The organism is Kocuria sp. NBRC 114282, assembly GCF_030268385.1.
Taxonomy (GTDB): Bacteria; Actinomycetota; Actinomycetes; order Actinomycetales; family Micrococcaceae; genus Kocuria; species Kocuria palustris.
The window spans coordinates 736,552-794,222 of sequence record NZ_BSQO01000001.1 but is presented as its reverse complement, the minus strand read 5'-3'; the positions used below and the strand labels follow the sequence as shown (position 1 = coordinate 794,222).

Sequence of the window (57,671 nt, the reverse complement as noted above, 5' to 3'; positions counted from 1 at the left end):
CTTCCTGCTGCAGAGCCGGGAGGATCCTCAGCAGACCGGATCTGGTGCGGGGGTCAGGGCGCGAATCGGCGCAGGACCACAGGCCCTTGCCCCAGGAGCAGTACTGCCTCCCCGACAGATGACGCTTCGCGACGCCTGCCGCTTCAGCCTCGGCGGTCGTGAAGACGCGGCCCTGCAGGCAGGCAGGTGGACTGTGACGTGGTCTCGGCATGGCAGACAGTGCAGCGGATCACGGCGCCGACCGATGCGAACGGATCCACTCCCCTCCGTCGTCGCCCCGGTCCAGTGCCCGAAAGGGCGTCTGTGGAGGCATGAACTCCGTACTTCGGATCTGCGTTGCCCGGGATTCCGTGTGGACCGGGGATCTCGTGCGCCCAGTACGCCGAGGGGACGCACAGGGCGCACGGGATCGCCGACGGGACGCATCGGACGTCTAATCAGGCGTGAATCGTGACGAATGGGTCCCCTCGGCGGCGAGGAGGGTCGATGCGTCGCTTCGGTAGGGCCCCCTCAGGAGAGGAAGGCGGCTCGGACCAGCTCGCCGATCTGCTCGTGCTCGATCAGGAAGCCGTCGTGCCCGGCGCCGGAGCGGATGGTGCGGTGGGGGACGTCGCCGGGCAGAAGCCGGGCGAGGTCCTCGGACTCCGAGGGCAGGTAGAGCCGATCCGAGTCGACCGAGGCCACGAGCCAGTCGCAGGTGGTGGCCGCGAGCGCCTGCCTGACGCCGCCGCGGCCGCGGCCGACGTCGTGGCCCATGAGGGCGTCGTTGAGCACCAGGTAGGAGTTGGCGTCGAAGCGGCCCACGAGCTTGGCGGCCTGATGATCCAGGTAGCTCTCGATCGCATACCGGCCCCGACGGCGCCCCGGCAGCGGCGCCCCCGGATCCTCGCCGGCCTGCGCCGCATTGCCGAAGCGCGCGTTGAGGTCCGGTGCCGCGCGGTAGGTGGTGTGCGCGATCCGCCGTGCGATTCCGAGGCCCACGGAGGGGATGACGCCGTCGTAGTAGTCGCCGCCGCGGAAGTCGGGGTCGTTGCGGATCGCCAGGCGCTGCGCCTGGCCCCATGCGATCTGCTCGGCGCTCGAGGCGGCGGTCGAGGCGATCACCGCACAGGCGCGCACCTGCTCGGGGAACGTGGCGGCCCACTCGAGGGCCCGCGCACCGCCCATGGAACCGCCGACGACCAGCCGCCAGGACGCGATGCCCAGCTGCTCGGCCAGGCGCTGCTCGGCGCGCACCGAGTCGCGGATCGTCACCGCGGGGAAGTCCGATCCCCACGGAAGACCGGCCCGCGGGCTGCCCTCCGGGATCAGGGTCGACGGACCCGTGGAGCCGTAGCAGCCCCCGAGCATGTTGATGGCGACCACGAAGAAGCGGTCGGTGTCGATCGCCCGCCCGGGCCCGACCAGTCCGTCCCACCAGCCCGGTGCCTCGGCGGAGACACGGTCGAAGGAGGTGGCGTCCTCGGCGACCCGTCCGCGCGTGACATGGGTGTCTCCGGTCAGCGCATGCGGGACGAGCACCGCGTTGGAGGCGCGGTCGTCGAGCTCGCCCCAGGTCTCGTAGGCCAGCTCGACATCGGGTAGCACGGCCCCGGATTCCAGCCCGAGGTCGCCGATGCGGGCGCGGCGCAGCAGCCCCTCGGTGCGGAAGGGCTGCTGCGAGCGCGCGGTCGTGCCCTGGATGGCGGTCACCTCAGACCGCTCCCCCTGCGCCGCGCGCCTTGACCGCGGCGAAGCCGAGCTCCAGGTCCGCGAGGATGTCGTCGATGTGCTCCAGTCCCACGGACAGGCGCACGAACCCCGGGGCGACGCCGGCGGCCAGCTGCTCCTCCGGGGAGAGCTGAGCGTGCGTGGTGGAGGCCGGGTGGATGACCAGCGAGCGGACGTCACCGATGTTCGCGACGTTCGAGTGCAGGCTCAGCGCGTCCACGAAGGCCTGGCCGGCCTCCGAGCCGCCGTCGAGCACGAAGCCGAGGATCGAACCTGCGCCGCCGGGGACGTACTTCTGCGCACGCTCGTGCCACGGAGAGGACTCGAGCCCGGCGTAGGACACGGCTTCGACGCCCTCGTGGGCCTCCAGCCAGGTGGCGACCGTCTGAGCGTTGGCGACGTGGCGCTCCATGCGCAGCGACAGCGTCTCGATGCCCTGCTCGATCAGGAAGGCGTTGAACGGGGAGATGGCAGCGCCCATGTCGCGCAGCAGCTGGGTGCGGATCTTGAACGCGAAGGACACGTTGGCCCCGAACGGCCCGTTCTCCCCGAAGACCTCGCCGAACACGAGGCCGTGATAGGACTCGTCCGGCTCCGTGAAGCCCGGGAAGCGATCCGGATAGCGGGTGTAGTCGAAGCGCCCGGAGTCCACGATGAACCCGCCGACCGAGGTTCCGTGCCCGCCGAGGAACTTGGTGGCGGAGTGGATCACCACGTCCGCGCCGTGCTCGAACGGCCGCAGCAGGTAGGGGGTCGCGATGGTGTTGTCGACCATCAGCGGGACCTCGGACTCGTGGGCGATCGCGGAGACCGTCTCCAGGTCCAGGACGTCGTTGCGGGGGTTCGGGATGGACTCCGCGTAGAAGGCCTTCGTATTGAGCTGGACGGCGTCGCGCCAGGCCTGGGGATCGTCCGGATCGGAGACGAACGTGGTCTCGATTCCGAGCCGGGACAGCGTGTGCTTGAACAGGTTGAACGACCCTCCGTACAGCGACGGGCTGGCCACGATGTGATCGCCGGCCCCGGCCACGTTGAGGATCGCGTAGGTGGTGGCCGCCTGACCGGAGGCGACCATGACAGCCGCGGTCCCGCCCTCCAGGGAGGCGATGCGGTTCTCGACGACCTCGGTGGTGGGGTTGGTCAGTCGGGTGTAGATGGGCCCGACCTGGCTCAGCCCGAAGCGACCGGCTGCGGTCTCGGCGTCCGGGAAGACGTACGAGGTGGTCTGCTGGATCGGCAGCGCGCGGGCGCCGGTGACGGGATCGGGCTCCTGGCCGGCGTGGATCTGACGGGTCTCGAAGCTCCAGCCCTGCGGGGCGGAGGGGGTGGGCTGCTGTGCGGACATGTCGGCGACTCCTTGTCTTCCGGGGCCGCGGACCGAGGTCCGACGCACCCGTCGGACCGGGTGCCGTGACCCGCGCTTGCCGTGTGCGCGTCTGCGCACCGGCCCGGTCCTCACCCAGGGCACCCCACCGCGGAAGGAGGGTTGCCGGCCAGCTAGCTGGGGCTTGTCGCTGGCTCTCGTGACCTGCCTTCCATTCTCGGACGAGCGCGGCTCCGGCGCAAACCCGCGTGCGGCGTCCTGTGGCGGCCGCTGTCAGAACAGCAGGGGCCCGGCCAGGAAGCCCACGGCGTCCAGCAGGAAGTGCGCGATGATCAGCGGCATCACGCGTCCGGTGCGGCGGTAGAGCCACAGGAACACCAGTCCCATCACCACGTTGCCCAGCGCCGGACCGACGCCCTGGTACAGGTGGTAGCTGCCGCGCAGAAGGGCCGAGCCGATCAGCACGGCCGGCCACGTCCATCCCACGCGCAGCAGGCGATCGGCCAGGAACACGACGACGATGATCTCCTCCACGAGCGAGTGCCGCAGCGCCGAGGCCAGCAGCAGGATCACCTCCCACCAGGAGGTCCCGCCCGCATTCGTGACGATCTCGGCGGTGATCCCGAGCTGGCGGCCCGCCTGGTACAGCGCCAGGGTGCCCAGTCCCATGACGGCGAAGAGCAGCGTCCCCAGGCCCAGATCCGCCAGCGGGGCCCGGCGGTCCAGGCCGATCCGGTGCAGCAGCCCGCGCAGCTGACCGGCCGAGCCCGCCAGCAGATAGAGCGCCAGCAGCGGCGGGACCAGAGCCAAGAGGATCCCGAGGCTGCGGCGCAGGACGTCGAACAGGGGGAAGCCGCTCTGCGCCGCGTTCATGGAGGCCTTCGACTCGGCGATCGAGCTGGTGGACAGCGTCTCGGCGAGGTCGAGGAGCGACCAGAGGGCGCTGGCCCCCAGCGAGACGCCCAGCACGAGCAGGATCTGCAGCCACAGATCGGCTCTCTGGGAGCCGAACGACGGCTGGGCTGGGGCCTGGGAGCGCTGTTCGGTCATGGGCTCCATTGTGGGCCAGGGGCACGACGGCAGCGGCCTATGCTGTCGGCGCCGGTTCTTACGATGGGCGCCATGACCTCCCAGAACTCGGATCTTCCGCTCGCTCCCCCGTCGGCCGTGCGTCGCGACCACGTCCGCGAGTTCCACGGCGATGCCTTCCTGGACCCGTACGAGTGGCTGCGGGACAAGGAGTCCCCGGAGGTCATCGCGCATCTGGAGGCCGAGACCGCCTACGCCGAGTCCGCCACCGCCCGGCTGGCCCCGCTGCGCGAGCGGCTCTTCCAGGAGGTCCGGACCCGCGTGCAGGAGACGGACCTGTCGGTGCCGTGGCGGCGCGGCGACTGGTGGTACTTCACGCGCACCGTGGAGGGCGGGGAGCACTCGGTGCAGTGCCGCGTCCCGGCTGCTGAGGAGGGGTGGGAGCCGCCGCAGATCGTGGCAGGTCAGTCCCTGCCCGGCGAGCAGACCCTCCTGGACGCCAACGCCCGCGCGCAGCCGCACGAGTTCTGGTCGCTGGGCGCCTTCGACATCACCCACGACGGCACCCGGATGGCCTGGGCCGAGGACACCACCGGGGATGAGCGCTTCACGGTGCGCGTCCACGACTTCGCAGCCGACCGGACGCTCGACGACGAGATCCCCGAGACCTCCTACGGCGCCTTCCTCTCGCCCGCCGGAGACGCCGTCTTCTACACCGAGGTCGACGACTCCTGGCGGCCCTGGCGCCTGCGCCGGCACGTGCTCGGGACCCCGCTCGAGCAGGACATCACCATCGCCCAGGAGGACGACCCCGGCCTGTGGCTGGGGGCCGAGCTCTCCTCGGACCGACGCTGGCTCGTGCTCGAGACCGGGTGCTCCGAGTACTCCGAGGTCTCGATCCTGCGCATCGAGGAGGCCGGCGAGCAGGCCCCACAGGTGGTCGTGCCGCGCGGGGCCGGCGTTCTCGCCTCGGCGGAGCCCGTGCGGATCGACGGCCGGGACGTCGTCCTGCTCCAGCACGATCGCCAGGCTCCGGATGGACGCCTGAGCCTGATCGAGCTGTCGGACCTGCCCGGCGAGCCGGCGGGACTGTCCGGCGACGGATTCCCGCCCGGCATCGACATCGTGGCACCCAGGGAGGGGCTGCGCGTGCTGGGCTTCGCCGCCACACAGCATCACCTGGTTCTCGAGGTCCGTGAGGACATCCTGCCGGGGCTGCGCATCCTGCCGCTGAAGGGACTCGGCACGGAGAGCCAGGCCGAGCCCCATGTCCTCGAGGTGCCCGGCGAGCTCACGGCTGTCTCCCTCACCGCCGCTGAGCCGGACTCCCCCGTCCTGCGCTTCACCGCCGAGTCCTTCGTGATCCCGCGGCGCGTCTTCGACCTCATCCTGGATGCGCCGGGGACCGAGCTGCCCGAGCCGGTCCTGCGCCGCGAGCAGCCGGTGCTGGGCGACTACTCGGCTGCCGACTACAGCGTGGAGCGCGACTGGGCCCAGGCCGAGGACGGCACGCGGATCCCGATCACCCTCATCCGCCGCCGGGACGCCGCGCAGCCGGCACCCGCGGTGGTCTACGCCTACGGCTCGTACGAGATCAGCATGGATCCGTCGTTCTCGTACTCGCGGATCTCGCTGCTGGACCGCGGTGCGGTCTGGGCCATCGCCCACGTGCGCGGCGGCGGCGAGCTCGGGCGGCAGTGGTACGAGTCCGGCAAGAAGGAGCACAAGCGGCGCACCTTTACAGACGTCGTCGCGGCGACCCGGCACCTGGGCGCGCGCTCGGACATCGACGCCGACCGGGTCGTGCTGATGGGCGGCTCGGCCGGCGGACTCCTGGTCGGCGCTGTGCTGAACCTGGCCCCCGAGCTGTACTGCGGTGCGGTGGCCGCGGTGCCGTTCGTGGACCCGCTGACCTCCATGCTCATGCCCGAGCTGCCGCTGACCGCGCTCGAATGGGAGGAATGGGGCAATCCCCTCGACTCCGCGGAGGTCTACCGGACCATGAAGGCCTACTCCCCCTACGAGAACGTGGCCGCGCGCGACTACCCGCCGATCCTGGCGGTGACATCGCTGAACGACACCCGCGTGCTCTACGTGGAGCCCGCCAAGTGGGTGGCGGCGCTGCGCCACGAGAACCCGGACAAGCGCGAGCAGATCCTCATGCGCATCGAGATGGCCGGCGGCCACGGGGGCGCCTCCGGGCGCTCCCAGCAGTGGCGCGACAACGCGTGGGAGGACGCCTGGGCCCTGGAGCGACTGGGGCTGGCCTGACCCGCAGGGCTGCGCCCTCTCAGACCACCCGTTGGCCAGGGACGGCAGACTCCAGACGTTCAGACCTCATGGCGGCTTGAGCGGGAGGGCCCGACCCGCTCGAGGAGCAGGACCACGGGGATGAGCAGCACGCCGGCGGCTGCTGCGGCACCGGCAGCGGCCCAGGCGTCAGCAGCCTGCGTCGGCCAGCCCTGCAGAACGGCCGCACCCGCTCCGGTGACGCCTGCCGCCCAGCCCAGCGACATCCACAGCGCTCCGGTGCGCACCGCCGCCCATCCCAGCACCACGCTGGGGACCAGCACAGCGCAGGCGGTGGCGGCCAGCCACGACCAGGTTCCCTCGGTCTGCGTCAGCATCAGCGGCAGGAGGCCAAGGACCGACAGACCCGCAGCCACCGCCACCGCCGCACGCGGCGACCAGCGCGAGGCGGCCAGGCGCAGCAGGGCCCCGTGGAAGACGACCTCCGCCGCCGCTGCCGCGCACGCTGCGAGCACGGCCGTCGCAGCGATCGCGCTCCTGCCCCCCGGCATGACGAACAGGCCGCTCGACCCTGCTCCGATTCCGGGCAGCTCGGCCGCCCCTGCGCCGCCGAGCACGCCGTAGGCCACCAGCCCCGCGCCCACCGCACCGGCGAGCAGGGCGACAGCCCCGCCCAGCGGACCGGCCGCGGGGCTGCTCCGATCACCCCGCGCCGGGAAGCCCAGATCTCGCACACCCGCTCGGGCCAGGAAGAACCAGATCAGCAGCACGGCGACCGGCAGCGCGAGGGGCACCCACTGCCAGGACTCGCCCCACCGGGCCAGGCGCATGGCCAGCACGTAGGAGGCGACGATCGAGGCGATCACCGCCCACAGAGCCCGATGGTCGCCGCGGTAGTTCCAGATCGTGGTCATCCGTGCTCCTTCAGTGTCTCGTCACGTCTCGGAGTGCAGATCGCGCCCGGAAGCATGGCTCCCGGGCGCGATCGAGCTTCACGAGAAGGCTCAGGAGACCCCGAGCTTCTCCAGGATCAGCTCGCGGACGCGGCCGGCGTCCGCCTGGCCCTTGGTGGCCTTCATGACCGGACCGATCAGAGCGCCCACGGCCTGGACCTTGCCGCCCTTGACCTTCTCGACGACGTCCGGCATCTGCGCCATGGCGTCGTCGATCGCGGAGATCAGCACGCCCTCGTCGGAGACCACGGCCAGGCCGCGGGCCTCCACGATCTGCGCCGGGGTGCCCTCGCCCTCGGCCACGTGGCCCAGGACCTGCTTGGCGATCTTGTCGTTGATGGTCTTCTCGCCGATCAGCGACTCGACCTCGGCCACGTGCTCCGGGGTGACGCCCAGATCCGCGATCTCCACGCCCGCGTTGTTGGCCAGACGAGCGATCTCGCCCATCCACCACTTGCGGGCAGCGGCCTTGGAGGCGCCGGCCTCGATGGTGGCGGCGATCTCCTCGGTCACGCCTGCGTTGACGACGTCGCGGAACTCCTCGTCCGAGTAGCCCCACTCCTCCTTCAGGCGAGCGCGGCGCTGGGCCGGAGGCTCGGGCAGCGAGGCCCGCAGCTGCTCCACCCAGGCGGGATCCGGGCACACGGGCACCAGGTCCGGCTCGGGGAAGTAGCGGTAGTCATCGGCGTCCGACTTGGGACGGCCCGAGGTGGTCGAGCGCGTGTCCTCGTGCCAGTGACGGGTCTCCTGGACGATCTTCTCGCCGGCCTTGAGCACCGCGGCATGGCGCTGGATCTCGTAGCGCACGGCGCGCTCGACCGCGCGCAGGGAGTTCACGTTCTTGGTCTCCGAGCGCGTGCCGAACTCGGTGGTGCCCTTGGGCATCAGGGAGACGTTGGCATCGCAGCGCACGTTGCCGCGCTCCATGCGGGCATCCGAGATGTCGAGGTTCTTCACGATCTCGCGGATCGCCTTGACGTAGGCCTTGCCGAGCTCCGGAGCGCGGTCCCCGGCTCCGACGATCGGGCGGGTCACGATCTCGACCAGCGGCACGCCAGCGCGGTTGTAGTCGACCAGCGAGAACTCCGCGCCCTGGATGCGACCGGCACCGCCCTTGTGGGTCAGCTTGCCGGCGTCCTCCTCCATGTGGGCCCGCTCGATCTCGATGGTGAACGGCGTGCCGTCCTCCAGCTCGACGGTGAGCTGGCCGTCGAAGGCGATGGGCTCGTCGTACTGGGAGGTCTGGAAGTTCTTGGGCGTGTCCGGGTAGAAGTAGTTCTTCCGGGCGAAGTGCGAGACCGGGGCGATCTGGCAGCCCAGGGCGAGCCCGAGCTTGATCGCGTACTCCACGGCCTTGCCGTTGACCACGGGCAGCACGCCGGGCAGTCCCAGCGAGACGGGCGTGGTGTTGGTGTTCGGCTCGTCGCCGAAGGTGTTCGGCGCCCAGTCGAACATCTTGGTCGCGGTGTTGAGCTCCACGTGGACCTCGAACCCGAGCACGGGGTCGAAGTCCTCCATGGCCTCCTCGAAGGACAGGATCTGATCGCTCACTTGGCGCCTCCCTCAGTGGTCTCCGACAGCTTGGCCACGGCTTCGACGACGTCCGGCAGGTCCTTCCAGATCGGGCCTCCGTTCGCCTCCTCGAGCAGCCGCTCCAGACCGGCGGCCGCGCGGTAGAGGCGCGCGTCCTCACGAGCGGGGGCCATGAGCTGGAAGCCGACCGGCATCCCGTCCTCGGGCGAGAGGCCCGCCGGGATCGAGATCGCCGGGACGCCCGCCAGGTTGGTGGGGATCGTGGCGATGTCGTTGAGGTACATCTGCATGGGATCGGCCTGCTCGTCGACCGAGCCCAGCGGGAAGGCCGTGGTGGGAGCGGTGGGCGAGACGAGGACGTCGACCTGCTCGAAGGCGGCGTCCAGATCGCGCTGCACGAGCGTGCGGACCTTCTGCGCCGAGCCGTAGTAGGCGTCGTAGTAGCCGGCCGACAGGGCGTAGGTGCCCAGGATCGTGCGGCGCTTGACCTCCGCGCCGAAGTTCTCCGCGCGCGTGGCGGACATGACGCGCTCGATGGTCACGTGCCCGTCCTTGGGCAGGGCGCGCTGGCCGAACCGGACACCGTCGTACTTGGCCAGGTTGGAGGAGACCTCCGAGGACATGATCAGGTAGTAGGCGCCCAGGGCGTACTTGAAGTTCGGCGTCTCGATCTCGACGACGCTCGCCCCTGCCTTCTCCAGTGCCTCGACGGCCTCGCGGAAGCGCTGCTCGACGCCGGGCTGGAAGCCCTCGCCGGTCAGCTCCTTGAGCACGCCCACGCGCAGTCCCTTCAGCCCGCCCTCTGCTGCGCCGTCCCGGGCGGCCTGGACGAAGCCCTCGGCCGGATCGCTCAGCGAGGTCGAGTCCTTGGGGTCATGGCCGCCGACGACCTCGTGCAGCATGGCCGCATCCAGCACGGTGCGCGCGCACGGGCCGACCTGGTCCAGAGACGAGGCCATGGCGATCACGCCGTAGCGCGAGACCGACCCGTAGGTGGGCTTCACGCCGACCGAGCCGGTCACGGCGGCCGGCTGGCGGATGGAGCCGCCGGTGTCCGTGCCCAGCGCGAGCGGGGCCTGGAACGCGGTGACAGCTGCCGCCGAGCCGCCGCCCGAGCCGCCCGGGATGCGGCTGAGATCCCACGGGTTGCGCGTGGGCCCGAAGGCCGAGTGCTCCGTGGTGGAGCCCATGGCGAACTCGTCGAGGTTGGTCTTGCCCAGGATCGGCATGCGCGCCGCACGCAGCTTCTCGGTGACGGTGCCGTCGTAGGGGCTCATCCAGCCCTCGAGCATCCGCGAGGCCGCCGTGGTGGGCTGGCCCTTGGTGACGATCAGGTCCTTGACCGCGATCGGCACGCCGGCCAGCGGCGGCAGCTGCTTGCCCTCGGCGCGATCCCGATCCACACCGGCGGCGACCTCGAGGGCCTCCTCCGCATTGAGGTGCAGGAACGCGTTGAGACCGGACTTGCCGTGGCTGCGGTCTTGTGCGGCAGCGCCGTCGGTGGCCGTGATGCGGTCCAGGTGGGCCTGCACGGCCTGCACCGAGGTGACCTCACCGGCCTGGAGCTTCTGCGCGAGCTCGGCCGCGGACAGTTCGATGATGTTCTCGCTCATATCGCCTCAGTCCTCTTCCAGGATGGCCGGGACCTTGAACTGCCCGTCCTCCGCGTCCGGTGCGCCCGACAGGGCCTCTTCCGCGCTGAGCGTCTGCCCCACGACGTCCTCGCGCATCACATTGCGCAGGGGCAGGGGGTGGCTCGTGGCGGGGACGTCGTCCCCGGCGACCTCGCTGACGGAGGCGACCGACTGCACGATCTGGCCGAGCTCGCCGGCCAGCGACTGCAGCTCATCCTCCGACATCTCGATATGCGCGAGGTCTGCCAGATGGGCGACCTCATCGCGACTGATCGCGGACATGCACGCTCCTTGTTCTTCGGTGTTGCTGTCTTCGGTGTTCACCGTGCTCGTGATGCTCGATGAGGCCCGCGCAGCGATCCTGCCGGTGGCACGGACCGGCAGAGGCTCGACGACGGGGCCAGCTCGGCCCATCCTATCCGCCGCCCCGGACAGACCCCGCTCCGACCGGAGCGGCCGCGCCCGGCCCCGCCCACCGAGTGGCACCGTCGGGATGCCGACGACGCCTACCCTGGAGGCAGACGACAGACGCCCCCTCGCCGGGGCACCGCACCACCTGCCCCTGAAGGGCGGAAGGAGGCCCGCATGGCCAAGAAGGACGGCAAGCCGAAGAAGGACCGCGGAGCAGCGCGCCGCGCCAAGGCAGCAGCCCGAGCGGGGACGCGCCCCTCCCCCGGAGCGCGCACGCCCTCGCAGGACGCGGCGAACGCCTGGCGGCAGGGCGTCTCCGAGGCGACCGCCGACACCGTCGATCAGATGGCCGCCCACGTGCAGACCGTGGCCCTGCAGCAGCTGGAGGACTTCGGCGCGTTCCCCGCCTTCCTCATCACCGCGCGCCGCGACGGGGAGTTCGAGCTGGACAGCATCGAGCCCGCCGAGGAGGGCGCCACCGTCGACGAGCTCGAGCCCGAGGATGCCGCCGAGCTCACCGAGCTGCACCACTCCGACGATCCCGAGGCCGCCCTGCGCGCCATGGCTCTCGAGAAGGCCCCGGAGCTGCTGGGCGCAGCACTCGCCCTGCCGGCCACACTCCCGGATCGCTCCGGGGCTCCTGCGCTGGTGATCGAGATCGAGCACCGCGACGGCGTCAGCCTCACTCTGGTCCAGGGCTACAGGATCGGCGGCCGCGGCGGCGCCAAGTCCACCGAGCTCGAGGACCCGACCGTGGAGCAGCGCGAGGCTTCCCTCCTGCGCCGCCCCCGGCCTTCCGAGGGTGCGTCTCGCTCCGAGTCCTCCCGTGCCGCCTCGCAACCCGAGGCTTCCGCGGACGTTGCTCAGCCCGAGTCCTCCGAGAGCGCTTCGCAGACCGAGCCTGCTGAGGGCACCACCCCCTCGGTATCGGGCGACCCGCAGGACTGAGCACCGCCAGCCTCCTCCGGCAGGTCGCCCGCATCGAGAGGCCCGCGCGCGTGATCTCCTCGATCGGTACGCCGACGGCTCCGTCCTCGAGCGGTCTCCGTGTGTGCTCCCGTCAGCCACCGTCGCGGTCACGACCATCGAGTGGCCTGAGCGTGTGCCGGCCCCCATCGACTGACCCCGTGATGTGCGCTTGAGGCCCCAGAGCCGCACTGCGGCACCACTCGATCTGCGCGGGGCCCCATGAGCACAGACCGAGACCACTCGATGTGCCACAGGCGCCCACATCACAATCTGGGGCCGATCGATGCGCTGAGCGGGGTGCGTGCCGACTCCAGCCAGTGGAAGAGGCGCACCACTCGGCGCTCGGCGAGCTCTCGGGGTCCCGAAGCTTCCTGAGGACATGCGAGAAGCCCCGCAGCGTGAACACTGCGGGGCTTCTCGGTCCCTGCTGACGATCAGATGATCGTCAGATCTCCGTCGGTGCGGAGACTGATCGAGTGGATCAGGCGGGGATGTTCAGGGTCTGGCCCACGAAGATCAGGTGCGGGTCAGCCACGGTGTCCGCGTTGGCGGCGAACAGGGTCTCCCAGTCGGTGCCGTGGGCAGCCGCGATGGAGCCCAGGGTGTCGCCCGAGGCGACGGTGTAGGTGCCGGCAACGGCGGGCTGCTCGGCGACCGGAGCGGCCGGAGCGGTGTACTCGACGACCGGGGCCTGCTCGGCGACCGGAGCCTCAGCGGCGGGGGCCTGCTCGGCGACCGGAGCCTCAGCGGCGGGAGCCTGGGCGGCGGGTGCCTCAGCGGCGGGAGCCTGGGCCACGGGGGCCTCCTCAGCGGCCGGGGCCGGAGCCGGAGCCGGGGTCTCGACGGACTGGGTGGAGACCTGGGTCTCAGCAGCCGGGGCCGGGGTGGAGGCAGCGGCACCCGAGTAGCCCGAAGCTCCCGACAGGCCCAGCTTCTGGGAGCAGGAAGGCCAGGCGCCCCAGCCCTGCTCGGCCAGCACGCGCTCAGCCACAGCCTTCTGCTCGCCCTTCGAGGCATTCGCGGCACTGCCGGATCCGCCGAAGGCGGCCCAGGTCTGCGGGGTGAACTGCAGGCCGCCGGAGAATCCGTTGCCGGTGTTGGCGTTCCAGTTGCCGCTTGCCTCGCACTCGACGAGCTGATCCCACTGGTCGGCCTGGGCGGGGGCAGCCGCACCGAGGAGGGCCACGCCGCCGATGACGGAGGCGGTGCCGGCGACGATGGTGTTCTTGATGGTCTTCTTCACGACAGGCTCCAAGACGGCGCCGTCTCCGCTCGTGCCGTCCCCGGCGTCATAGCGTCGCTGTCTTTCCGTTCCAAGTGGTCTGGGTCAGGGATGCAGCTGTCGACAGCGATGACGGCTGACTGCATCCTGGATTTCGTGGGGCACCCGACGAGCAGTCGAGGTGCTGGATCGGAGCCCGCAGGCCCTCTCCGGAAGTTCGAAGATCACGATACCGTAACGATTCGGCTTGGCAACCCTTTTGAGCTGTGATCTATGCCAATCTGAAAGGTTGACCCCCGAGGATCCAGATCCCTTCAGCGGGACGACCGCGAGAGCCGTTCCCTCCCTCGACGATCCGCCCGGATCTCCGGCGCGCCTCGCGAGGTCACAGCACCATAACAGCAAGGTCACGGTCAGGTCACGACCCGCTGTTGAGGGGACAGCTCGAACGGAGCCCGCAGCCCCGCCCGAAGGCCCGTTCGACCCACGACGGCGCAGGTCAGCGGGGCGTCAGGAGGCAGGCGAGATGCTGCTCACATTCGTTGACCAATCAGTCCTCCGCATGGACCTGGGCATCCTCAGCCTCCTCTGAGGGGCCCTGGAAGGCCTCCGGCCCCTCCGCGAGCAGCCGCGTGAAGTCGGCCTCGTCCAGCACCGTGACCCCCAGCGACTCGGCCTTCTCCAACTTGGATCCTGCCGAGGCGCCGGCCACCAGGAAGTCGGTCTTCTTGGACACGGACCCCGAGGCCTTGCCGCCGCGGGTGAGGATCGCCTCCTTGGCGGAGTCGCGGGAGTAGTCCTCGAGCGTGCCGGTCACCACGATGGTCAGGCCCTCGAGGACCTTGGGAACGGAGTCGTCGACCTCGTCCTCCATGCGCACGCCCGCAGCGGCCCAGGACTCGACGATCTCGCGGTGCCAGTCCACCTGGAACCAGTCGATGACCTCCCGTGCGATCACCGGGCCCACGCCGTCCGTGGCGGCCAGCTCCTCCTCCGAGGCCTCGCGGATCCGGTCCATGGAGCCGAAGGCCGTGGCCAGCGAGCGCGCCGCCGTGGGGCCCACGTGCCGGATGGACAGCGCCACGAGCACGCGCCACAGCGGCTGAGAGGTGGCCTTGGCGAGCTCGTCGAAGAGCTTGACCGTGTTGGCGCTGGGCTTGGACGGGTGCTTGGCGCTGCCCTTGGTCCAGAAGTACGGCACGAGCTCGGTGTCCCCGGGCCGGGCCCCTGCCCCGCGCTTCTGCCGCTCGATCTTCACGTCCTTCAGCATCCCGGCGGAGAGGTCGAAGAGCTGGGCCTCCGAGGTCAGCGGCGGATCGGCGGGCTCTGCCGGACGCGTCAGCGCCACGGCGGCCTCCTCCCCCAGCGCCTCGATGTCGAAGGCGCCGCGACCGGCCGCGTGGAAGACCCGCTCCTTGAGCTGATCCGGGCACGACCGCGCGTTGGGGCAGCGGATGTCGACGTCGCCCTCCTTCGCCGGGCGCAGCTCGGTGCCGCACGACGGGCAGTGGGTGGGCATCACGAACTCGCGCTCGGTGCCGTCGCGCAGGGCGACGACGGGCCCGACGATCTCCGGGATGACGTCTCCTGCCTTGCGCAGAACGACGGTGTCCCCGATCAGCACGCCCTTGGCCCGCACGACGTCCTGGTTGTGCAGCGTGGCCATCTCCACCGTGGAGCCGGCGACGAGGGCCGGCTCCATCACGCCGTACGGGGTCACGCGCCCGGTGCGGCCCACGCCCACGCGGATGTCCAGCAGCTTGGTGTGGACCTCCTCGGGCGGATACTTGTAGGCCACCGACCACCGCGGCGTGCGGGAGGTGTGCCCGAGCTGGCGCTGCGTGGCGCGGTCGTCGACCTTGACCACGATGCCGTCGATGCCGTGGTCCAGGGAGTGGCGCTTGTCCCCGTACTCGTCGATGTACTCCACGACCTGGTCGATGCTGCTCAGCACCCGGGAGTACGGGCTCACCGGCAGGCCCCATGTGGCCATCAGGTCGTAGGCCTCCGACTGGGCGCTGATCTCCAGCCCCTCGGCGGCCCCGATGCCGTGCACGTACATGGACAGCGGGCGCTTGGCGGTCTCCGCCGGGTCCTTCTGCCGGAGGGAGCCAGCGGCGGCATTGCGGGGGTTGGCGAACGGCGCCTTGCCCTCCTCCACCCGCTGGGCGTTGACCGTCTGGAAGTCCTGGGTGGAGATGAAGATCTCGCCGCGGATCTCGATCTGGCGCGGGATCTCGTCTCCGCGCAGCTGCTGCGGGATGGTGGCGATGGTGGCGACGTTGTGGGTCACGTCCTCGCCGGTGGTGCCGTCGCCGCGGGTGGCCGCCCGGACCAGGCGGCCGTCCTGGTAGAGCAGGTTGATGGCCAGGCCGTCGATCTTGACCTCGGTGAGCCAGCGCAGCTCGGCGGCCCCGTGCAGGGTCTGGACCTGGGTCTCGGCGCGCTCCAGCCAGGCGCGCAGCTCGTCGATGGAGAACACGTCCTCGAGCGAGTACATCCGCTCGAGATGGCGCACCGGGGCAAAGGCCGCCGAGGGCTCGCCGCCGACCTCCTGCGTGGGCGAGTCGTTGGACTGCAGCTCCGGATGCAGGGACTCGAGCTCCTCGAGGCGCCGGTAGTCCTGGTCGTACTGGGCGTCCGAGACGGTGGGGGCGTCCTGCTGGTAGTACTCCACCCGCGCCTGGCGCACGCGCTCCACGAGCTCGGCGTACTCCTCCCGCAGGGCGTCCGCCGGGATCTCCCCCGCGGACATCTCGACGGGCTGGTCCTGCTCGGCTGCCTTCGCGGCCTGCGCCGCGGTCCTGTTCTGCTGGCTCACCCCGTCATTGTGGCGCACTGCTCCGACGACACAGCGTCGACGACGCCGGGGCGGGCAGGACCCGCAGATCCTGCCCGCCCCGGCGATCCGAGAGCGCTCCCGGGAGAGCTCAGTAGGCGACGTGCCGGCGCCGCGAGTGCTCGTCGAGCCTGCGCACGCTGAGCGCGGCGTGCGGACGGCCGCGACGGGCATCCCACACCACGACCTCGGCGGTGCGCAGCTCGGTGCCGCGTCCGTCGCGCTGAACCGCCACGGACGGCGCTCCGGGCAGCAGCAGCGGGGCGCCGAACTCGACGTCCCACCGCAGCGGCGCGGGGGCATCGACCATGGCCAGGGCGCGTGAGGCCGTGTACATGCCGTGGGCGATGGCGCCCTTCATCCCGAGCGCCTTGGCCGAGGCCCCGCTGAGGTGGATGGGGTTGACGTCCCCGGAGACGGCCGCGTAGCGCCGACCGGTGTCGGCGCCGAGCTGCCAGCGGGCGGTGGGCAGCGGCGCCTCGAACTCCGGACGCGATGCCTGCTCGGCCTTCTCCTCCTCCGGCAGGCGCACGCCCCGGGCCAGGTACGTGGAGGTCCCCGTCCAGGCCAGCTCCTGGGTGTCCTCGGTGCGCAGCTCCGCCACGACGTCGAACTGCGCCCCGGAGCGATGCGGCCGCAGGTTCTGGGCGCGCACCGTGATGCCCACGTGCTCGCCCACCAGCAGCGGCAGCTCGTGCACGACCGAGTTGGACAGGTGCACCAGCCCAAGCAGCGGCAGCGGGAAGTCCTCGCGGGTCAGCAGCGCCATGGCAGCGGGGAACGACAGCGCGTGCAGATAGCCGCTGAAGGCCTCCACGCCGCCGTCGGGCCGCGTGCGGATCGGGGCCCCGACCACCTCGCAGAAGCCGCGGTGTGCCTGGTCGTCGACGGGGACGTCGGCCACGAGCAGGTCCACCGCCGGCAGCTCGAGCCGAGTCCCGCCGGAGGAGGCGCTGCCCGAGCCCAGCCCAGGGATCGCGCCGGCCGCCTTGGCCCACAGGCCGCGGACCGTGCGGGTGCCCGCGCCGAGTGCCGATCCCCCGGCCGCCCGGGCGTAGAGCGGGCCGAGCGCGGGCAGCTCGGGCAGGAGGACGACGTCGCGATCGGCGCCGTCGAGGTGCGTCTGCTGGTCGTGCATGCTCACGCTCCCACCAGGTTCTGCCCGCACACGCGCAGGGTCTGCCCGGAGATCCCGGCTGCCGCATCCGAGAGCAGGAACGCGATGGCCTCGGCGACGTCCACCGGCAGGCCTCCCTGCTGCAGGGAGTTCAGGCGGCGGGCGACCTGGCGCCGGGCCATGGGGATCTTGGCGGTCATCTCCGTCTCGATGAAGCCTGGAGCCACCGCATTGGCGGTGCCGCCGCCGGCGGCCAGCTCCGGGGCCAGCGCGGCGACCATCCCGACCACGCCGGCCTTGGAGACCGCGTAGTTGGTCTGCCCGCGATTGCCCGCGATGCCCGAGGTGGAGGCGAGCCCCACGACCCGCAGCCCCTGGGCCAGCGGGTCGGCCAGCAGCTGCTGCGTGATCCGCAGCGGGGCCTCGACGTTGACGGCCTGGACCGAGGCGAAGCGGCCCTCATCCATGTTGGCCAGCATCTTGTCTCGGGTGATCCCGGCGTTGTGCACGATGCCGTCGATCCGCCCGAACCGGGTCCGGCAGTGCTCCAGGATGCGCTGGCCGGCGTCATCGGCGGTCACGTCCAGCGGCAGCGAGGCGGCCCCGATCGCATTGGCCAGCTTGGCCAGGGCGTCACCGGCGGCCGGGACGTCGATCGGCACGACCTGGGCGCCCTGCGCGTGCAGCAGACGGGCGATCTGCTCGCCGATCCCGCGGGCGGCGCCGGTGACCACGATGACCCGGCCCTCGAGCGGCGTCTCCCCCAGCGCGGCCTGAGCCAGCGAGGCGGGTCCGGCCTCCGAGGTGACGGGCAGGAACTGCCCCGAGACGAACGCGCTGCGTCCGGAGAGCAGGAAGTCGAGGCCGCCGAGCACGGAGGGGGCATCGACGGCGACGCCGTCCGCCACCACGATGCCGTTGGCGGTGGCCCCTCCGCGCATCTCCTGGGCCAGCGAGCGGACCAGGCCGACCGCGCCCTGCCGGGCCGCGTTGCGGCGCACGGACTCGGTCCCGGCCTCGACGGCCGAGGCCGACACGGCGACGGCCGAGCCTGCTGCCACGCCCTCCGCTGCACGGGAGACAGCCACCACGCGGGCGCCGCGGTCGAGCCGGCGCAGCACGGAGCCCAGCGACAGCGACGGCGCCGTGAGATCCGACGGCCCGTGCGCCTGGCTCAGCACCAGCAGCGCGGCCTGGATCCGCTCGGATCCCTCGGCGACGGCCTGGGCATCCCGGCGGACGTCGTGCCCGCGAGCGCTCAGCGACTGGGCGAGGGCATCGGCATCAGCCGACGACGACTCGTCCGCGATCACCAGCACGGTGCGCGGCTTCTCCGGCCTCCCGGCTTCGTGGCGGGTCAGCGACACCGGGGCGGGCAGCCCCAGAGCGCCGGCCACGGAGCGGCCGGGGCCGGTGGCGACGACATCCAGGTAGGCGTCCTGCGACGAGCGCAGGTCGGTCAGGGTTCGCGTCCAGCGCGGGGTCTTGGGCATGCGAGGGCCTTTCGAAGGAGTGCGTGCGAGGTCTCGGAGGTGTGTGCTGCCGGCGGGTCAGTCCTGCGGCTGGGCGCGCAGCAGGGCCACGACGCCCTGGCCGCCGGCGGCGCACACGGAGATCACACCGGTGGTGGGACGGCCCAGCTCGACGGCGCGGGCCTTGAGCTCCTTGGCCAGCGAGGCCACGATGCGGGTGCCGGTGGCGGCGAAGGGGTGTCCGGTCGCCAGCGAGGAGCCGTTGACGTTCAGGCGCGAGCGGTCCACGGGGCCGACCGGCTCGTCCAGGCCCAGGCGCTCGCGGCAGAACTGCTCGTCCTCCCAGGCGGTCAGGGTGGCCACGACCGTGGAGGCGAAGGCCTCGTGGATCTCGACCAGGTCGATGTCCTGCAGGCGCAGCCCCTGGCGAGCCAGCAGGCGCGGCATGGCGTAGGCGGGGGCCATGAGCAGGCCCTCGTCACCGTCCACGAAGTCCACGGCCGCCGACTCGACGTCCACGACCTCGGCCAGGCGCGGCATCTTGTGCTCGCGCGCCCAGTCCTCGGAAGCCAGCAGGACCGCCGAGGCGCCGTCGGTCATGGGAGTCGAGTTGCCTGCCGTCATGGTGGCCTCGCCCAGGGACTTGCCGAAGACCGGGGAGAGCCCGGCGAGCTTCTCGGCGGTGGTGTCCGGACGCAGTGTGGTGTCCCTGCGGACGCCGCGGAACGGAGTCACGAGGTCGTCGAAGAAGCCGCGGTCCCAGGCAGCGGCGAGGTTCTGGTGGCTGGCGGCGGCCAGCTCGTCCTGGGCCTGGCGGGTCACGCCCCACTTCTTGCCGGTGATCGCCTGCGACTCGCCCATGGACAGTCCCGTGCGCGGCTCGGCCACGCCGGGGGCCACGGGGGCGAGATCGCCGGGGCGCAGCTTGGACAGGGCCTTGAGCTTGGCGCCGGTGGTCTTGGCGTAGTTCAGCTCGAGCAGCACGCGGCGCAGGCCCTCGCCCACGACGATGGGGGCGTCCGAGGCCGAGTCGGCACCTCCGGCGATCCCGACGTCGATCTGGCCGCAGCGGATCTTGTTGGCGATCAGCGAAGTGGTCTCCATGCCGGTGGCACAGGCCATCTGGACGTCGATGCCCGGGGTGCGCGGATCCAGTGCGGAGCCCAGCACGGACTCGCGGACCATGTTGAAGGCCTTGGGCTGCTTGAGCACAGCACCTCCGGCGACGGCTCCCAGGCGCTGTCCGGCCAGCCCGGTGCGTGCGACCAGGCCGTCCAGCACGGCGGTGAACATGTCCTGGACCGAGGCCTGGGCGTAGGCGCCGCCGGACTTGGCGAACGGGATGCGGTCGCCGGCCACGACCCACGCCGAGCGCAGGCGGGGGGCGGTCTCCCCCGTCTCGGCGCCGCGGGCGAGATCTGCGGGGGTGGGAACGGACTCGGAGGCTGCAGAGGCGGTCATGGGGGATCTCCTGTGGATCGAGGATCGGTCGATCGCGCATCTTTCTGCGATCTGGGTCACTAGATACCGAGAGTACCTGATACTCTCGGTATCGTGAACCGCTCAGCAGTGCAGCACCGCAACCGCCTCGGGACCGCCGAGGACCCGCAGCAGGCCGATGGCCGCGCCCGCCGATGGAACCGCCACCGGGAGCAGCGCCGCCTCGAGCTGCTGCGGCTGTCCCGCCGCGCCGTCGCCGAGCTGGGCCCCGGCGCCTCCATGGCGGAGATCGCCGCGGCCTGCAGCACCTCCAAGTCGGTCTTCTACCGCTACTTCAAGGACAAGGAGGGCCTGCGCCGCGAGCTGGCCACCTATGTGGTCGAGCGCATGGCCCAGCGCATGCGCAGCGCGGCCGCGGAGGCCCCGTCGTTCCGCGCCTCGATCCGCACGATCGTGGAGCAGTACCTCTGGCAGCTAGAGAACGCCCCGGACGTCTACCGCTTCGTGACCCAGGGCACGGACGGCTCGAGCGAGGACCCCGTGGGCCGCTTCGCCGCCGCCGTCGCCGATCTGCTGGTGGAGGCCCACCGCCGCCACGCCCCCACCGAGCGATGGCTCGAACCGGCGATGGCCCGCTACTGGGCCGCCGGCGTGGTCGGGATGGCCCGCGGCGCCGGAGAGTCCTGGAGCCTCTCCGAGCCGGATGACCGCAGCAGGGACGAGCGCCCGCAGCTCGACGAGTTCGTGGAGATCGTCACCGGCTGGATCATCGCCGGCACAACCCCGCCCGGCTCCGATGCCGCTGACTCCCAGACCCCGGCGCGCGCCTCGCCCTGAGCCGTCGCCCTCTCACTCGACCTCGCACTGAACCGTCCCAGCACTCCCGACAGGCCGCACAGCGGCCGAGCCGATCCACCGCAGGAGGACACCATGACCACCATCGCCGAGAAGAGCACCACCGCAGCCGCCGAGCAGGCAGCCGGCCCTCACCTGGACCCTGCCGCAGAGAGCGCTGTCGTCGACCACGACGTCCTGCGCGACATCCTGGCCGGGCGCTGGGCCGAGCAGCGCCGCCAGGCCCGCCGCCTGGCCGCGGACCCGCGCCTGCACATCGCCCCGGGCACCCACTGGTCCGAGCACCGGGAGAAGACCTTCGACAACCTGTCGATCCTGGCCGAGTCGGATGCCGTGCGCGCCGGGCTGCCTGCCTCCCTGGGCGGTTCAGGAGATCCCGCCTCCTACCTCTCGGGCTTCGAGGAGTTCGTCCTCGCGGATCCGTCGCTGCAGATCAAGGCGGGCGTGCAGTGGGGCCTGTTCGGCTCCGCCGTCGTGAACCTGGGCACCGAGCAGCACCACCAGCGCTGGCTCAAGGACATCTGGTCCCTGAAGATCCCGGGCGCCTTCGCCATGACGGAGACCGGCCACGGCTCGGATGTGGCCTCGATCGCCACCACCGCCACCTTCGACGCCAGCACGCAGGAGTTCGAGATCCACACGCCCCACCGCGGGGCCTGGAAGGACTACCTGGGCAACGCCGCTCTGCACGGCCGCGCGGCCGTCGTGTTCGCCCAGCTGATCGTCGACGGCGTGAACCACGGGGTCCACGCCCTGTTCGTGCCGCTGCGCGATGACGAGGGCGAGTTCCTGCCCGGCGTCGGCGGCGAGGACGACGGCCACAAGGGCGGTCTCAACGGCATCGACAACGGCCGCCTGCACTTCGACCACGTGCGCGTGCCGCGCGAGAACCTGCTCGACCGCTACGGCCATGTGTCCGAGGACGGCACCTACACCTCCCCCATCGAGTCCCCGGGCCGCCGCTTCTTCACGATGCTCGGCACGCTGGTCCAGGGCCGCGTCTCCCTCGACGGTGCGTCGATCATCGCCGCGCGCGCCGGGTTGGACATCGCCCTGACCTACGCCTCGCAGCGCCGTCAGTTCGCCCCGGTCAAGGGCGAGGAGGAGTCGGTGCTGCTGGACTACCACCAGCACCAGCGCCGCCTGTTCCCGCTGGTCGCCAAGGTCCTGGCCGCGGGCTTCGCCCACGACGAGCTGCTCGAGGCCTTCGACGGCGTCTTCTCCGGGCGCAACGACACCGACGAGTCCCGCCAGGACCTGGAGACCATGGCCGCCGCGCTCAAGGCGACCTCCACCCGTCTGGCCCTGGACTCCCTGCAGGAGTGCCGCGAGGCCTGCGGCGGCGCTGGCTTCCTGTCCGAGAACCGCCTCACCGGGCTGCGCGCCGACCTGGATGTCTACGCGACCTTCGAGGGCGACAACACCGTTCTCATGCAGCTGGTGGCCAAGCGCCTTCTCGGCGACTTCGCCAAGGGCATCTCGTCGTTGCCGGCCGCGGGCAAGGCGCGCTGGGCCGCCAGCCGCGCCGCCGAGACCACGCTCAGCCGCTCCGGGCTGCGCGGGCTCTCCCAGGTCCTGCGCGACACCGGCGACCCCCGCCGCTCGGTCAACTTCCTGCGCGATCCGGAGACGCAGCACGGCCTGCTCTCCGATCGCGTGCGCACCATGGTCGAGGAGGCCGCCGAGAACATGCGCGGCGCGGACCGCTCCGACCCGCAGGCAGCCGCCGACGCCTTCGACCGCAACCAGAACCGCCTCATCGAGGCCGCCCGAGCCCACGGGCACCTGCTGCAGTGGGAGGCCTTCACCCGGGCGCTCGACGAGATCGACGACGACGGCACCCGCCAGGTCATGATCTGGCTGCGCGACCTGTTCGGGCTGAGCATCATCGACGAGAACCTGGACTGGTACCTGGCCCACGGCCGCCTGTCGCTGATGCGCGGTCGCATGGTCGATGCCTACCTGCAGCGCCTGGTCGGGCGCCTGCGTCCGCACATCATGGACGTGGTGGCGGCCTTCGACTTCCCGCAGGAGCTGCTGCGCGCCAAGATCGCCTCGGGCGCCGAGGCCCAGCGCCAGCAGGAGGCTGCCGATCACCGCGCCGCCGAGGAGGCGGCCGGCGTGGCCGCCGCGGCCGAGGGCTCGTCCCGGGACTCCTCGGACGCCGAGCACCCCAGCGCTGATCAGACCGCGCCCGCGCAGGCCGATCCCACGCTGGACGAGCCGCTCGAGACCATGTGAGCGCACCGGCTGGGCTCGTGCCGCACGAGCTCAGCCTGACGAGGGGCGGGGCCCCGGGACATCGGTCCCGGGGCCCCGCCCCATGCCCGCAATCGCCCCCTGCTGCGCAGCCTCGGCCGCTGGGGCCGGGTGCCAGGTCGGGCGTCGAACCCGCCCTGTCATCCCCTCGGCGACATCCAGTGGCGCTGTGGTGTGCCCTGCTCCGTCGAGTGGCGTCGGGGTGTGCGTCTGGACGCGGCGGCGCACACCCCGGGGCCACTCGGTGCAGCGAGGAGCTCCAGCGCACACCACGGCGCCACTCGATGGGGGCGGGGGCGGCGGTTTCAGAGGGCCAGGGCAGCACGGCGCCGTTCCTGGAGCTCGCAGAGCTGGAATCAGCGGTGAGGCAGCGGCCGGCCGGCGCAGGTTCCGCGACGCCGCGTCAGGTCGGGCATCGTCGACGCGAGGCCGAGCGCTCACCGCGCAGCGGTGCGGGCCGGTGCGGATCGGTGCGCAGGCCGGCGGTCCGGTGCCGCCGACCTGATGGAGGTCGGACCTAGGCGGCGCCGCCGTCGAGCTCGTGGCGCAGCTCGATCGGCACGAACGTGGTGGTGTCCTCGTCGGCCGGGCGCGAGCTCACGGCGTCGGCGACGATCACCGTGACGTTGTCGCGAGCCCCGGTGCGCAGCGTGGCGTTGACCAGGACGTCGGCGGCCTCCTTGGGGTGGGGCACCGAGTGCACCACGCGGGCGATGTGCGCCACGGAGACCTCGCCGGTGAGCCCGTCCGAGCACAGCACCAGGCGATCGCCGGCTCGCGCCGGCAGGACCCACACGTCCGGCTCCCAGACCTGGCCGGTGCCCAGCGCGCGCGTGATCACGTTGCGGCGCGGATGGACCATGGCCTGGGCCGGGGTGATCTGCCCGATCGAGACCAGGTACTGGACCTCCGAGTGATCCACCGTGATCTGCTGCAGCTCAGGCTGCGGGGCCTCCGGCGCGCCCGGCACGGGGGTGAGGCGCTCGGTGGAGGAGCCCTCCTCCAGGCCGACCTGCTGCGGCGGCTCCACGCGCTCGTCGGAGATCGGGATGACGTCCGTGACCTCCACTCCCGCCTCCTTGTAGGCGGAGAACTGATCCGTGGCCCGCTTGGCGACCGCAGCGTGATCTGGCGCGGGGGCCTCCCCCTGGGGGCGCAGCAGGCGGTAGGTGCGCGAGTCGCCGATGTTGAAGACCACCCAGAAGGGATCGCCTCCCATCTCGACCAGCCAGGCACCGGTGACGGTGGTCCCCGCACGCCCGCCGAGCTCGTCCTGGATGGAGCTGTCGGCCTGGTGGAGCACCGCACGCAGCTTGCGCACCAGCACGAGGGCCTCGGCCGGGATCTCCGGATCGAGCTTCATCTCGCGCTCGATCCGCTCGCGGAACCGCGCCACGTCCTCCGGCGGCTCGGGCTCGGCGGGCACCTCGACCTCGGCGGGCCTGCGGGAGCTGAACAGCGCGGAGCCGCCCAGGGTGCGCACGGCCATGGCGGAGGCGACCTCGCCGGCCTCGTGACCGCCCATGCCGTCGGCGACCGCGCACATGGTCCGGGTGACCACGAGCGAGTCCTCGTTGGTCTCCCGGTGACGACCGCGGTCGGTCGCGGCGCCTGCTCTGATGACGAGCGGAGCACTCATTCGTAGTCAACTTCCAGTTGGGGGCCGGTCCCAGCGGTGACCCGCACGGGGCGGACGTCGCCGAAGCCCCGCACCCTCTGCGGCGGCTGCGGGTCAAGGATGAATCTGTCGTCGTCCTCCAGGACGGAGGCCGTGGAGGCGTCGACGAGGACGCCCCCGGGCTCGGCCAGCGCGACGAGTCGCGAGGCCAGGTTCACGGTGGGCCCGTAGAGATCGCCCAGGCGCGGGAGGACCCGCCCCCAGACGAATCCGACCCTTGTCTTGGGCAGCTCGGGGTCCTCCAGGATGGCACGTCGCAGCGCCAGCGCGATCAGCGCGCCCTCCTCCGGGGACTCCGACATGTACATGACCTCGTCGCCGATGGTCTTGATGAGGCGGCCCCCGCCTGCGGAGATGATCTCCGCGCAGCGCTGCTCGAAGCGCTGCACGAGAGCCGCGAGAGTGCGCTCGTTCATCTTCCGGGACAGGGTCGTGAAGGAGACCATGTCCGCGAAGCCGATCCCGCGGGCCAGCGGCAGCGAGGCGGACTCGTCGCCCACCTCATCCGGCTGGGGCGCATCCATGGACCTCTCCTGGCGCATGGCCAGGCGCTGGACGGCGCCGTTGAGCTGGCGGCGCCAGGTGTAGAGCAGCAGGTACTCGAGGTCCTCCTGGATCCGCGGCAGCAGCTCGAGCAGCTCCTGCCGAGCCTCTGCATCCGAGTATCCGCGGTTCATCACGAGGTCCTCGACGATGGCCTCGACCTGCCACACGACCATGCGGTCGGTCATCTGCGCCATGGCCCGGATCAGCGACAGCGCCGCCTCCTCGGAGAGCCGATCCGATTCGACGATCCCCGAGATCCGGCGCAGAGCCTGGCTGTCGCGCTGCGTGAAGTAGATCTCGTCGGCACTCATGTTGGGGAAGCCCATGGCTCGCCAGATCTTGCGGGCGCTGAGGATGGACAGCCCTCCAGCGTGGGCGGCGCGCTTGCGGTCCATGGTGCGCTCACCGCCCAGCAGACCGTACTCCAGGCCGTGGAAGGCCTCGCGGGACTCCGGGGAGCCGTAGGCATCGGCCTGCACCGGGTTATGCATGTTGAGGTTGATCGCCGCCGTCTGCGGGCCGACCTCGGGGTCCTCGAAGGTCTCGTCGAGCTCCCCGTCCACCCGATGCGCGCCAGGATCGCCCGAGGGACCGCTCGACCCCTCGGCCGGCGGCTGCCCGAGGCGACTCCCGGTGGCGGGGCCCACGACGGGCAGCTCGCGCGTGGTCGTCGGCCGCGATGAGCCGTCCTCGGAGCCGGTCCGGGCTGCGGACGGGTGCGCGGGCCGGGCGGCCGGATCGGCGGGTCGCTGCGAGGAGCCGGCCCCGCGCAGGCGCGAGAACCAGGACTGCGCGCCTGGCCGTGAAGGATCGCGATCCGTCATGCTGCGCTCCTTCCGCTTCTGCGCCCGGCCTCTGAGGCCGCGGCCGTGCACGTCGACGGGGTCGCGCGCCGGGCCGCTGTGCGCGGGCCGATCACCAGGCGGCCCCTGTGCTCGGCCCCGCCGGAGGATACCCGCCCGGGGCCTGGGGGCTCCACCCGTAGGCGGGTCCGGGGGTTCCGGGGCCCTGCTGACGACGGAAGCGGGCGGATTTCTCCTCGATCAGGCCGGCGAACTCCTGGACGCTCGGCGAGTGGCCCAGCCGCAGGATCCCCGCCTGCCCGAAGTCCGCACTCAGCGTGCCGATCCCGGCACCGCCCATGGGGCCGCGGGCGCGGCTGCCGTGCACGGACACGAGCCAGGCCAGCGGGATGCGCACTCCCCCGGACGGCGCCGACGGGCCCAGCAGCATCAGCCGCTGGTCCGTCAGCACGAAGCGGGTCCTGGCCCAGCGGATCACCGGGCGCAGCACAGCCAGCAGGATCACCAGGAGCAGCAGCAGAGTCACGACCCAGCCCAGGGCGGTGTGGACGGTCGTCCACGGCTGGTCCATGGGGCGCCAGCGGACCTCGAGCGCACGCTGGAGCAGCGAGTGCAGGAACACGGCGATCACGAGCACCGCCAGGGGGCGCCACAGCTTGCTGGCATGGGCCCGCGTGGAGACCACCACCTGCTCGCCGGGGCCGAGCTCGAGCCGTGAGCTCATGCTCGGTCTCCTTCCTCGATCGGGCGCAGATGCACCACGTCGGCGGCCGAGACGGCGGTGCGTCCGCCGTCGTGGTCGATCAGCAGCGCGCCCCGCTCGTCCAGGCCCACGGCCACTCCCTCGAGCGGGGCCTGCCCGCCGGGCAGCTCGGCGCGCACGCGCCGCCCGAGCGTGGACAGCAGCTGCTCGACGGCTGCGCGCAGCTCTCCGGGCCCGGTCAGCGATTCGGGGGATTCGGCGAAGAGGCGGTAGAGGGCGGTGAAGCGCTCGGCGATCTCCACGAGCAGGTCGCCGCGCGAGGCCTCCGATCCCTCGCCGCGCACGCTGGCAGCGCCCTCCGGGGCGACGGCCACGTTGAGCCCGGCGCCCAGCACGAGGGCCGGGGCGGGGCCGTCGTGGACCACGAGCGAGGCCAGCACGCCGCAGATCTTCCGGAAGCCGCTCCCGGTCTCCACGAGGACGTCGTTGGGCCACTTCAGGGAGGCCTCGATGCCCTGAGCGCGCAGGGTCTGGGCGATCGCCGCGGCCAGCAGCACGGTCAGCCAGGGGAAGCTCTGCGTCGGCAGCGGCACAGCCGTGGGACCGGAGCCGTGCGCGGGACGCAGCAGGAGGGAGAAGGTCAGGGCGTCGCCGGGTCCGGTGACCCACTTCCTGTCCAGGCGCCCGCGGCCCGCGGACTGGTGCTCGGCGGCCAGCAGGCTCAGATCGGGCAGCGGCTGTCCGCGACGGGCTGCACGCTGGGCCCGCTCCACCAGCTCGTCGTTGGTCGAGGGGATCTGCGGCAGGACCTCGAACGGCGAGCGCAGGACCTCCGCCAGCCGGTCGGTCTGGGCGTCGTCGAGCAGAGGGGCGGCCTGGGCCCGGGGGTCCGTGGGGGTCATCGTCGCTCCTGTCTCGGTCCTTGCCTCGTCCGCCGCTTCTTCCACCGCCGGGCGAGGCCGCGGGCGAGGCCCGTGCTGTCAGTGCCTCGGTCCACGAACCGCCCGGTGCCGACCACCCTTGGGCCGACATCCGCAGCGGGTTGCTCGTGGCGTCCGAGCGGCCCGCTATGTTCGTTTTATACACAGTAGTAGTCGGGCTCCCGGAGCGCCTGCAGGTGACTTCCGGGGAATCCACTGACTGCTCGCCGTCGACCATGACAGGAGAGCGCCATGGCGATCATCGCCGTCACCTACGTCTACGGCGGGGACCCGCAGGCCCTGACCGAGCACCGCCCGCGCCACCGCGACTTCCTGCGCGAGCTGCTCGCCGACGGCTCCCTGGTGCTCGCCGGCCCCTACGACGACGACCTTCCCGCCGGTGCCCTGCTGCTCATGCGCGCCGAGACCCCGGAGGCCGCGCTCGAGCTGCTGGCGCCCGATCCCCTCCTGGAGGTCGGCGTGATCACCGAGCGCACCGCCCGGCCGTGGAAGATCTCGATCGGCCAGCTCGGCTGATCCGACCCGGACGACGGGAAGATCCCGCACGGCCCTGCCGGAGCCCCTGATGTTGTAGATCCCCCACAACGGGTCTGCTCGCAGGCCCTCCCTAGACTGGCCTGCATCCCACCGCCCGCATGCTCCCGCCGCACTGGCCCATCGGCCGGCACGGCGCCCGAGCGCCCCGTATGAGCTCTGAGGTGCCATGACCCACGACCTGTCCACGACGGCGGGCAAGATCGCCGACTTCCGCGAGCGCCGAGAGCGCTCGTACGCCCCGGCCGGAGAGGCCGCCCTCGAGCGACAGCGCTCCCGCGGCAAGGGCACTGCGCGCGAGCGCGTGGACCAGCTGCTGGATCCGGGCTCGTTCGTGGAGTTCGACGCCCTGCGGGAGCACCGGAGCACCGCGTTCGGCATGGAGTCCAAGAAGTTCGCCGGCGACGGCGTGGTGACCGGCTACGGCACCGTCGACGGCCGACAGGTGGTCGTCTACTCGCAGGACTTCACGGTGCTGGGCGGGTCCCTGTCGGAGGCCAACGGCGAGAAGATCGTCAAGGCGCAGAAGTTCGCGCTGAGGAACGGCTGCCCGCTGATCGGCATCAACGACGGCGGCGGCGCCCGCATCCAGGAGGGCGTGGCGTCGCTGGCCATGTTCGCCGACATCTTCAACATGAACGTGCGGGCCTCGGGGGTCATCCCCCAGATCTCGCTGATCATGGGTCCGTGCGCCGGCGGTGCGGCCTACTCCCCCGCCCTGACCGACTACATCATCATGGTCGACCAGACCTCCCACATGTTCATCACCGGCCCGGACGTCATCAAGACGGTCACCGGCGAGGAGGTGGACATGGAGACCCTGGGCGGGGCCCGCCAGCACAACGAGGTCACCGGCACCGCCACCTATCTGGCCGAGGACGAGTCCGACGCCCTGGACTTCCTCCGGGAGCTGCTCGAGTTCCTGCCCTCGAACAACCTCGCCGAGGCGCCGCTGCTCGAGCACGACCAAGGCCCCGATCCGACCGAGGACGACCTCGCACTCGACGAGCTGATCCCGGACTCCGCGAACCAGCCGTACGACATGCGCGACGTCATCGCCGCCGTCGTCGACGACGGGCACTTCCTGGAGATGCAGGAGCTCTACGCGCCGTCGGTGATGATCGGCTACGCCCGCGTGGAGGGCCACACGATCGGCATCGTGGCGAATCAGCCTATGCAGTTCGCCGGCACCCTGGACATCGCCGCCTCGGAGAAGGCCGCGCGGTTCGTGCGCCACTGCGATGCCTTCAACATCCCGATCCTCACGCTCGTGGACGTCCCCGGCTTCCTGCCCGGCACGGACCAGGAGTTCAACGGCATCATCCGCCGCGGGGCCAAGCTTCTCTACGCCTACGCCGAGGCCACGGTCCCGCTGATCACCGTGATCACGCGCAAGGCCTACGGCGGCGCATACATCGTGATGGGCTCCAAGAAGCTCGGTGCGGACATCAACCTGGCCTGGCCCACGGCCCAGATCGGGGTCATGGGCGCTTCCGGAGCCGTGGAGATCCTCTACCGCCGCGACCTCAAGGCCGCCGCAGAGGCCGGCGAGGACGTCGAGGCCAAGCGCCAGGAGCTGATCACCCAGTACGAGGAGCACCTGCTCAACCCGTACCAGGCCACGCAGCTCGGCTACGTGGACGCGGTGATCGCCCCGTCCGAGACTCGCGAGAACATCGTGCGCGGCCTGCGCGGCCTGCGCGACAAGCGCGCCTCCACGCCCGCGAAGAAGCACGGGAACATCCCGCTGTGAGCGCCGAGCAGACGGACGCCCTGGGCACCGGGCAGGACGAGCAGCAGGCTCCCATGCTGAAGTTCGTGGGCGGGAACCCCACCCCGGAGGAGGTCGCGGCGGTCACCGCCGTGGTGCTCTCCGCCACCGCGGAGACAGAGACGGCCGCCGGCGGCACCGCTGGACGACGCGCCCAGAACCGCCGGGCCCGCCTCGGCCTGCGGCTGCGCCCCGGCCGCGGGGCCTGGCGGCGCACCCTGCCGTTCCGGTGACGTCGGGGCCGTTGCGCACCGCGGCCTAGACTCGGCCCATGGCTTCCGCATCCTCCGACTCCGCGTCCTCGCACCACGAGCAGGAGGCAGCGCAGCAGCCGCGTCGCCGCCCCACGCCGCTGGACGCCGTGGCCGAGGAGTACTTCCGCTCCATGCTGCGGCTGAATCCCGCGTGGGCCATCGAGCTGGGCGCCCCCGACCACGGCTGGGGCTACCGCGACGTGAGCCCCGAGGGCCTGTCGGCGGAGTACGACGTCACCCGCGCGGCGGCCGCCGCACTGGCGCGCACCGAACCCGTCGACGACGTCGACCACGTGACCGCCCACGCCTTGGACTCGCAGCTGAGCCTGGACACCCGCCTGCACGAGGCCGGGCTGGACGGATCGCGCATCAACAACATCTCCTCCCCCGTGCAGAAGATCCGCGAGGCCTTCGACAATCTGCCCAAGTACACGGAGCAGGACTGGGAGGTCATCGAGCGTCAGCTGCGCTGCGTGCCCGAGGCCGTGGACTCCGCGATCGTCGCAGCACGCCACCAGCAGGCCCACGGGCCGGTCACCGCCGCGGCACAGCTGGCCAACGCCGCTTCGCTGGCCGACGGCTATGCCTCCGCGAACGGGTCCTTCATGAACCTGTCCCGCTCCTCCCGGGTGACCCAGCTGCCTCCCGAGCTTCGACGCAGCGTCTACTCGGGCGTCGATCGGGCCCGTCAGGCCTACGTGCGCTTCGCCGACGAGCTGCGCGAGCTGAGCCGCGAGGCGCCCGAGGAGATGGCGGTCGGACCCGAGGAGTACCGGCTGCGCCTGCGGCAGTTCACGGGACTGAGCCCCGATCTGGCCCAGACCTACGAGTGGGGCATCGACCTGCTGCAGCGCATCGTGGCCGAGATGAGCGCGACCGCCGAGCGGATCCTCCCGGACCACGCCGGCGACGACCGGATCCAGGCGGCCATGGACGCCCTGGACGAGGATCCCCACCGCCAGCTGCACGGCCGCCACCAGCTGCTGACCTGGATGCAGGGCGTGAGCACCCACGCCATGGACGCCCTGTCCGGAAGCCACTTCGAGATCAGCGACGAGATGCGCCGTCTCGAGTGCCGGATCGCACCCACCTCCGACGGCGGCATCTACTACACGCCGCCCTCGGCCGACTTCCGCCGTCCCGGGCGGATGTGGTGGTCGGTGCCGGAGGGCAAGGAGGTGTTCCGCACCTGGGGCGAGCGCACGACCGTCTACCACGAGGGCGTCCCCGGGCATCATCTGCAGTTCTCGCACGTGGTCGCCCACGCGCAGGAGCTCAACCTGTGGCGCCGGCTCGGACTGTGGGTCTCCGGGCACGGCGAGGGCTGGGCGCTGTACGCGGAGCGCCTGATGTCCGAGCTGGGGTTCTTCGAGGACGACGGCGACCGCATGGGCATGCTCAATGCGCAGCGGATGCGCGCGGCCCGCGTCGTCTTCGACATCGGCTTCCACTGCGGGTTCACGATCCCGGGGCGCCTCGGCGACATCCTGGGCGGAGCCGAGCCGGGCCGGGCCTGGACGCCGGAAGACGGCTGGGCGTTCCTGCGCCGCAACATCGTGATGGACCCGGACAGCCTGCGCTTCGAGTGGATGCGCTACATGGGCTGGCCGGGTCAGGCGCCGTCGTACTCGCTGGGGATGGAGGCCTGGGAGCGCTCGCGCCACCATGCGGCCGCCCAGGCCGGTGCGGACTTCGATCTCGCCCGCTTCCACTCCCGCGCCCTGGGCATCGGCTCCGTGGGTCTGGACACCCTGGACTACGCGCTGAGCCTGTAGGCCGTACCCCGTCGCGCCGACGTGCCTCCGTGCACGGATAGCGCGACGTCGCGCACGCAGGCACGGCAGATGAGGCGCGAGGTCAACGCACCGCGCGGAGCTGGTGTTCCCCTGGGAGTCGGTGGGGAACATCACCGGGATTTCGCGTAACAGACTGTCATATTCCCTCGCGCGACTTGCATCGAGCGTCCTAGCCTTTCATGCATGTCCACCTCGTCCTCCGCGGCAGAGTCCCGCACCGCCAGCGCGCCCGAGCACGACGGATCCCGTCGTCGTCTCCCCGCCCTCCTGTCCAACTTCTCCTTCCAGGTCATCGCGGCCCTGGTCCTGGGTCTGATCCTGGGCCTGATCGCCCGAGCCATCGGCGGCGATCCCGAGACCTCGCCGAACGCCCTGATGTCGGTGCTCGACATCATCGGCAGCACCTACGTCACGATCCTCAAGGCGGCCGTGGTGCCGCTGGTGGTCACGGCCGTGATCGCCTCGATCGCCAACCTGGATCAGGTCACCAACGCCGCCCGCCTGGCGTGGAAGACCCTGCTGTGGTTCTGCATCACCGCGCTGATCTCCGTGGTGATCGGCATGGTCCTGGGCGTCGTCGTCCAGCCCGGGTCGAACCAGTCGATCGAGGCTCCCACCGAGCCCTACTCCGGCACCGAGGGCTCCTGGCTGGGCTTCCTGCAGTCGATCGTGCCGGTGAACTTCCTGGGCCTGGGCGTGGACGCCGAGCTCACCGACTCCGGAGCGATCGACGCCGCCGCCAGCTTCAACATCCTGCAGATCCTGGTGATCTCCATGGTCGTGGGCATCGCCGCGCTGAAGGTCGGCGAGCCGGCCAAGCCCTTCCTGGACGTCATCCGCTCGCTGCTGGCGATCGTGCAGAAGGTGCTGTGGTGGATCATCCGCCTGGCTCCGATCGGCACGCTGGGCCTGATCGGACGCGCCGTCTTCGAGTACGGCTGGACCTCCATGGGCTCGCTGGCTGTGTTCGTCGTGACCCTCTACGTGGGCCTGGCCCTCGTGCTGTTCGGCGTCTACCCGCTGCTCATGCGCCTGAACGGGCTGAGCATCCGGCAGTGGCTCTCCGGCGCCTGGCCCGCCATCCAGATGGGCTTCGTCTCGCGTTCATCGCTGGGCACCATGCCGCTGACGCAGCGCGTGAGCGAGCGCAACCTGGGAGTGCCCTCCAGCTACGCGTCGTTCGCGATCCCGCTGGGCGCCACCACCAAGATGGACGGCTGCGCGGCGGTCTACCCCGCACTGGCGGCGATCTTCGTGGCGCAGTTCTACGACGTCCCCCTGGAGCCCATCCACTTCGTGCTGATCGCGCTGGTCTCCGTGCTGGGCTCGGCGGCCACCGCCGGGACCACGGGCGCGACGGTCATGCTGACCCTGACGCTGTCCACCCTGGGCCTTCCGCTGGCCGGCGTGGGTCTGCTGCTGGCGATCGAGCCGATCATCGACATGGGCCGCACCGCCACGAACGTGGCAGGTCAGACGGTCGTGGCCGCGATCGTCGCCAAGCGCGAGGGCATCCTGGACCGCGGGCTCTACGACGCCCCCCGCAGCGGCGGCGACCCGTTCGTCGAGGAGACGACCTCCTCGCAGCAGGCCGTCGCAGCTTCGGACCAGCCCGGCGACGCCGAGGCCCGCATCCCCGACGAGGACGCCTCCGCACACCGGGCCACCGCCCCCGATTCGGCCGCGGCACACGGCTCCGGTCGGGCCTCGCAGGCCTGACTCCCCCTTCCGGGACTCGCCAGGGCTCACCGCTTCCGGGAACCCCCGGCCGGACGACGACGGCGGGCATCTCCTTCTGCAGGAGATGCCCGCCGTCGTCGCATGTCCACGCTCGTCGAGATCCCGCTTCCGTGCACGCGTGGCGCCGAGATCCCGCTTCCATGCGCTGAATCGCGGAATCCGCGCACGGAAGCGGGATCTCGGAGAGGTCGGTGCATTTCAGCGCGATCTCGGCGCAGGGAGCTGGGCAGGTCAGTCCGCCGAGCGCCGTGCACCGCGGATCTGACGCCGGCTCCGCCTCGTGACCAGGCCCGCTCCCGTCACAGCCAGGCAACTGACTCCGAACCTGCGTCATGTCCTGGCGACCCGTCGGCTCGGGATCTACAGTGTGGAAATGTGCTGCAGATCACATCGGCGATGCCTCGTCGTCGCGCAGCCCACCGCGAGAGTCGAAGGAGCCTCCCATGACGGTCTACGCCCACCCCGGACAGCCCGATGCCAAGGTCGAGTTCAAGTCCCGCTACGAGCACTTCATCGGCGGGAAGTGGACCCCGCCGGTCAAGGGCCAGTACTTCGAGGACATCACCCCGGTGACCGGCAGGGCCTTCGCGGAGGTCGGCCGCGGCACCGCTGAGGACATCGAGGCCGCGCTCGACGCCGCCTGGGCCGCCGCCCCGTCCTGGAACGCCTCCACCCCGACCCAGCGCGCTCTGATGCTCAACCGCATCGCGGACCGCATGGAGGAGAACCTCGAGAAGATCGCCGTGGCGGAGACCTGGGACAACGGCAAGCCGGTGCGCGAGTGCCTCAACGCCGACATCCCGCTGGCCATCGACCACTTCCGCTACTTCGCCGGCGCGATCCGCGCGCAGGAGGGCTCGCTGTCCCAGCTCGACGAGGACACGGTCGCCTACCACTTCCATGAGCCGCTGGGCGTCGTGGGCCAGATCATCCCCTGGAACTTCCCCATCCTCATGGGCGTGTGGAAGCTGGCTCCGGCCCTGGCCGCTGGCAACTGCGTGGTCCTCAAGCCCGCCGAGCAGACCCCGGTCTCGCTGCTGGTCGTGATGGAGCTGATCCAGGACCTCGTGCCGGACGGCGTCATCAACATCGTCAACGGCTTCGGCGTGGAGTGCGGCAAGCCGCTGGCGTCGAACCCGCGCATCCGCAAGATCGCGTTCACCGGCGAGACCACCACCGGCCGGCTGATCATGCAGTACGCCTCCGAGAACATCATCCCGGTGACGCTGGAGCTCGGCGGCAAGTCGCCGAACATCTTCTTCGAGGACATCGCCCAGGAGAAGGACGGCTTCTACGACAAGGCGCTGGAGGGCTTCGCGTTCTTCGGGCTCAACCAGGGCGAGGTCTGCACCTGCCCGTCGCGCGCGCTCGTGCAGAAGTCCATCTACGACGAGTTCGTGGCCGCCGGCGTGGAGCGCGTCGAGAAGATGGTGCAGGGCGATCCGCTGGACACCGACACCATGGTGGGAGCGCAGGCCTCGACCGATCAGCTCGAGAAGATCGTCTCCTACCTGGACATCGGCAAGAAGGAGGGTGCGGAGGTGCTCACCGGCGGCGAGCGCCTGGAGCTGCCCGGCGATCTGGCCGACGGCTACTACGTCAAGCCCACGATCTTCGCCGGCACCAACGACATGCGGATCTTCCAGGAGGAGATCTTCGGGCCGGTGCTGTCGCTGACGTCGTTCCAGGACTACGACGACGCCATCTCGATCGCCAACGACACCCTCTACGGGCTGGGCGCCGGCGTCTGGGCCCGCAGCGCCAATACCTGCTATCGCGCCGGTCGCGCCATCCAGGCCGGTCGCGTGTGGGTGAACCAGTACCACAACTACCCGGCGCACTCGGCCTTCGGCGGGTACAAGTCCTCGGGCATCGGGCGGGAGAACCACCTGATGATGCTGGATCACTATCAGCAGACCAAGAACATGCTGGTCTCGTACTCCGAGAAGGCGCAGGGCTTCTTCTGATGGGCGCGCAGGACGAGCCGGACGTCGCCCTGCAGGCACGACCCGGACCGGAGGACGACGTCGCGCGCGTGGGCTACACCCAGGCCGCAGTCGAGCTGCTGCGGGAGCTGTGGGGCGTCCACGGGCCGCTGATGCTCCATCAGTCCGGCGGGTGCTGCGACGGCTCCGCGCCCATGTGCTTCCCGGTCGGCGAGTTCCGCACGGGAGGCGCGGACGTCCTGCTGGGCACCGCAACGCTCGACGACGCCTCCGGGGAGGAGCTCGGCGAGCTGGAGCTGTGGATCTCGCGCGAGCAGTTCGGGGCGTGGAAGCACACTCGGCTGCTCATCGACGCGGTGCCCGGGCGCGGCTCCGGGTTCTCGCTCGAGGCGCCGCTGGGCCGGCGCTTCCTCACACGAAGCGACCTCTGCGCGGTCTGAGGGCTGCGCAGCCCCAGGGGCGGCGTCGGATCGACGCTTCCGTGCACCTGATGAACCGATCCGGTGCACGGAAGCGTCGACCCGACGGTCGCCCTCCCCCGTCACCCACACCAAGACCGAGACCGAGAAGACGACCGCGGGCATCGAGACCCGCGAAAGGCGCGGAGGCGCCGTCGTCGCACATGAGAGGGCTCCGAGACCGACGGACGGCCTGGGGCCAGCACCGAGAGGATCTGAAGGATCATGACGGATTCCACCACCGAGAAGATGTCCGCTGCGGTCGTGACCGCCTTCGGCGAGGACCTCGAGATCGAGGACCTGCCCCTGCCCGAGCCGGGGCGCGACCAGGCCCTCGTACGGCTGATCGCCTCCGGCGTCTGCCACACGGACCTGCACGCCGTGCACGGCGACTGGCCCGTCAAGCCCGAGCCGCCCTTCGTCCCGGGCCACGAGGGCGTGGGCGAGGTCGTCGCCGTCGGCGAGGGCGTCACCCGCGTGTCCGTCGGCGACCTCGTGGGCAATGCCTGGCTGTGGAGCGCGTGCGGGGAATGCCAGCACTGCCAGGAGGGCTGGGAGACGCTGTGCGAGAACCAGGTCAACGGCGGCTACAGCATGAACGGCTCCTTCGGGCAGTACATGCTCGTGGACGCCCGCTACTGCCCGCTGATCCCGGAGGGAGCCGATCCCTTCGAGATCGCCCCGGTGCTGTGCGCCGGTGTCACGGTCTACAAGGGGCTCAAGGTGACGGGGGTGCGCCCCGGCCAGTGGGTCGTGATCTCCGGAGTCGGCGGCCTGGGCCATATCGCCGTGCAGTACGCGGTGGCCATGGGCATGCGCGTGATCGCGGTCGACGTCGCCGATGACAAGCTCGCCCTCGCCGAGCGCCACGGCGCCGAGATCACCATCAACGCCATGGGCCCGGACCCCGCCGAGGCCATCCAGGAGGCCGTCGGCGGAGCTCACGGAGTCCTGGTGACGGCGGTGCACCCGGATGCCTTCGGCCAGGCCATCGGCATGGTCCGCCGCGGCGGGACCATCGTGTTCAACGGCCTGCCGCCAGGCGACTTCCCGGCCCCGATCTTCGACATCGTGCTCAAGGGGCTGACCATCCGCGGCTCGATCGTCGGCACCCGCAGGGACATGGAGGAGGCCCTGGAGTTCTACTCCCGCGGTCTGATCCACCCGACGTTCAGCAAGCGCCCGCTGAACGAGATCAACGAGGTCCTGGACGAGATGGACCACGGGAAGATCGAGGGCCGCGTGGTGCTCGAGTACTGAGTCGGCATCCGTTCACCGCAGACTCCCCGACGACGCCTCCGCGCCTCGATCCTCCCCGGGCCGGCACGGGGGCGTCGTCGTGCCTGGGCGACGTCGCCCGGAACCGTCGTGCTGTCGCGTCCGAGTTCCTATGCTTGCTGATGAACGACCCTCAAGGAGGCAGCCATGAGCCCGACCAGCAATGCCGACAAGCCCGCCGAGCGCGAGGAGATCCCCTCCACGCTCGAGCGCTCCGATCAGAAGGCGCAGGACACCTACGCCGCAGCGCTCGAGAACGCGCGCGAGGAGTACGGCTCCGGAGCCCGCGCGCACCAGACGGCCTGGGCGGCGGTGAAGCGCACCCATGAGAAGGTCGGCGACCACTGGGAGCCCAAGGACGAGAACGGCCCGTCGGACGAGCGCTCCGAGAACGGCGGGCGCACCGGCGGTGAGTCCGCAGGCGGCGTCGACGCCAACGCGACCAAGGACCACCTCTACGAGGTCGCCCAGCGCCTGGAGATCGAGGGCCGCTCGGAGATGACCAAGGACGAGCTCGTCGAGGCCATCCAGAAGGCGAACGACCGCAAGACCGCCCAGGCCCGCGAAGACTGAATCCCGGTCGCCGGGTCAGGGCATCACGGGACCCGCAGCGTCCACTCGTCGGTGCCGAACTTCTCGTCCACGAGCTCCTTCGCACGGGCGAGCTCCTGGTCGGTGTAGTCGCCCTCGTGCGAGCGGTAGTGCGACAGGAAGTAGGAGCGGAAGGACTCGATGATGTCCGCCCGCGCCATGCCGGTCTGGCTGCGCATGGGGTCCACGCGCTTCTTGGCGGACTTGATCCCCTTGTCGGAGAGCTTCTCGCGTCCGATGCGCAGGACCTGCAGCATCTTGTCGGCGTCGATGTCGTAGCTCATGGTCACGTGGTGCAGCAGGGTGCCGTCAGCGAACCGGCGCTGGGCCGCCCCGCCGATCTTGCCCTGCGGGGTGGCGATGTCGTTGAGCGGGACGTAGTGCGCCTCCACGCCGATCTCCTGCAGCGCCCCGAGCACCCACTCGTCCAGGAAGGCGTAGGCACGCTCGTTGCTCAGGCCCTCGACCAGGCTGGCGGGCACGATCAGCGAGTAGGTGACGCAGTTGCCGGGCTCCATGAACATGGCGCCGCCTCCGGTGATGCGCCGCGTGACGCCCACCTCCAGCTCCCGAGCCGCCTCGGAATCGATCTCGTTGCGCACCGACTGATACGAGCCGATGACCACCAGGGCGTCGTTCCAGTCCCAGAAGCGCAGCACCGGACCGCGACGGCCGGCGGCGAGCTCCTCCGACAAGACCTGATCCAGCGCCACGTGCTCGGCCGGCGGCAGGGTCTTCATGCCGATGACCTCGATGTCGAGATCGTCCCAGGACACCGCCGCGCCCACCGCGCGCCGGGCGGCGATCCCCACGGCCTCGGTCGTGAAGCCGATCAGCTCGACACCGCCGTCGCGCCGGTCCAGCGCCGCCTGGATCGCCGCGGCGATCTCGGCCACCGACGACGACGCGGGCAGCCCGTTCAGCGCATCCGTGAGGTCTTCGAGGGCGTCGTCGGGCTCCAGGAAGAAGTCGCCCGAGACCACGGCGTCGCGGAAGACCGCGTCGTCTCCGTCGCCGTCGACCTCCAGATCGACCACGACCAGCTTCCCGCCGCGGACCTTGTACTCACCGTGCATGACTGAACCTGCCTCTCCGAGCCCGCTCGAGTCTCCGGGCTCTCGACGTGTGCTGCCAGCCTGGCCCAGGGAGGTCTTCCTCGCCAGGGATCTTCGCCACCCGCCGAACTGACGCCTCCCTGCAGGATCCGTGCCGAGTCGACGCCCACCCGCGCCATTCGGGCCAATCGGCGCAGGGAAGCGTGAGTTCGGCATCGGCGATGCGGGTCGACCGCGACCGCTCACGCCGACGCACGGGAAAGCACCTTCCCAGAGCCTCCTACAGTGGGGACCATGACCGACCCGATCCTGCTGCTGGCCTCCACCTCGCCGTCGCGCGCCAAGCTGCTGCGCGATTCCGGCATCGCCTTCGACCAGCTCGGCTCCGAGGTGGACGAGGACGCCGTCGTGTCCGAGGCCGGACTCACCGAGCCGTCGGAGATCGCGCTGGCTCTGGCGCGAGCCAAGTGCGAGGCCGTCGCCGCTCTCCCCCAGGCGGCCGGGCGGCTGGTCATCGGCTGCGACTCGGTCTTCGAGCTCGACGGCCAGCCCCTGGGCAAGCCGTACACCGCAGCGGTCGCCCGCGAGCGCATCGGGCAGATGCGGGGACGCACAGGGCACCTGCACACCGGTCACTGGCTGATCGACACCCGCAGCCCCGACGACGGCGGCACCGGGCTCAGCGGAGGCGCCCTGGCCGGGGCGGATGTGACCTTCGCGGCGATGACCGACGACGAGATCGCCGCCTACGTGGACACCGAGGAGCCCCTGTGGGTGGCCGGTTCCTTCACCCTGGACGGGTACGGCGCAGCCTTCATCGAGCGCGTCGACGGGGATCTGCACGCGGTGATCGGGCTGTCGATCAACACCCTGCGGCAGCTGGCTGGACGAGCCGGCGTCCCGGTGCGGCGGCTGTGGGGGCGCGAGGCCTGAGCCGCGGCACAGCCGACGATCGCACCAAGCGCACCGCTGCGTCGAGGGCACGGCCGCGAGCGCTCCAGCACCTGCATCGGACCGGCTCCCGGGAGGCGGTCGTCGTGGTCTGCCCACGGCTAAACTCTCCTGATGACCTCCTCCCGCGGCGCTTCGGAACAGCCGCCCGACCCGCACGCCGGTGCCCGGACCGACGGCATCCGCGAGCAGCTGCGCCTCGGCTGGCTGACGGGTCTGCCTGCCGGGGCGGCGGTGATCCCCGTGGGGCTGGCCTTCGGCGTGCTGGTCATCCAGTACGGCCTGCCCTGGTGGGTCGCGCCGCTGCTGTCTGGAATCGTGTTCGCCGGCTCGATCGAGTTCCTGCTCGCCGGGCTGCTGGCCGCAGGAGCCCCGCTGGTCCAGATCGCGCTGACCGCGCTGATCGTCAACTTCCGCCACGCGTTCTACGCGCTGACGTTCCCCCTGCACCGCATCCGCAGCATCCCCGGGAAGACCTACGGCACCTTCGCCCTGACCGATGAGGCCTTCGCCCTCACCTCCGGTCGCGAAGCGCAGCGCTGGTCCGGCACGCGCATCCTGACGCTGGAGGGGACCTTCCAGCTGTTCTGGGTCGCGAGCTCGACCGCCGGCGCTCTGCTGGGCTCGCTGATCCCGCCGTGGATCAAGGGGCTGGACTTCGCGATGACGGCGCTGTTCGTCGTCCTGGCGATCGACGCCTACAAGGCCCGCCGGTCCCTCCCCCAGCCTGTGATCGCGGTGGGCATCGGGCTGGTCAGCGCCGCGCTGTTCGGTGCGAACATGCTGGCCCCTGCCATGGGCGCCTACGTCCTCGTGCTGATCATCGGCTACCTCATCAGCCGTGCTCGCGGGCGGGAGCTGCCGCGCACGGGCGAGCTGGACGTGGTCGATCCCGACGATGGCACGACGGCCGGGCAGGAGCCGCGAGATGTCTGAGCCGAGCTACATCCTGGCCGCCGTGGGCGTGGCCGCGGGCATCACCTGGGCCCTGCGGGCGCTGCCGTTCGCCGTGCTGGCCCCGCTGCAGGAGTCCCGGCTGCTGCCCTACATCGGCGACCGGCTGGGCGTGGGCGTGATGATCATCCTGGTGATCTACACCCTCGAGGACCTGGACCTGGTCTCGCCGAGCGTCTCCGTCCCGGCGGCGATCGCGCTGGCGGTGACCATCGGACTGCACCTATGGCGCGGGAACATGATCCTGTCCCTGCTGGTCGGCACGCTCACCCACGTGGTGCTGGCGTCACTGTGGCAGGCCTGAGGCCGGCCCGGCTCACCACAGCTGCCCCACACCGCGCACCAGCAGGATCACGCCGACGATCCCCAGCCCCCAGGCCGCGGCATCCGGTGCGGTGCGCACCGCCAGCTCCCGCACCGACGACAGCGGACAACTCGCCCGCTCCCCCAGGGCCAGTCGTCCCAGCGCGAGCAGCGCCGCCGGCAGCACCATGACCGCGCAGTACAGCCCCAGCACGATCCCCGAGGCCACCGGCCCCAGGTCGTAGCGCCCGATCCCAGCCATCGCCGCGAGATACGGGATCATGGTGGCGGCCTCGACCAGCCCGGCCGCCATGGCCAGCAGGCCCACTCCGCGCCAGCTTCCGGCCACGCGATCGGCCCGGTCGATCCACCGCCTCATGGAGGCTTGGGGGTCGCCCCCGCGCTTGCGCACCTGCTCCGGATCCAGCCACCAGCTCAGCCACGCCAGTCCTGCGCCGAGCACCACCAGGACCACCGCCCCGGGGCGCTGCTCGAGCAGCTGTCCGAGCGGAGCCAGCGTCGCCTGGAGCCCCGCCAGCAGGACGAGTCCCAGCATCCAGTAGAAGACGGCGATGACCGCCAGATAGGCCAGCACTCGCAGCGCGATCCCCCGCGCGCTGACGCCTCGCGATCTGCCGCTCATCAGCAGCAGGACCGCTGGCAGGGCCAGGGTCCCCATGCTGGTGGCATCCAGCAGGGCCAGCCCGGTGAGCACCATCTGGTCGCCGCTGCTGATGGTCGTGAGCTCTCGCATCGCATCCATGGCAACCAGCCTCGCGAGCACGGCCGTGTGCGGGCATCGGCCGTCGGGGGCATCTTCCACGCGGGGCGCCTGGACTTTCGGGGGAGATCTCACCACGACATCCCCGCGGCGCGCGGCGCTCGTATAGCGTGAGCGCCATGACCACCGCCGAGCCCCGCACCGCGGAGTGGCTCGAGCCAGGAGCTGAGCCGCCGCCCGAGCATCAGACAGCCGCAAAGAGCACGTCCCGGCCTGCGGGCCTGGCTGTGCGTCGACGCGACGTCGCGGTCGCCTGCGCGTATGCACTGCTCGCCGTCCTGGCGCAGCTTCTGCTGCCTTTCGAACCCGCCACCCGCGTGCTCGGCATGCCCGTGCCCGGCTGGACGGGGCTCGCACTCCAGCTCACGGCGGCCGCCGCTCTGGTCCTGCGCACGACCAGACCATGGGTCGTCCTGCTGGTCACCGCCCCGGCTGCAGCCGCGTCGGTCGGCCTCGACGCCGGCCCTGTCTCCGCCCTGCTGCTCTTCGAAGCGATCTTCACCTCTGTCCACTACGGCTCACGTCGCCTCCATCGACTCACGAGCATCCTGTGCCTGGGCGCGACGGCCGCAGCTCTTCTGGCCGCACTGGCCCTGCCCGAGCACCGTGAGCTGTGGACGCAGCTGGTCGTGATGGCCGGCGTCGTGCTGATCCTGCCGCTGCTGTGGGCCGGGGAGGTCCGCGGTCATCAGGAGGCCCGAGCCCAGGCCGAGCGGGCGGCGGAGGCGGAGCGGGAGACGGCCGCTCGTCAGCTGGAGCTCGAGCAAGCGCGCGCCGCGCTGCGCCTCCAGGAGCAGCGCACGCACCTGGCCCAGGAGCTGCACGACGGGGTGACCGGGCACCTATCGGCCGTCGCCCTGCAGACCGGCGCGCTGCGATCGAGCTCGGCCCTGCGCCAGGACCCCGCGGCGCTGGAGCGCTCCCTCGAGGTCGTGCGCACCAGCGCAGTGGAGGCCATGGCCGACATGCGGCGGCTCATCGACGTCCTGCGCACGGATGAGCCCGCCGATGACGACAGCGCTTCCTGGGATGGGCTCAGCGCTCGGCTGCGCGCCCTGCGACCGGAGGCCACGATCGACGTCCATCCCGCAGCAGCGGCACGACTCGACGCCGCCGGGCTCAGCGGGCAGGCGCTGCGCATCGGCCAGGAGGCGGTCACGAACGTGCTCAAGCACGCCGGACCGGGCCCTGCGTCGCTCCTGCTGACGGACGACGACGGCCGCGTCGTGCTGGAGATCCGCTCGCCCCTGGCCGACCATGCCGTGGCCGACGACGGCTCCGGGATCGGCCTGCCCTCGATGCTCCGACGCGCTCGGGAGACCGGCGGGAAGCTGGAAGCCGGTCCGGTCGACGAGCGGACCTGGCACGTGCGCGCGTGCTGGGACGCGCACACGCTCGCATCGGGATCGTCGGAGATGGCGGCCGGACCGACGGAGCCTCACCGACGTGCAGAGGAGCCCGCCCGGTGACCACCGTCGTCCTGGCCGATGACCACGCCGCCATCCGCGCCGGTGTCCGCCTGATCCTGGAGACCGCGCAGCCGCCGATCCGCGTGGTGGGCGAGGCGAGCACGGCGCAGGATGCGCTCGAGCTCGCTGCGCGCGCCCGCCCGGATGTCGTGCTGCTCGACGTCCGCATGCCCGGGGCGAGCGGGCTCACCGTGATCGAGGCCCTGCGCGGCACGGGCGCTGCGATCGTCATGCTGACGTCGTTCGCCCTGGACGACTACGTGCTGGCCGCCCTGCGTGCAGGGGCCGCAGGCTTCCTGGTCAAGACGGCCGAGCCGTCCGAGATCGTCGCCGCAGTGCAGCGCGTGGCGGCAGGCGATGCGGCGCTGTCGCCGGAGGTGATGCGCACCGTGATCGACAGGGCCATCGCCCAGCCGGACGGATCAGGGCAGGCGGAAGATCCGCAGCCTGCGGGGCCTCCCGGGCACACGCAGGCCACGAGCGCACCGATCTCGGCGCAGGCGTCGTCGGTTCGGACGGCAGCGTCTGAGCAGCGGGCTGCCGCGCCGGCGTCGGGCGCATCGGGCTTCACCGAACCGCTGACCGGACGCGAGCGGGAGGTCCTGCGTCTGCTGGCCCAGGGGCTGAGCAATCAGCAGATCGCCGCGCGGCTCGTCGTGGCGGAGTCGACCGTCAAGACCCACGTCTCGCACGTGCTCGCCAAACTGGGGGCCGCCTCGCGGGTGCAGGCCGCGCTGTGGTGGGGCCGTCACGGCGAAGGATGACGCCCCCGCGACCGTCCCTTGTTGTGCGAACGGCACAGCCCCGCTGACGCAGTCTGATGACCCGCCCGAGCCGTGCAGAGCGCGATCTCGGTGCCGTCGGCCCGTCGTCGGCGTGCCGCACTCCCACCGGACCGCCCACGTCAGAGCCCGCACGCACAGGAGACGTCCTGCCCCGGAAGCCGCCCCTGGCTACACTCGAGGCCATCTCATGTGCGCATGCCGCACGGGCTGAAGGAGCCAGCCTCGGCACCGCCAGCTTTGTCGATCCCCTACATCTCGATCCGCGGGCAGATGTGATCGAATGAGCGTCTGATCCGCCCCCTGCCCAGGGGAACGCCGTACCTGCGCGCGAGCCGCGTCTTTTACAGGAGAGCAACCACAGTGACCGCACAGAAGGCCCCCGAGACCGGCACCTCCGCCGCGCGCAGACCCGTCACCAAGGTGCTGATCGCCAATCGCGGCGAGATCGCTGTGCGCGTGATCCGTGCCGCCCAGGACGAGGGGCTGACCTCGGTCGCCGTGTACGCCGATCCCGATCGCGACGCCCTGCACGTGCGCATGGCCGATGAGGCCTATGGCCTGGGCGGCACCACCGCCGCGGACTCCTACCTGGTGATCGACAAGATCCTCGACGCCGCCGCGCGCTCCGGCGCCGATGCCGTCCACCCCGGCTACGGCTTCCTGTCCGAGAACGCGGACTTCGCCGCGGCCGTGATCAATGCCGGGCTGACCTGGATCGGTCCGCCCCCGCACGCCATCTCGTCCCTGGGCGACAAGGTCGCCGCCCGCCGCATCGCCGAGGCCGTCGACGCCCCGCGCGTGCCCGGCACGACCGACCCGGTCGACAGCGCCGCGGAGGTCGTGGCCTTCGCCGACGAGCACGGGCTGCCCGTGGCGATCAAGGCGGCCTTCGGCGGCGGCGGCCGCGGCATCAAAGTCGCCCGCACCCGCGAGGAGATCCCGGAGCTCTACGAGTCCGCGGTGCGCGAGGCCGTCGCCGCGTTCGGTCGCGGCGAGTGCTTCGTCGAGCGCTTCCTGGACGCCCCGCGCCACGTCGAGACCCAGTGCCTGGCCGATGCCCACGGCAACGTGGTCGTGGTCTCCACCCGCGACTGCTCGCTGCAGCGGCGCAACCAGAAGCTCGTGGAGGAGGCGCCGGCGCCCTTCCTCACGGAGGAGCAGAACGAGCGTCTCTACTCCTCGTCCAAGGCGATCCTGCGCGAGGCCGGCTACCAGGGCGCGGGCACCTGCGAGTTCCTGGTCGGCCAGGACGGCGTCATCTCCTTCCTGGAGGTCAACACCCGCCTGCAGGTCGAGCACCCGGTCTCCGAGGAGGTCACCGGGATCGACCTGGTCCGCGAGCAGTTCCGGATCGCCCGCGGCGAGGCCCTGGGCTACGACGACCCCGTCGTGCGCGGCCACTCCATCGAGTTCCGCCTCAACGGCGAGGACCCGGGACGCGGCTTCATGCCGGCTCCGGGCACGCTGTCCACGCTGCGCTTCCCGTCCGGGCCCGGCGTGCGCGTGGACTCCGGCGTGGTCGAGGGCGAGACGGTCTCCGGCAGCTTCGACTCCATGATCGCCAAGCTCATCGTCACCGGCGCCGACCGCGACCAGGCGCTGGCCCGGTCCCGCCGCGCGCTGGCCGAGCTGGAGATCGAGGGCATGGCCACCGTCGTGCCGTTCGACCGCGCGATCGTCTCGGACCCGGCGTTCGCCCCGGCCGACGGGCAGCCGTTCGCCGTGCACACCCGCTGGATCGAGACCGAGTTCGTCAACGACCTCGAGCCGTTCGCCGGTGCCCCGGGCTCGGGCAGCGAGGCCGAGGAGCGCCAGACGGTCGTCGTGGAGGTCTCCGGCAAGCGCCTGGAGGTCGTCCTGCCGGCCACAGTGCTGGGCTCCGGCAAGCCCGCCGCAGCACCGGCGGCCAAGAACCGGCGCGAGCGCGGCCGCGGTGCCGCCAAGGCCTCCGGCGACGACCTGACCTCGCCCATGCAGGGCACCGTGGTCAAGCTCGCGGTGAAGAACGGCGCCAAGGTGTCCGAGGGCGACACGGTCGTGGTCATCGAGGCCATGAAGATGGAGCAGCCGCTCAAGGCGCACAAGGACGGCACGGTCTCCGGGCTCGACGTCTCCCCCGGTGACACCGTCTCCGCCGGCACGACCCTGGCCACCATCCGCTGAGCCGCCGGCCCGCCTGGGCCGCCTGGGCCGCCTCGTGAAGGGGCCGGATCGACGCTTCCCTGCGCCGATCCGACCCCCGGCCCCGTTTCCGCCCCCAGCCTGCCGCGCATGCGTGATCATCGCGCCCGCGCTCGCTTCTCTCGCCCCGAGCTGCGCACCGCCGCCGCTTGGAGCCGCAGCCCCCGCAGCCTCGCCGGCGACCCGAGCTTCGAACGAGTCACCCGCAGCCTCTGGGCCAGGCTGCCACCCGCTGCGCGTTCACGGACGACGACGGCCGCGGACCAGCTCGTCTCCGTGGGCGAAGGTGAACCGCAGCCCATCCTGAGGGTCTGGGAGCGAGCCGCGCTGCTGCAGCTGCACTACGCGGACAGCCTTCTCGTCTCCCACCTGAGTGCTGCGCAGCTGTGGGGGCTGCCACTGAGCTCCTCACCCGCGCCCTGGACGCGCGGATTGCTGGGCGAGGAGTCCCGTTTCCGAGCGCTGGAATCCTGGCCGCAGCTGTCCTGCGTGGAGCAACGGCAGAACGAGCACAGCGGGGCGATGCTCCTCCACAAGAGCCTCGGGCTGCGTTCGGTGCTGCTGAGGCTGCTCGTCGTGCGCACTGGATTCGCTGAGCCATCCGTGAACCTGCCGATCATCGTGCGGGACGGGTCGCGGTTCGTGCTGGACCTGGCCTGGCACGAGCAGCGCACGGCGCTCGAGTACAACGCCTGTGACTTCGTCTGCTGAATGGCGGGGTTCTTCGGTCGCTTCGTGGCGGGGTCAGGTGACACCGATGACCAGGGTGCTCTGTGCGGCTTCGATGACGTCGTTGGTGATGGTGTCGAGTTCGTTGATCTTCAGGACCCGCTGGATCTGGGGGAAGAGGCGTTCGAGGAGCCGGAAGTTGCCGCGGGTGATCCGTGCGATGGCTGCGATGGCTTGGGCGTCGGTGAAGTCGTCGGGGTCGAGGGTCTTGCCGAGGGATCGCCAGTGTCGCTCGAGGACGAACAGCAGTTCGTCTTGTCCCAGGGGCCGGTACTGGTGGGCGAAGCCGACTCGGCTGTAGAACTGGGGGTAGTGGCTGAACTGCTTCTCCAGGCCGGGCATGCCGATCAGGATCAGGGCGATGTCGTCGCGGTCGTAGCGATCGCGCAGCAGTTCCAGAGCGGCGGGACGCAGTCGTTCGGCCTCGTCGACGATGATCAGCTCCACGTAGTTCCTGCCGTGTCGCCATCCCCAGGCCTCGGGAGTGGCCGTGCCGGGAGGTACGAGGTGCTGCTCGATGCACATGTTGGTGCGGGTGATGGCTTGGGTCAGCTCGTCCTTCAGGGTCCGCGGGGTGGTCAGCACGCTGGGGGTGTAGAGCACGGTGCGGCTCCGGTTCAAGGCGGCGTAGATCTTGGCGTCGTTGTCGGAGCGCGGCCCCCAGTAGGTCAGCAGGTCATGAGCCTTCTCGTAGTGTGCGTAGCGGCGCGCGGAGAGTGTCTTTCCTACGCCGGCTGATCCGAAGCACAAACCGATGGCGTGCCCGCGGCGCACGGCCTGGTCGTGGTGCTCTTGGTTGACGGCCTTGCAGACGAATTCGTCGTGATCGAAGACGCGGATCTCGGTGATGTCGCGGGGGTCGTAGCGGATCACGACCGAGCGTCCGACGTAGCCGGCCAGAGTTGGCGAGACGTAGCGCAGGCCCTGGAAGCGGATGCCATCGCGGCGCACGACGCGGGTCTTGGCGACGGTCAACAGCAGTCTGTCGAGGTCTTCCAGGCTCTCGGGCATTCGGGGCAGCCAGCCATCGGCGATCCACGCGCTGCGCGGGGAGGTTCCGAGCTCGCTGTGCGTGCGGTCATTGTAGGTGGCCACGAACGCCTCCAGGGCGCTATCGAGGGCGGCCAGGGACAGTTTCGGTGTCGGCCAGGGGTGCCCTTCGGTGATGTGTCCGGGCAGGGTGGCGAGTAGCTCGGTGTTGATGGTGCCGAAGAACCGCTCGATCTTGCCCCGTCCCTGGGGTCGGGCGACGGTGGAGTGGATCAGTCGGATGTGGAGGTCGACGGCGGTGTGGGCGAGCTGGTCACTGGTGAAGTCGCTGCCGTGGTCGACGTAGAGCACGTCGGGCAGGCCGCACATCGGCCAGGCCGGGTCGGTCTTGTGCCAGATCGCTTGGCGCAGCGCCAGGGCGGTGTTCATCGCCGACGGTGCGCCCAGGAAGACTGTGTAGCCGCAGACCGCCCGGGAGCAGTCGTCGAGGATCGTTGTCAGCCATGGCCGTGTGGGCTTGCCGTCGGTGCCCACCACCAGGATGTCGAGCATGGTGTGATCGGATTGCCACATCGCGTTGGGCAGCTCTGCTTGCCGGCGTAGCACCAGCTCGTGCTTGTCGCGGTAGGACGCTGCGCCCTCCAGGGCGAGGGTGACCATGCCGGGATCCAGGGTCCGCACGATGTCCCACACCACCGAGTAGGAGGGGACCGGCCACCTCCGGGCGGCGCAGATGCCCGTGACTTTGCGATGGATCGTGGCGATGGCCGGCCGCGGCTTGCTCAGTGCCAGGCCCTCGATCAGGTCGACGAGGTCGGGCGGAAGGCGGCGGGAGCCGGCGTCCGCCCGTGAGGCTGTCTCCAGTCCGGCGTAGCCGTCGGCGCGGTAGCGGGCGTGCCAGCGCTCCAGGGTCCGCAGCCCTACATCGGTCTCGCGAGCTAAGCGCGCGAGGGGCACCTGGTCCTCGACGTGGAGCCTGAGGATTCGCCACCGCGCTCGAGCGTCCACGACGCACCTACTGCAAGGCGTTCTCGCACCCGCGCTCGGCGCGCTGAAGGGCGCGGTAGACCGTGGAGCGGCCCACGCTGAACAGCTCGGCCAGCTCGCCCACGGTGTGCTCGTCGGCAGCATGTAGCTGGACGAGGTGAGCTTCTTGCCGGGGGGTGAGTTTCGGTGACTTCCCGCGCAGCCGGCCCTTGGCCTTGGCGACCTTCATCCCCTCGCGGGTGCGGGCACGGATGAGGTCGGCTTCGAACTCGGCGACCATCGCCAGCACGTCGAACAGCAGTTTCCCCATCGGGTCGGTCGGGTCGTACACCGATCCGGCGATGCTCAGCTTCACTTCCCGCGCCGCGAGGTCGTCGGCGATCTGGTGGGCATCACGGACTGAACGCGCCAGCCGATCGAGCTTGGTGACCACGAACGTATCGCCGTCCCGACAGGCAGCCAGCGCCTGCCGCAGGCCCTCACGGTCGGCGTTGCGGCCCGTGAGCCCGTGATCGACGTAGATGCGCTTGGGGTCGACGCCGAACGCCGCGAGTCCGTCACGCTGCGCGGTCAGGTCCTGCTCGTCGGTGGAGACTCGGGCATAGCCGACCTTCAAGGGGGACATGCTCCCCAGTGTGTCATATAGCCTCCCTTCACCGGACAGTTCACCGGACGGGTCTTACGGGACAGACCGCCAGGCGTGCCGTCGTTCCTCTCGATAAGTAGCGGTGGTGTCCGGTGAGGGTTCCCCTTACGGGCATGCGATCTGGGCTGACGCCTGTGACCGAGTGTTCAGTGCGCGCTGTATAGTTCAGTCCATGCTGACTATTGCTTCGCGTCTCGACGTGATGAACCGCCTGGGTCGTGCACTGGCCGACCCCACTCGATCCCGGATCATCTTGACCCTGCTCGACCATCCCGCTTACCCGGCGGAACTGGCCCGAGATCTGGACCTGACACGCCCGAACGTGTCCAACCACCTGGCATGCCTGCGCGATTGCGGGATCGTCGTCTCCGAGCCCGAGGGTCGTCGGACACGATATGAGATCGCCGATTCGCACCTGGCGCAGGCGCTGACGGCACTGGTCGATGCCACCCTGGCAGTGGACGAAGACGCCCCGTGCATCGATCCCGCCTGCTCGCTTCCCGGATGCGACGCAGCTGGGGAGGGCGCATGATCCTCACCTCGGTCTTGCAGGCGATGGGCCTGTTCGCAGCGACCAACATCGACGACATCATCGTGCTCTCCCTCTTCTTCGCGCGAGGGGCAGGCCAGCGCGGCACTACCGCCCGCATTCTGGCCGGCCAGTACCTCGGATTCGCCGGCATCCTCGGTGCCGCGGTCCTGGTGACCATCGGTGCCGGAGCATTCCTGCCCTCGGCAGCCATCCCGTACTTCGGTCTCATCCCTCTGGGCCTCGGCCTCTGGGCCGCATGGCAGGCCTGGCGCGGAGACGATGACGACGATGACGACGAGGCCAAGGTTGCCGGCAAGAAGGTCGGCGTGTGGACAGTCGCAGGCGTCACCCTTGCCAACGGCGGCGACAACATCGGCGTCTACACCCCTGTCTTCCTCAGCGTGGAACCTCTCGCAGTAGTCGCCTACTGCATCGTCTTCCTCGCGCTCGTCGCGGTCCTGGTGGCCCTGGCAAAGTTCGTCGCCACCCGCCCCCCGATCGCCGAAGTGCTCGAACGCTGGGAGCACATCCTCTTCCCCATCGTTCTCATCGGCCTCGGCATCGTGATCCTCGTCAGCGGCGGAGCCTTCGGACTCTGACGTAGCGGCAGCGATCCAAACGGCCCCGACCGGGCGCACCCCTCTCGGTTCAGACCGCGACACCTACCTGCAGCCAGTCCTGCGTGATCGCGGCAACAAGACCGCCACGGAGCGCTGCAAAAACCCCGCCACCAAGCGAACGAAGCCACAACAACGCCCGCGTCCATGACGAGGACCGGAAGACCTACGGCGATGAGCAGCACCGGCTGCACCTCCTAGCCGATGCCGGCTGGTACGTCCGCACGGTGGTCGCCGCCGACCTCAAGGATCCGCAGCGCACGGCCGCCTTGCTGTACTGGCTGCGCACGCACCTCGCCTGATCAGCCCTCCTCGCAAGCCCGCGAGCCTGTGCCCTGCGCCTGCATCGGGGGTCGAGATCCCGTTTCCGTGCATCCGCGCCGCCGAGATCCCGCGCAAATGCGGCAGATCGCCGAATCCGCGCACGGAAGCGGGATCTCGACCAGACCTCTGCACGGAAACGGGATCTCGGCGCGCGCGGTGCGGAGAAGCGCTGGCTCGGCCCGCGTGCAGGCGTGCGGGGGCGTGGCGGTCGGCAGACGACCACATAGTGAGACTGAATATCACGATACGGTCACGGCTCAGTCGCCTGTCGGGCGTTCCCATCACCTCGTGGAAAGCACCGCCATGTCCTCCTCCGCCGAGCCTGCCGCGCCTTCCGCCGCAGCCGTCGACAGCACGCCCCCGGTCAACCGCAGCAAGGTCGTCCTGGCCTCGCTGATCGGCACGACCATCGAGTTCTACGACTTCTACATCTACGCCACCGCCGCCGTGGCGGTCTTCCCCGTCCTGTTCTTCACGGGCGAGAACGACACCGCCAAGCTGCTGGCCTCCATGGCGACCTTCGGCGCCGCGTTCGTGGCCCGCCCCATCGGCTCGGTGCTCTTCGGCCACTTCGGCGACCGCGTGGGGCGCAAGGCCACGCTGATCGGCGCGCTGCTGACCATGGGCATCGCCACGTTCCTGATCGGCCTGCTGCCCACGTTCTACGCGATCGGCATCTGGGCGCCGCTGCTGCTGACGATCCTGCGCTTCTGCCAGGGCCTGGGCCTGGGCGGCGAGTGGTCGGGCGCCGCCCTGCTGGCCACGGAGTACGCCGAGGAGGGCAAGCGCGGCCGCGCGGCCATGTGGCCCCAGCTCGGTGCGCCGTTCGGATTCATCCTGGCCAACGGCTTCATGCTGCTGCTGACCATGGCCATGGGCTTCACCTCCGGCGCGGTCGACGGCCTGGACCACGGCTTCCTGGCCTGGGGCTGGCGCATCCCGTTCCTGGCCTCGATCGTCATGGTGGCCATCGGCCTGTACGTGCGCTTCGCGATCGCGGAGACCCCGGTCTTCCAGCAGGCGCTGGACGCCAAGCAGGATGTGAAGTCCCCGCTGGGCGAGGTCTTCCGCACCTCCTGGCTGCAGATGATCCAGGGCACCTTCATCATGCTGGCCACCTACGTGCTCTTCTACCTGATGACCGCGTGGATCCTCTCCTACGGCATCGGCTCCCCCGACGCCGGCATGCTCGGCATCCCCTACCGCTCGTTCCTGGTGATCCAGCTGATCGCGGTCCTGCTCTTCGCCGGCATGGTCCCGGTCTCCGGCTGGCTGGCGGACCGCTTCGGGCGCCGCTCCTCGCTGCTGGTGATCACGGCCGCCATCGTGGGCTTCGGGCTGATCTTCGGCTGGTTCATCGCCCCGGAGAACCTCGGCACCGGCACGGAGATCAACATCATCCGCCTGCTGTGCTTCCTGGCGCTGGGCATGGCGCTGATGGGTCTCACCTTCGGCTCCATGTCGGCGGTGCTGCCGGAGCTGTTCCCCACGAACGTGCGCTACACGGGCTCGGGCATCGCCTACAACGTGGCCTCGATCCTGGGCGCTGCGCTGACCCCGTTCGTGGCGGTGTGGCTGACCTCCCGCTTCGGCGTCTCGGCGGTGGGCATGTACCTCTCGCTCGCCGCGGTCATCACGTTCATCGCCCTGTGGTGCTCCCCGGAGACCAAGGACGTGGACATGCGCTCCGTCGGGACCCGCTGAATCCGCCGCCGGCACGACGGGGGCCCTGGAGCTGTCAGCTCCAGGGCCCCCGTCGTGCTCGCCGAAGGGCTCACAGGCGCTGGTGCAGGCGACGGGCGGCCTCCGAGATCGTGCCGGACAGCGACGGGTACACGGTGAAGGTCTCCGCCAGGTCATCGACCGTCAGCCCCTTGGACACGGCCACGGAGAGCGCGAAGATCAGCTCCGAGGCGCGCGGACCCACGACCACGCCGCCGAGCACCGTGCCGGGGCCCTTGCGGGCGATGACCTTCACGAAGCCGTCGTCCACGGCCATCATCTTGGCCCGCGGGTTGTTCGGCAGCGGGATCTTGTGGACGTCTGCCGCGTAGCGCCCGGAGCGGACATCGCCCTCGGTGATGCCCACGGAGGCGATCTCCGGGGAGGTGAAGATGTTGGAGGCCACGGTGGACAGCCGCAGCGGGCGCACGGCATCGCCCAGGAAGTGCGAGACCGCGATCCGCCCCTGCATGGCCGCCACGGAGGCCAGCGGCAGCTTGCCGGTGCAGTCGCCGGCGGCGTAGATCGACGGCACGGTGGTCCGCGAGACGCCGTCGACCTCGATGTGCCCGGACTCGGAGACGTGCACGCCGGTGTTCTCCAGCCCGAGCCCCTCCGTGTTGGGGACCCCGCCCACGGCCATGAGGCAGTGCGAGGCGGAGATCTTGCGGCCGTCGTTCAGGGTGACCACCACGCCGTCGTCGACGCGCTCCACAGAGGCGGCGCGCGAGCGGGACATGACGTTGAGCCCGCGGCGCTCGAAGACGTTCTCGAGGACCTCGGCGGCGTCGGCGTCCTCGCCGGGCAGCACCTGATCGCGCGAGGAGACCAGGGTGACCTTGGCGCCCAGCCCGTTGTAGGCGGAGGCGAACTCGGCGCCGGTCACGCCCGAGCCGACCACGACCAGGTGCTCGGGCAGGTCAGTCATCGAGTAGAGCTGCGTCCAGTTGAAGATCCGCTCCCCGTCCGGGCGGGCGGAGCCGAGCTCGCGCGGGTGGGCGCCCACGGCGATCAGCACGGCGTCGGCTTCGAGGTCGTACTCCATGCCGTCGGCGGCGACCACGTGCACGGTGCGGTCATCGAGCATCGAGCCGCGGCCCTCGACGATGTGCACGCCGTCGCGCTCCAGCCCGCGGCGGATGTCGCGGGACTGGGTGACGGCCAGGCGCAGCAGCCGGGTGTTGACGACCTCCAGGTCGACCTCGAGCCCGTTGAGGCTGTCGTCGTCGCTGGTCGCCCCGGCCACGTGGACGCCCAGGTCCTGCGCCTCGGTGAAGCGGTTCATGGTGTCCGCCGAGGCGATGAGAGTCTTGGAGGGGACCACATCGGTGAGCACGGCGGAGCCGCCCATGCCCTTGTCCTCGATGATCGTGACGTCCGCACCCAGGGTCCGCGCATGGAGAGCGGCCTCGTAGCCTCCCGGGCCTCCGCCGATGATCACGAGTCGTCTGGTGGGCTTGCGCTGAGAGTCCTGGGATGAGATCACGAGGTCATTGTGCCAAAGACGACGGCGACGCCGGGTTCGCGCGTGAGCGCCCTCACCGCCAGCGACAGGCCCGAGCGGCGTCACAGTTCCCGCACCTGCGCGCGTGCCGATATATTCGCGGTCGTGAAGACGGGTGCGGCGCGCCCGTCGATGACGCGACCTTGAAGGCCTCATGCACCCCCTGTCCCTGGACCTCGCAGGTCAGAACCGACAGCTCGACCCCCGGCGCCCGTGGACCGTGGGCTCCTCCCAGTTCGCCGATGTCCGCATCGATCACCCAGGCGTTCAGGACATCCACCTGATCCTGCGGTGGTCCGGGGCCTCCTGGACGATCGAGGACCGCGGCTCGGAGACCGGCACCGCGTTCAACGGCTTCCGCCTCCACGCCCACATGGCCGCTCTGCTCGAGTCCCCCGCCCAGATCACCCTGGCCCCGGACACCGGGCGCGGCTTCGTGATCGCCATGACGCCGCAGCGCCCGAGCGCACCGGCGGCCGGGCCGGGTCCGTCGGGCGCGGGTGCCGCGGGCCCCTCGTCGACGACGGCCCCCGGCGCGCGGTCCGCGAGCGCCGCTCAGGCTCCGGGTCAGCAGACGGGACAGGGGTCGACGCCCGCGGACGCCCAGCAGGCACAGGGGCAGCGCAGCGCCTCGCCTCAGGCGCCGGGCCAGCAGGGCTCCATGCAGCAGGCCACCGGGCAGCACGGCTCTGCGCAGCGAGCTCAGGACCAGCAGGGCCCCGCGAACCGTGCCCCGTCGCACCAGGCGCCCGCACCCCAGCCGCCGGCGGCCGATCCGGCCCAGGCGCGTCCCGTCGATCTGCACTCCGAGGACATCCAGCTGGCCTCGGTCGAGCCGACCGTGTTCGCCCTGCCCGTCGAACAGGCCGCCCAGGACCGAAGGAACCGCGAGCGCAGCACTGAGCAGAACCGCCCGGCCCGGGAGCAGTCCGGCCCGTCGCTGGATGACATCCACTCCGCCGAGATCCCCGCGGCCTCGGCCGAGCCCACGGTCTTCGCGGTGTCGATGAACCGGGAGCTGGCCCCGCAGCGGGAGCAGGGCCCTGATGCCGAGGACGCCTCGGGCGCGGATCCGGCCGTGCAGATCGAGCAGCGCTCGTGGGTCAACCGCCCCGAGGCCGCAGAGATCCTGCGCGCCCCGGAGGAGGACGCCCAGCTGCGCTCCGGCATGCGCCTGTCGCCGGCGTTCCGGGCCCGTGAGATCGGCGGGACGCTGACCGTCGGACGCGATCCGTCGGCGGACGTGCTGATCGACGGCCTGCTGGTCTCGCGCCGCCACGCCCAGGTCAAGCGCACCGAGCGCGGCTCGATGCTCACCGACCTCGGCTCCACGAACGGCACGTGGGTCAACGGCCAGCGGATCTCCGGGACCGTCGAGCTGCTGCCGGGCGCGCAGGCCGTGATCGGCGGCGTCCCCTTCCGCCAGACCGAGGTCGGCCTGGCGGAGGTCGTGCGCACCGAGGGCAACACCTCGATCATGGTGCAGGACCTGACCTACACGGTCCCCGACCGCAAGAACCCGCGCCAGCGCAAGACGCTGGTCGACGACATCACCCTGGAGATCCCGGACCGGTCGCTGATCGCCGTGATCGGCCCGTCGGGCGCCGGCAAGTCCACGTTCCTGAACTGCATGCTCGGCGACGTCAACCCGGATCAGGGCCGTATCGAATACCACGGTCTGGACATGGCCCAGTTCGGCTCGGCGCTGTCCTCACAGATCGGCATGGTCCCGCAGGAGGACGTGCTGCACCGCGAGCTGACCGCCCAGCAGGTTCTCGAGTCCACAGCCGCGCTGCGCCTGCCCGAGGACGTCGATCGCAAGTCCCGCAAGGCGCGCATCGCCTCAGTGCTCGATGCCCTGGGCCTCACCGAGCACGCGCGCACCCCCGTCTCGCAGCTCTCCGGCGGCCAGCGCAAGCGCGTCTCGACCGCCATGGAGCTGCTCACGGGCCCGCGCTACCTGTTCCTGGACGAGCCGACTTCCGGACTGGACCCGGACATGGACTTCGAGGTCATGGACCTGCTGCGGCGCATGGCCCACGGCGAGGTCGGCGGCGCGGACGGCTCGACCGTCGTGGTGATCACCCACTCGACCGCGAACCTGGACCTGGCCGACCGAGTCCTGGTCCTGGCCCCGGGCGGCTCGGTGGCCTACTTCGGCGAGCCCGCCGGGATGATGCCGTACTTCGAGCGCTCCCAGGGCCTCGGCCCGCAGGTGCGCGAGGTCTACAAGGGCCTCAAGGACGACCCCGCAAGCGCTGCGGCCGCGTTCCGGCACGAGAACGACGACGACGCCCCCCGCGAGCGCGTCCGCGCCCAGACGCCCACGGCCGCCCCGCATGCGTCGTCGCGACGCGGCCTGTTCCAGCTCTCGGTGCTGCTGCGGCGCCAGATCCAGCTCATGCGCACGGACGCCATGTCGGTGCTGATCACCACGGTGCTGGCGCCTGCGCTGCTGGCCCTCCTCGTGCTGGTGGTGCCCGGCGATCACGGCCTGACCATGCCGGAGTCCACGGACTCCGAGGTCAACCAGCCGCAGATCCTGCTGATCGTCATCCTGCTGGCGGCGGTCGCCCTGGGCCTGTTCCCCGCCTGTCGCACGTTCCTGGACGAGAAGCGGATCTTCCTGCGCGAGGCCCGCACGGGCCTGGGCGTGTGGCCCTACGTGGGCGCCAAGACGCTCGTCACGATCTCCACGTCACTGGTGCAGTCGCTGATCCTGGTGCTGGCCGTGCTCGCGCTGATCCCGAATGAGCCCATGGGTGCCTGGGGGCCCATGTGGCTCGAGCTGTGGATCGTGACGTTCCTGCTGACCATGACCTCGTGGCTGCTGGGCTTCCTGGTCTCGGCCATGGTCTCGCGCTCGGATGTGGCCATGAACGTGGCCTCGCTGCTGGTGGTCGTGCAGCTGATCTTCTGCGGCGGGCTCTTCGCAATGGACGGTGCCACCGACGGCATCTCGCGCGCCGTGCCCACCCGATGGGCGTACGCGGCCATGGGCCAGACGGGCGATCTGAACGAGATCGTGCGCGTGGCCGCGGTGACCCTGCCGCAGGAGGAGGCCAACGCCGATCTGCAGGAGGAG

At 70.9% G+C, this 57,671-nt stretch carries 46 protein-coding genes, 1 pseudogene and 1 riboswitch (1 of these 48 running past the window's edge); of the genes and pseudogenes, 25 read left to right on the top strand and 22 right to left on the bottom strand.

Translation table 11 applies throughout. From position 1 onward, the window contains the following. Positions 1-510: 510 nt before the first annotated feature. The 3 genes from metX to QSJ40_RS03570 all read right to left on the bottom strand — a co-directional run bounded on the left by metX (position 511) and on the right by QSJ40_RS03570 (position 4,093). Positions 511-1,692, bottom strand: a complete 1,182-nt coding sequence (gene metX / locus QSJ40_RS03580) for a homoserine O-acetyltransferase MetX (RefSeq protein WP_502875236.1) — start codon at positions 1,690-1,692, stop codon at positions 511-513. 1 nt (position 1,693) lies between these two features. After that, the gene (locus tag QSJ40_RS03575; RefSeq protein WP_285728817.1) at positions 1,694-3,055 is read right to left on the bottom strand and encodes a bifunctional o-acetylhomoserine/o-acetylserine sulfhydrylase; all 1,362 of its coding nucleotides are present in this window, start codon (positions 3,053-3,055) and stop codon (positions 1,694-1,696) included. Positions 3,056-3,122: 67 nt separating this feature from the next. Continuing rightward, a riboswitch (SAM riboswitch) is annotated at positions 3,123-3,239 on the bottom strand. 68 nt (positions 3,240-3,307) lie between these two features. After that, positions 3,308-4,093 carry a CPBP family intramembrane glutamic endopeptidase gene (locus tag QSJ40_RS03570; RefSeq protein WP_502875235.1) on the bottom strand — a complete coding sequence of 262 codons (786 nt, stop codon included), beginning with the start codon at positions 4,091-4,093 and terminating at the stop codon, positions 3,308-3,310. A 63-nt stretch (positions 4,094-4,156) separates the two neighbouring features. On the opposite strand from QSJ40_RS03570, the gene QSJ40_RS03565 reads away from it, so the two are divergent. Then, positions 4,157-6,334: a S9 family peptidase gene (locus QSJ40_RS03565; RefSeq protein WP_285728813.1), complete on the top strand. Its 2,178-nt coding sequence runs from the start codon at positions 4,157-4,159 to the stop codon at positions 6,332-6,334. 59 nt (positions 6,335-6,393) lie between these two features. Here the strand turns inward: QSJ40_RS03565 and QSJ40_RS03560 are convergent, their stop codons facing one another. The 4 genes from QSJ40_RS03560 to gatC form a co-directional block, all read right to left on the bottom strand. Beyond that, positions 6,394-7,227 carry a CPBP family glutamic-type intramembrane protease gene (locus QSJ40_RS03560; RefSeq protein ID WP_285728811.1) on the bottom strand — a complete coding sequence of 278 codons (834 nt, stop codon included), beginning with the start codon at positions 7,225-7,227 and terminating at the stop codon, positions 6,394-6,396. Between the two features lie 90 nt (positions 7,228-7,317). Beyond that, entirely contained in the window at positions 7,318-8,817 is a 1,500-nt protein-coding gene (gatB, locus tag QSJ40_RS03555; protein ID WP_024290098.1) for an Asp-tRNA(Asn)/Glu-tRNA(Gln) amidotransferase subunit GatB, read from the bottom strand. After that, positions 8,814-10,412, bottom strand: coding sequence for an Asp-tRNA(Asn)/Glu-tRNA(Gln) amidotransferase subunit GatA (gene gatA / locus QSJ40_RS03550; RefSeq protein WP_285728808.1), 1,599 nt, complete (start codon positions 10,410-10,412; stop codon positions 8,814-8,816). The genes gatB and gatA overlap by 4 nt, the downstream gene beginning before the upstream one ends. 6 nt (positions 10,413-10,418) lie before the next feature. Next, positions 10,419-10,715, bottom strand: a complete 297-nt coding sequence (gene gatC, locus QSJ40_RS03545) for an Asp-tRNA(Asn)/Glu-tRNA(Gln) amidotransferase subunit GatC (protein WP_061711403.1) — start codon at positions 10,713-10,715, stop codon at positions 10,419-10,421. 303 nt (positions 10,716-11,018) lie between these two features. Here gatC and QSJ40_RS03540 point away from each other — a divergent pair, with 303 nt between their 5' ends. Beyond that, complete coding sequence (locus QSJ40_RS03540; protein WP_285728805.1) at positions 11,019-11,792, top strand: hypothetical protein; 774 nt, start codon at positions 11,019-11,021, stop codon at positions 11,790-11,792. 502 nt (positions 11,793-12,294) lie between these two features. On the opposite strand, the gene QSJ40_RS03535 is transcribed toward QSJ40_RS03540, so the two are convergent. The 5 genes from QSJ40_RS03535 to QSJ40_RS03515 form a co-directional block, all read right to left on the bottom strand. Continuing rightward, a complete protein-coding gene (locus tag QSJ40_RS03535) occupies positions 12,295-13,056 on the bottom strand; it encodes a LysM peptidoglycan-binding domain-containing protein (protein ID WP_285728803.1) in 762 nt (253 codons plus the stop codon). A 529-nt stretch (positions 13,057-13,585) separates the two neighbouring features. After that, a complete protein-coding gene (gene ligA, locus QSJ40_RS03530; RefSeq protein WP_285728899.1) occupies positions 13,586-15,790 on the bottom strand; it encodes an NAD-dependent DNA ligase LigA in 2,205 nt (734 codons plus the stop codon). Positions 15,791-15,965: 175 nt separating this feature from the next. Further along, complete coding sequence (locus QSJ40_RS03525; RefSeq protein ID WP_285728801.1) at positions 15,966-17,012, bottom strand: MaoC family dehydratase; 1,047 nt, start codon at positions 17,010-17,012, stop codon at positions 15,966-15,968. A gap of 2 nt (positions 17,013-17,014) precedes the next feature. Continuing rightward, the gene (locus tag QSJ40_RS03520; RefSeq protein WP_285728799.1) at positions 17,015-18,484 is read right to left on the bottom strand and encodes a 3-oxoacyl-ACP reductase; all 1,470 of its coding nucleotides are present in this window, start codon (positions 18,482-18,484) and stop codon (positions 17,015-17,017) included. A 57-nt stretch (positions 18,485-18,541) separates the two neighbouring features. Continuing rightward, positions 18,542-19,924, bottom strand: a complete 1,383-nt coding sequence (locus QSJ40_RS03515; protein WP_285728797.1) for an acetyl-CoA C-acetyltransferase — start codon at positions 19,922-19,924, stop codon at positions 18,542-18,544. Between the two features lie 93 nt (positions 19,925-20,017). Here QSJ40_RS03515 and QSJ40_RS03510 point away from each other — a divergent pair, with 93 nt between their 5' ends. Further along, a complete protein-coding gene (locus QSJ40_RS03510) occupies positions 20,018-20,740 on the top strand; it encodes a TetR/AcrR family transcriptional regulator (RefSeq protein ID WP_268143933.1) in 723 nt (240 codons plus the stop codon). Between the two features lie 93 nt (positions 20,741-20,833). Further along, the gene (locus tag QSJ40_RS03505) at positions 20,834-22,999 is read left to right on the top strand and encodes an acyl-CoA dehydrogenase family protein (protein ID WP_285728794.1); all 2,166 of its coding nucleotides are present in this window, start codon (positions 20,834-20,836) and stop codon (positions 22,997-22,999) included. Between the two features lie 535 nt (positions 23,000-23,534). Here QSJ40_RS03505 and QSJ40_RS03500 read toward each other — a convergent pair. The 4 genes from QSJ40_RS03500 to QSJ40_RS03485 form a co-directional block, all read right to left on the bottom strand. Beyond that, a complete protein-coding gene (locus QSJ40_RS03500) occupies positions 23,535-24,656 on the bottom strand; it encodes a PP2C family protein-serine/threonine phosphatase (RefSeq protein WP_024290088.1) in 1,122 nt (373 codons plus the stop codon). Then, positions 24,653-26,065, bottom strand: a complete 1,413-nt coding sequence (locus QSJ40_RS03495; RefSeq protein WP_285728792.1) for an adenylate/guanylate cyclase domain-containing protein — start codon at positions 26,063-26,065, stop codon at positions 24,653-24,655. The genes QSJ40_RS03500 and QSJ40_RS03495 overlap by 4 nt, the downstream gene beginning before the upstream one ends. A gap of 91 nt (positions 26,066-26,156) precedes the next feature. After that, entirely contained in the window at positions 26,157-26,768 is a 612-nt protein-coding gene (locus tag QSJ40_RS03490) for a hypothetical protein (protein WP_006215018.1), read from the bottom strand. Continuing rightward, entirely contained in the window at positions 26,765-27,649 is an 885-nt protein-coding gene (locus QSJ40_RS03485) for a biotin--[acetyl-CoA-carboxylase] ligase (protein WP_285728781.1), read from the bottom strand. The genes QSJ40_RS03490 and QSJ40_RS03485 overlap by 4 nt, the downstream gene beginning before the upstream one ends. Before the next feature lie 270 nt (positions 27,650-27,919). Here QSJ40_RS03485 and QSJ40_RS03480 point away from each other — a divergent pair, with 270 nt between their 5' ends. The 9 genes from QSJ40_RS03480 (at position 27,920) to QSJ40_RS03440 (ending at position 38,038) form a co-directional block, all read left to right on the top strand. Further along, entirely contained in the window at positions 27,920-28,204 is a 285-nt protein-coding gene (locus QSJ40_RS03480; RefSeq protein ID WP_285728779.1) for a YciI family protein, read from the top strand. Between the two features lie 187 nt (positions 28,205-28,391). Then, on the top strand, positions 28,392-29,975 hold the full coding sequence (locus QSJ40_RS03475; protein ID WP_024290083.1) for an acyl-CoA carboxylase subunit beta: 1,584 nt from the start codon (positions 28,392-28,394) through the stop codon (positions 29,973-29,975). Then, positions 29,972-30,226 (top strand): acyl-CoA carboxylase subunit epsilon, encoded by a 255-nt coding sequence (locus QSJ40_RS03470; protein ID WP_053447707.1) that lies wholly within the window; start codon positions 29,972-29,974, stop codon positions 30,224-30,226. The genes QSJ40_RS03475 and QSJ40_RS03470 overlap by 4 nt, the downstream gene beginning before the upstream one ends. A 38-nt stretch (positions 30,227-30,264) precedes the next feature. Beyond that, positions 30,265-32,022, top strand: coding sequence for a DUF885 domain-containing protein (locus QSJ40_RS03465; RefSeq protein WP_285728775.1), 1,758 nt, complete (start codon positions 30,265-30,267; stop codon positions 32,020-32,022). 204 nt (positions 32,023-32,226) lie between these two features. Then, positions 32,227-33,762 carry a dicarboxylate/amino acid:cation symporter gene (locus QSJ40_RS03460; protein WP_285728773.1) on the top strand — a complete coding sequence of 512 codons (1,536 nt, stop codon included), beginning with the start codon at positions 32,227-32,229 and terminating at the stop codon, positions 33,760-33,762. Positions 33,763-34,226: 464 nt separating this feature from the next. Next, complete coding sequence (gene exaC, locus QSJ40_RS03455; protein ID WP_285728771.1) at positions 34,227-35,750, top strand: acetaldehyde dehydrogenase ExaC; 1,524 nt, start codon at positions 34,227-34,229, stop codon at positions 35,748-35,750. Next, positions 35,750-36,169, top strand: coding sequence for a DUF779 domain-containing protein (locus tag QSJ40_RS03450; protein ID WP_285728769.1), 420 nt, complete (start codon positions 35,750-35,752; stop codon positions 36,167-36,169). Before exaC ends, QSJ40_RS03450 begins: the two co-directional genes overlap by 1 nt. A 243-nt stretch (positions 36,170-36,412) precedes the next feature. Further along, positions 36,413-37,447 carry an alcohol dehydrogenase AdhP gene (gene adhP / locus QSJ40_RS03445; protein WP_285728767.1) on the top strand — a complete coding sequence of 345 codons (1,035 nt, stop codon included), beginning with the start codon at positions 36,413-36,415 and terminating at the stop codon, positions 37,445-37,447. Positions 37,448-37,612: 165 nt separating this feature from the next. Then, positions 37,613-38,038, top strand: coding sequence for a ChaB family protein (locus QSJ40_RS03440; RefSeq protein WP_285728764.1), 426 nt, complete (start codon positions 37,613-37,615; stop codon positions 38,036-38,038). Between the two features lie 23 nt (positions 38,039-38,061). Here QSJ40_RS03440 and lplAB read toward each other — a convergent pair whose 3' ends face one another. Beyond that, positions 38,062-39,132 carry a lipoate-protein ligase LplAB gene (lplAB, locus tag QSJ40_RS03435; RefSeq protein ID WP_278857513.1) on the bottom strand — a complete coding sequence of 357 codons (1,071 nt, stop codon included), beginning with the start codon at positions 39,130-39,132 and terminating at the stop codon, positions 38,062-38,064. Between the two features lie 273 nt (positions 39,133-39,405). On the opposite strand from lplAB, the gene QSJ40_RS03430 reads away from it, so the two are divergent. From QSJ40_RS03430 to QSJ40_RS03420, 3 genes are all read left to right on the top strand, one after another. Beyond that, a complete protein-coding gene (locus QSJ40_RS03430) occupies positions 39,406-40,044 on the top strand; it encodes a Maf family protein (protein WP_285728761.1) in 639 nt (212 codons plus the stop codon). A 132-nt stretch (positions 40,045-40,176) separates the two neighbouring features. Continuing rightward, positions 40,177-40,998, top strand: coding sequence for an AzlC family ABC transporter permease (locus tag QSJ40_RS03425; RefSeq protein WP_061711383.1), 822 nt, complete (start codon positions 40,177-40,179; stop codon positions 40,996-40,998). Next, a complete protein-coding gene (locus QSJ40_RS03420; protein WP_285728755.1) occupies positions 40,991-41,320 on the top strand; it encodes a branched-chain amino acid transporter permease in 330 nt (109 codons plus the stop codon). Before QSJ40_RS03425 ends, QSJ40_RS03420 begins: the two co-directional genes overlap by 8 nt. A gap of 12 nt (positions 41,321-41,332) precedes the next feature. Here QSJ40_RS03420 and QSJ40_RS03415 read toward each other — a convergent pair whose 3' ends face one another. Then, positions 41,333-42,082, bottom strand: a complete 750-nt coding sequence (locus tag QSJ40_RS03415; RefSeq protein ID WP_285728753.1) for a GAP family protein — start codon at positions 42,080-42,082, stop codon at positions 41,333-41,335. A 137-nt stretch (positions 42,083-42,219) separates the two neighbouring features. On the opposite strand from QSJ40_RS03415, the gene QSJ40_RS03410 reads away from it, so the two are divergent. The 4 genes from QSJ40_RS03410 (at position 42,220) to QSJ40_RS03395 (ending at position 47,246) form a co-directional block, all read left to right on the top strand. Then, positions 42,220-43,569, top strand: coding sequence for a sensor histidine kinase (locus QSJ40_RS03410; RefSeq protein ID WP_285728751.1), 1,350 nt, complete (start codon positions 42,220-42,222; stop codon positions 43,567-43,569). Next, positions 43,566-44,333 carry a response regulator gene (locus QSJ40_RS03405; protein ID WP_204782060.1) on the top strand — a complete coding sequence of 256 codons (768 nt, stop codon included), beginning with the start codon at positions 43,566-43,568 and terminating at the stop codon, positions 44,331-44,333. The genes QSJ40_RS03410 and QSJ40_RS03405 overlap by 4 nt, the downstream gene beginning before the upstream one ends. A gap of 381 nt (positions 44,334-44,714) precedes the next feature. Further along, a complete protein-coding gene (locus tag QSJ40_RS03400; RefSeq protein ID WP_285728747.1) occupies positions 44,715-46,517 on the top strand; it encodes an acetyl/propionyl/methylcrotonyl-CoA carboxylase subunit alpha in 1,803 nt (600 codons plus the stop codon). 108 nt (positions 46,518-46,625) lie between these two features. Beyond that, positions 46,626-47,246: a hypothetical protein gene (locus QSJ40_RS03395; RefSeq protein ID WP_285728745.1), complete on the top strand. Its 621-nt coding sequence runs from the start codon at positions 46,626-46,628 to the stop codon at positions 47,244-47,246. A 33-nt stretch (positions 47,247-47,279) separates the two neighbouring features. On the opposite strand, the gene QSJ40_RS03390 is transcribed toward QSJ40_RS03395, so the two are convergent. From QSJ40_RS03390 to QSJ40_RS03380, 3 genes and pseudogenes are all read right to left on the bottom strand, one after another. Continuing rightward, the gene (locus QSJ40_RS03390) at positions 47,280-48,038 is read right to left on the bottom strand and encodes an AAA family ATPase (RefSeq protein ID WP_285728897.1); all 759 of its coding nucleotides are present in this window, start codon (positions 48,036-48,038) and stop codon (positions 47,280-47,282) included. A 45-nt stretch (positions 48,039-48,083) separates the two neighbouring features. Beyond that, a pseudogene (locus QSJ40_RS03385) lies at positions 48,084-49,385 on the bottom strand (transposase); the annotation flags it as partial. Continuing rightward, positions 49,270-49,866: a recombinase family protein gene (locus tag QSJ40_RS03380; RefSeq protein WP_285728744.1), complete on the bottom strand. Its 597-nt coding sequence runs from the start codon at positions 49,864-49,866 to the stop codon at positions 49,270-49,272. The pseudogene QSJ40_RS03385 and the gene QSJ40_RS03380, both read right to left, overlap by 116 nt. Positions 49,867-50,059: 193 nt before the next feature. On the opposite strand from QSJ40_RS03380, the gene cmtR reads away from it, so the two are divergent. The 4 genes from cmtR to QSJ40_RS03360 all read left to right on the top strand — a co-directional run bounded on the left by cmtR (position 50,060) and on the right by QSJ40_RS03360 (position 53,064). Beyond that, complete coding sequence (gene cmtR, locus QSJ40_RS03375) at positions 50,060-50,419, top strand: Cd(II)/Pb(II)-sensing metalloregulatory transcriptional regulator CmtR (RefSeq protein ID WP_006590980.1); 360 nt, start codon at positions 50,060-50,062, stop codon at positions 50,417-50,419. Beyond that, positions 50,416-51,018 carry a cadmium resistance transporter gene (locus QSJ40_RS03370; RefSeq protein WP_016997609.1) on the top strand — a complete coding sequence of 201 codons (603 nt, stop codon included), beginning with the start codon at positions 50,416-50,418 and terminating at the stop codon, positions 51,016-51,018. Before cmtR ends, QSJ40_RS03370 begins: the two co-directional genes overlap by 4 nt. Before the next feature lie 83 nt (positions 51,019-51,101). Further along, entirely contained in the window at positions 51,102-51,338 is a 237-nt protein-coding gene (locus QSJ40_RS03365; RefSeq protein ID WP_137802233.1) for a hypothetical protein, read from the top strand. 325 nt (positions 51,339-51,663) lie between these two features. Further along, the gene (locus QSJ40_RS03360) at positions 51,664-53,064 is read left to right on the top strand and encodes an MFS transporter (protein WP_024290065.1); all 1,401 of its coding nucleotides are present in this window, start codon (positions 51,664-51,666) and stop codon (positions 53,062-53,064) included. Positions 53,065-53,134: 70 nt separating this feature from the next. On the opposite strand, the gene QSJ40_RS03355 is transcribed toward QSJ40_RS03360, so the two are convergent. Continuing rightward, the gene (locus QSJ40_RS03355; protein ID WP_235044729.1) at positions 53,135-54,568 is read right to left on the bottom strand and encodes an NAD(P)H-quinone dehydrogenase; all 1,434 of its coding nucleotides are present in this window, start codon (positions 54,566-54,568) and stop codon (positions 53,135-53,137) included. Positions 54,569-54,740: 172 nt separating this feature from the next. On the opposite strand from QSJ40_RS03355, the gene QSJ40_RS03350 reads away from it, so the two are divergent. Next, positions 54,741-57,671, top strand: the 5' portion of a protein-coding gene (locus tag QSJ40_RS03350) for an ATP-binding cassette domain-containing protein (protein WP_285728695.1). 219 nt of this gene lie beyond the right edge of the window; the window shows 2,931 of its 3,150 coding nt (coding positions 1-2,931); its start codon is at positions 54,741-54,743; its stop codon lies off the right edge, out of view.

Bases quoted from the DNA above. Each gene is read 5' to 3' on its own strand.
- QSJ40_RS03500 (WP_024290088.1), bottom strand. From the start codon at position 24,656: ATGAGTGCTCCGCTCGTCATCAGAGCAGGCGCCGCGACCGACCGCGGT.
- QSJ40_RS03575 (WP_285728817.1), bottom strand. From the start codon at position 3,055: ATGTCCGCACAGCAGCCCACCCCCTCCGCCCCGCAGGGCTGGAGCTTC.
- lplAB (WP_278857513.1), bottom strand. From the start codon at position 39,132: ATGCACGGTGAGTACAAGGTCCGCGGCGGGAAGCTGGTCGTGGTCGAT.
- gatC (WP_061711403.1), bottom strand. From the start codon at position 10,715: ATGTCCGCGATCAGTCGCGATGAGGTCGCCCATCTGGCAGACCTCGCG.
- QSJ40_RS03450 (WP_285728769.1), top strand. From the start codon at position 35,750: ATGGGCGCGCAGGACGAGCCGGACGTCGCCCTGCAGGCACGACCCGGA.
- QSJ40_RS03505 (WP_285728794.1), top strand. From the start codon at position 20,834: ATGACCACCATCGCCGAGAAGAGCACCACCGCAGCCGCCGAGCAGGCA.
- QSJ40_RS03465 (WP_285728775.1), top strand. From the start codon at position 30,265: ATGGCTTCCGCATCCTCCGACTCCGCGTCCTCGCACCACGAGCAGGAG.
- adhP (WP_285728767.1), top strand. From the start codon at position 36,413: ATGACGGATTCCACCACCGAGAAGATGTCCGCTGCGGTCGTGACCGCC.
- QSJ40_RS03410 (WP_285728751.1), top strand. From the start codon at position 42,220: ATGACCACCGCCGAGCCCCGCACCGCGGAGTGGCTCGAGCCAGGAGCT.
- QSJ40_RS03415 (WP_285728753.1), bottom strand. From the start codon at position 42,082: ATGGATGCGATGCGAGAGCTCACGACCATCAGCAGCGGCGACCAGATG.
- QSJ40_RS03420 (WP_285728755.1), top strand. From the start codon at position 40,991: ATGTCTGAGCCGAGCTACATCCTGGCCGCCGTGGGCGTGGCCGCGGGC.
- QSJ40_RS03540 (WP_285728805.1), top strand. From the start codon at position 11,019: ATGGCCAAGAAGGACGGCAAGCCGAAGAAGGACCGCGGAGCAGCGCGC.
- QSJ40_RS03475 (WP_024290083.1), top strand. From the start codon at position 28,392: ATGACCCACGACCTGTCCACGACGGCGGGCAAGATCGCCGACTTCCGC.
- QSJ40_RS03515 (WP_285728797.1), bottom strand. From the start codon at position 19,924: ATGACCGCCTCTGCAGCCTCCGAGTCCGTTCCCACCCCCGCAGATCTC.
- QSJ40_RS03480 (WP_285728779.1), top strand. From the start codon at position 27,920: ATGGCGATCATCGCCGTCACCTACGTCTACGGCGGGGACCCGCAGGCC.
- QSJ40_RS03370 (WP_016997609.1), top strand. From the start codon at position 50,416: ATGATCCTCACCTCGGTCTTGCAGGCGATGGGCCTGTTCGCAGCGACC.
- QSJ40_RS03395 (WP_285728745.1), top strand. From the start codon at position 46,626: ATGCGTGATCATCGCGCCCGCGCTCGCTTCTCTCGCCCCGAGCTGCGC.
- QSJ40_RS03380 (WP_285728744.1), bottom strand. From the start codon at position 49,866: ATGTCCCCCTTGAAGGTCGGCTATGCCCGAGTCTCCACCGACGAGCAG.
- QSJ40_RS03520 (WP_285728799.1), bottom strand. From the start codon at position 18,484: ATGCCCAAGACCCCGCGCTGGACGCGAACCCTGACCGACCTGCGCTCG.
- QSJ40_RS03525 (WP_285728801.1), bottom strand. From the start codon at position 17,012: ATGCACGACCAGCAGACGCACCTCGACGGCGCCGATCGCGACGTCGTC.
- gatA (WP_285728808.1), bottom strand. From the start codon at position 10,412: ATGAGCGAGAACATCATCGAACTGTCCGCGGCCGAGCTCGCGCAGAAG.
- QSJ40_RS03430 (WP_285728761.1), top strand. From the start codon at position 39,406: ATGACCGACCCGATCCTGCTGCTGGCCTCCACCTCGCCGTCGCGCGCC.
- QSJ40_RS03460 (WP_285728773.1), top strand. From the start codon at position 32,227: ATGTCCACCTCGTCCTCCGCGGCAGAGTCCCGCACCGCCAGCGCGCCC.
- QSJ40_RS03495 (WP_285728792.1), bottom strand. From the start codon at position 26,065: ATGACGGATCGCGATCCTTCACGGCCAGGCGCGCAGTCCTGGTTCTCG.
- QSJ40_RS03490 (WP_006215018.1), bottom strand. From the start codon at position 26,768: ATGAGCTCACGGCTCGAGCTCGGCCCCGGCGAGCAGGTGGTGGTCTCC.
- cmtR (WP_006590980.1), top strand. From the start codon at position 50,060: ATGCTGACTATTGCTTCGCGTCTCGACGTGATGAACCGCCTGGGTCGT.
- QSJ40_RS03440 (WP_285728764.1), top strand. From the start codon at position 37,613: ATGAGCCCGACCAGCAATGCCGACAAGCCCGCCGAGCGCGAGGAGATC.
- QSJ40_RS03360 (WP_024290065.1), top strand. From the start codon at position 51,664: ATGTCCTCCTCCGCCGAGCCTGCCGCGCCTTCCGCCGCAGCCGTCGAC.
- QSJ40_RS03570 (WP_502875235.1), bottom strand. From the start codon at position 4,093: ATGGAGCCCATGACCGAACAGCGCTCCCAGGCCCCAGCCCAGCCGTCG.
- QSJ40_RS03425 (WP_061711383.1), top strand. From the start codon at position 40,177: ATGACCTCCTCCCGCGGCGCTTCGGAACAGCCGCCCGACCCGCACGCC.
- exaC (WP_285728771.1), top strand. From the start codon at position 34,227: ATGACGGTCTACGCCCACCCCGGACAGCCCGATGCCAAGGTCGAGTTC.
- QSJ40_RS03565 (WP_285728813.1), top strand. From the start codon at position 4,157: ATGACCTCCCAGAACTCGGATCTTCCGCTCGCTCCCCCGTCGGCCGTG.
- QSJ40_RS03560 (WP_285728811.1), bottom strand. From the start codon at position 7,227: ATGACCACGATCTGGAACTACCGCGGCGACCATCGGGCTCTGTGGGCG.
- QSJ40_RS03485 (WP_285728781.1), bottom strand. From the start codon at position 27,649: ATGACCCCCACGGACCCCCGGGCCCAGGCCGCCCCTCTGCTCGACGAC.
- ligA (WP_285728899.1), bottom strand. From the start codon at position 15,790: ATGTCCGCGGGGGAGATCCCGGCGGACGCCCTGCGGGAGGAGTACGCC.